Annotated in this window: 54 protein-coding genes; 24 read left to right on the top strand and 30 right to left on the bottom strand. The window is 53.7% G+C overall.

The window, feature by feature from the left end; genetic code table 11:
- The first annotated feature begins 78 nt into the window (after positions 1-78).
- Positions 79-1,005 carry a DMT family transporter gene (locus AC2FFP_RS20265; protein ID WP_496881431.1) on the top strand — a complete coding sequence of 309 codons (927 nt, stop codon included), beginning with the start codon at positions 79-81 and terminating at the stop codon, positions 1,003-1,005.
- Between the two features lie 204 nt (positions 1,006-1,209).
- Here the strand turns inward: AC2FFP_RS20265 and AC2FFP_RS20260 are convergent, their stop codons facing one another.
- Both AC2FFP_RS20260 and AC2FFP_RS20255 read right to left on the bottom strand, forming a co-directional pair.
- Positions 1,210-1,800: an isochorismatase family protein gene (locus AC2FFP_RS20260; RefSeq protein WP_496881430.1), complete on the bottom strand. Its 591-nt coding sequence runs from the start codon at positions 1,798-1,800 to the stop codon at positions 1,210-1,212.
- A gap of 18 nt (positions 1,801-1,818) precedes the next feature.
- Entirely contained in the window at positions 1,819-2,547 is a 729-nt protein-coding gene (locus tag AC2FFP_RS20255; protein ID WP_496881429.1) for a pirin family protein, read from the bottom strand.
- Between the two features lie 90 nt (positions 2,548-2,637).
- Between AC2FFP_RS20255 and AC2FFP_RS20250 the strand changes: the two genes are divergently transcribed.
- The gene (locus AC2FFP_RS20250) at positions 2,638-3,540 is read left to right on the top strand and encodes a LysR family transcriptional regulator (protein WP_496881428.1); all 903 of its coding nucleotides are present in this window, start codon (positions 2,638-2,640) and stop codon (positions 3,538-3,540) included.
- A 224-nt stretch (positions 3,541-3,764) separates the two neighbouring features.
- On the opposite strand, the gene AC2FFP_RS20245 is transcribed toward AC2FFP_RS20250, so the two are convergent.
- From AC2FFP_RS20245 to AC2FFP_RS20230, 4 genes are all read right to left on the bottom strand, one after another.
- Positions 3,765-4,460 carry an alpha/beta fold hydrolase gene (locus AC2FFP_RS20245; RefSeq protein WP_496881427.1) on the bottom strand — a complete coding sequence of 232 codons (696 nt, stop codon included), beginning with the start codon at positions 4,458-4,460 and terminating at the stop codon, positions 3,765-3,767.
- A 253-nt stretch (positions 4,461-4,713) separates the two neighbouring features.
- Positions 4,714-6,411, bottom strand: a complete 1,698-nt coding sequence (locus tag AC2FFP_RS20240; RefSeq protein ID WP_496881426.1) for an adenylate/guanylate cyclase domain-containing protein — start codon at positions 6,409-6,411, stop codon at positions 4,714-4,716.
- Positions 6,412-6,590: 179 nt separating this feature from the next.
- Complete coding sequence (locus AC2FFP_RS20235; RefSeq protein ID WP_496881425.1) at positions 6,591-6,938, bottom strand: cupin domain-containing protein; 348 nt, start codon at positions 6,936-6,938, stop codon at positions 6,591-6,593.
- Positions 6,939-7,204: 266 nt separating this feature from the next.
- Entirely contained in the window at positions 7,205-9,085 is a 1,881-nt protein-coding gene (locus tag AC2FFP_RS20230) for an adenylate/guanylate cyclase domain-containing protein (RefSeq protein ID WP_496881424.1), read from the bottom strand.
- Between the two features lie 294 nt (positions 9,086-9,379).
- Here AC2FFP_RS20230 and AC2FFP_RS20225 point away from each other — a divergent pair, with 294 nt between their 5' ends.
- Together AC2FFP_RS20225 and AC2FFP_RS20220 are read left to right on the top strand one after the other, a co-directional pair.
- Entirely contained in the window at positions 9,380-9,688 is a 309-nt protein-coding gene (locus tag AC2FFP_RS20225; protein ID WP_496881423.1) for a hypothetical protein, read from the top strand.
- 304 nt (positions 9,689-9,992) lie between these two features.
- The gene (locus AC2FFP_RS20220) at positions 9,993-10,913 is read left to right on the top strand and encodes a sulfurtransferase (RefSeq protein ID WP_496881422.1); all 921 of its coding nucleotides are present in this window, start codon (positions 9,993-9,995) and stop codon (positions 10,911-10,913) included.
- Positions 10,914-11,035: 122 nt separating this feature from the next.
- Here AC2FFP_RS20220 and AC2FFP_RS20215 read toward each other — a convergent pair whose 3' ends face one another.
- The 9 genes from AC2FFP_RS20215 to AC2FFP_RS20175 all read right to left on the bottom strand — a co-directional run bounded on the left by AC2FFP_RS20215 (position 11,036) and on the right by AC2FFP_RS20175 (position 20,872).
- Entirely contained in the window at positions 11,036-12,049 is a 1,014-nt protein-coding gene (locus AC2FFP_RS20215; RefSeq protein ID WP_496881421.1) for a LysR family transcriptional regulator, read from the bottom strand.
- Positions 12,050-12,570: 521 nt separating this feature from the next.
- Positions 12,571-13,350, bottom strand: coding sequence for a methyltransferase domain-containing protein (locus tag AC2FFP_RS20210; protein ID WP_496881420.1), 780 nt, complete (start codon positions 13,348-13,350; stop codon positions 12,571-12,573).
- Between the two features lie 525 nt (positions 13,351-13,875).
- Entirely contained in the window at positions 13,876-14,400 is a 525-nt protein-coding gene (locus tag AC2FFP_RS20205) for a flavodoxin domain-containing protein (RefSeq protein WP_496881419.1), read from the bottom strand.
- A gap of 132 nt (positions 14,401-14,532) precedes the next feature.
- Positions 14,533-14,916, bottom strand: coding sequence for a hypothetical protein (locus AC2FFP_RS20200; RefSeq protein ID WP_496881418.1), 384 nt, complete (start codon positions 14,914-14,916; stop codon positions 14,533-14,535).
- A 277-nt stretch (positions 14,917-15,193) separates the two neighbouring features.
- Positions 15,194-16,351 carry a HupE/UreJ family protein gene (locus AC2FFP_RS20195; protein ID WP_496881417.1) on the bottom strand — a complete coding sequence of 386 codons (1,158 nt, stop codon included), beginning with the start codon at positions 16,349-16,351 and terminating at the stop codon, positions 15,194-15,196.
- A 19-nt stretch (positions 16,352-16,370) separates the two neighbouring features.
- The gene (locus AC2FFP_RS20190; protein WP_050605735.1) at positions 16,371-17,534 is read right to left on the bottom strand and encodes a membrane dipeptidase; all 1,164 of its coding nucleotides are present in this window, start codon (positions 17,532-17,534) and stop codon (positions 16,371-16,373) included.
- 94 nt (positions 17,535-17,628) lie between these two features.
- Positions 17,629-18,027 (bottom strand): hypothetical protein, encoded by a 399-nt coding sequence (locus AC2FFP_RS20185; protein ID WP_496881416.1) that lies wholly within the window; start codon positions 18,025-18,027, stop codon positions 17,629-17,631.
- 68 nt (positions 18,028-18,095) lie between these two features.
- On the bottom strand, positions 18,096-19,448 hold the full coding sequence (locus AC2FFP_RS20180) for a metal-dependent hydrolase family protein (protein WP_496881415.1): 1,353 nt from the start codon (positions 19,446-19,448) through the stop codon (positions 18,096-18,098).
- A 68-nt stretch (positions 19,449-19,516) separates the two neighbouring features.
- Positions 19,517-20,872: a metal-dependent hydrolase family protein gene (locus AC2FFP_RS20175; RefSeq protein ID WP_496881414.1), complete on the bottom strand. Its 1,356-nt coding sequence runs from the start codon at positions 20,870-20,872 to the stop codon at positions 19,517-19,519.
- A 180-nt stretch (positions 20,873-21,052) separates the two neighbouring features.
- Between AC2FFP_RS20175 and AC2FFP_RS20170 the strand changes: the two genes are divergently transcribed.
- Both AC2FFP_RS20170 and AC2FFP_RS20165 read left to right on the top strand, forming a co-directional pair.
- Entirely contained in the window at positions 21,053-22,078 is a 1,026-nt protein-coding gene (locus AC2FFP_RS20170; RefSeq protein ID WP_496881413.1) for a helix-turn-helix domain-containing protein, read from the top strand.
- A complete protein-coding gene (locus AC2FFP_RS20165) occupies positions 22,027-22,446 on the top strand; it encodes a DoxX family protein (RefSeq protein ID WP_496881412.1) in 420 nt (139 codons plus the stop codon). The genes AC2FFP_RS20170 and AC2FFP_RS20165 overlap by 52 nt, the downstream gene beginning before the upstream one ends.
- 747 nt (positions 22,447-23,193) lie before the next feature.
- Here the strand turns inward: AC2FFP_RS20165 and AC2FFP_RS20160 are convergent.
- A complete protein-coding gene (locus AC2FFP_RS20160; RefSeq protein ID WP_010443845.1) occupies positions 23,194-23,715 on the bottom strand; it encodes a hypothetical protein in 522 nt (173 codons plus the stop codon).
- A 916-nt stretch (positions 23,716-24,631) separates the two neighbouring features.
- The gene (locus AC2FFP_RS20155) at positions 24,632-25,654 is read right to left on the bottom strand and encodes a helix-turn-helix domain-containing protein (RefSeq protein WP_496881411.1); all 1,023 of its coding nucleotides are present in this window, start codon (positions 25,652-25,654) and stop codon (positions 24,632-24,634) included.
- Between the two features lie 96 nt (positions 25,655-25,750).
- Between AC2FFP_RS20155 and AC2FFP_RS20150 the strand changes: the two genes are divergently transcribed.
- A complete protein-coding gene (locus AC2FFP_RS20150; protein ID WP_496881410.1) occupies positions 25,751-27,262 on the top strand; it encodes a DUF1214 domain-containing protein in 1,512 nt (503 codons plus the stop codon).
- Positions 27,214-28,788, top strand: coding sequence for a DUF1254 domain-containing protein (locus tag AC2FFP_RS20145; protein WP_496881409.1), 1,575 nt, complete (start codon positions 27,214-27,216; stop codon positions 28,786-28,788). The genes AC2FFP_RS20150 and AC2FFP_RS20145 overlap by 49 nt, the downstream gene beginning before the upstream one ends.
- A gap of 198 nt (positions 28,789-28,986) precedes the next feature.
- Here AC2FFP_RS20145 and AC2FFP_RS20140 read toward each other — a convergent pair whose 3' ends face one another.
- Entirely contained in the window at positions 28,987-29,751 is a 765-nt protein-coding gene (locus AC2FFP_RS20140) for a helix-turn-helix domain-containing protein (RefSeq protein WP_282154230.1), read from the bottom strand.
- 105 nt (positions 29,752-29,856) lie between these two features.
- Between AC2FFP_RS20140 and AC2FFP_RS20135 the strand changes: the two genes are divergently transcribed.
- Positions 29,857-30,285 (top strand): hypothetical protein, encoded by a 429-nt coding sequence (locus AC2FFP_RS20135; protein ID WP_282154231.1) that lies wholly within the window; start codon positions 29,857-29,859, stop codon positions 30,283-30,285.
- A 1,089-nt stretch (positions 30,286-31,374) separates the two neighbouring features.
- Here AC2FFP_RS20135 and AC2FFP_RS20130 read toward each other — a convergent pair.
- Positions 31,375-32,286: a homocysteine S-methyltransferase family protein gene (locus AC2FFP_RS20130; RefSeq protein WP_282154232.1), complete on the bottom strand. Its 912-nt coding sequence runs from the start codon at positions 32,284-32,286 to the stop codon at positions 31,375-31,377.
- A 307-nt stretch (positions 32,287-32,593) separates the two neighbouring features.
- On the opposite strand from AC2FFP_RS20130, the gene AC2FFP_RS20125 reads away from it, so the two are divergent.
- Both AC2FFP_RS20125 and AC2FFP_RS20120 read left to right on the top strand, forming a co-directional pair.
- Complete coding sequence (locus AC2FFP_RS20125) at positions 32,594-33,067, top strand: hypothetical protein (protein ID WP_496881408.1); 474 nt, start codon at positions 32,594-32,596, stop codon at positions 33,065-33,067.
- 328 nt (positions 33,068-33,395) lie between these two features.
- A complete protein-coding gene (locus tag AC2FFP_RS20120) occupies positions 33,396-34,229 on the top strand; it encodes a CE1 family esterase (protein ID WP_496739823.1) in 834 nt (277 codons plus the stop codon).
- A gap of 385 nt (positions 34,230-34,614) precedes the next feature.
- On the opposite strand, the gene AC2FFP_RS20115 is transcribed toward AC2FFP_RS20120, so the two are convergent.
- A complete protein-coding gene (locus tag AC2FFP_RS20115) occupies positions 34,615-35,112 on the bottom strand; it encodes a DUF6714 family protein (protein ID WP_282154235.1) in 498 nt (165 codons plus the stop codon).
- Positions 35,113-35,325: 213 nt separating this feature from the next.
- On the opposite strand from AC2FFP_RS20115, the gene AC2FFP_RS20110 reads away from it, so the two are divergent.
- From AC2FFP_RS20110 to AC2FFP_RS20095, 4 genes are all read left to right on the top strand, one after another.
- On the top strand, positions 35,326-35,808 hold the full coding sequence (locus AC2FFP_RS20110) for a GFA family protein (protein ID WP_366871533.1): 483 nt from the start codon (positions 35,326-35,328) through the stop codon (positions 35,806-35,808).
- Positions 35,805-37,499 (top strand): adenylate/guanylate cyclase domain-containing protein, encoded by a 1,695-nt coding sequence (locus AC2FFP_RS20105; RefSeq protein WP_372579935.1) that lies wholly within the window; start codon positions 35,805-35,807, stop codon positions 37,497-37,499. Before AC2FFP_RS20110 ends, AC2FFP_RS20105 begins: the two co-directional genes overlap by 4 nt.
- A gap of 289 nt (positions 37,500-37,788) precedes the next feature.
- Complete coding sequence (locus AC2FFP_RS20100; protein WP_496881407.1) at positions 37,789-38,655, top strand: NAD(P)-dependent oxidoreductase; 867 nt, start codon at positions 37,789-37,791, stop codon at positions 38,653-38,655.
- On the top strand, positions 38,597-39,697 hold the full coding sequence (locus AC2FFP_RS20095; RefSeq protein WP_372579933.1) for an NAD(P)H-dependent flavin oxidoreductase: 1,101 nt from the start codon (positions 38,597-38,599) through the stop codon (positions 39,695-39,697). The genes AC2FFP_RS20100 and AC2FFP_RS20095 overlap by 59 nt, the downstream gene beginning before the upstream one ends.
- 615 nt (positions 39,698-40,312) lie before the next feature.
- Here the strand turns inward: AC2FFP_RS20095 and AC2FFP_RS20090 are convergent.
- Genes AC2FFP_RS20090 through AC2FFP_RS20070 form a run of 5 tightly spaced genes read right to left on the bottom strand, consistent with a single transcriptional unit; the run spans position 40,313 to position 43,919 of the window.
- The gene (locus AC2FFP_RS20090) at positions 40,313-40,687 is read right to left on the bottom strand and encodes a nuclear transport factor 2 family protein (protein ID WP_496737863.1); all 375 of its coding nucleotides are present in this window, start codon (positions 40,685-40,687) and stop codon (positions 40,313-40,315) included.
- Positions 40,684-41,580: an alpha/beta hydrolase gene (locus AC2FFP_RS20085; protein ID WP_496737862.1), complete on the bottom strand. Its 897-nt coding sequence runs from the start codon at positions 41,578-41,580 to the stop codon at positions 40,684-40,686. The genes AC2FFP_RS20090 and AC2FFP_RS20085 overlap by 4 nt, the downstream gene beginning before the upstream one ends.
- Positions 41,577-42,062: a flavin reductase family protein gene (locus AC2FFP_RS20080; RefSeq protein ID WP_496737861.1), complete on the bottom strand. Its 486-nt coding sequence runs from the start codon at positions 42,060-42,062 to the stop codon at positions 41,577-41,579. The genes AC2FFP_RS20085 and AC2FFP_RS20080 overlap by 4 nt, the downstream gene beginning before the upstream one ends.
- On the bottom strand, positions 42,059-42,736 hold the full coding sequence (locus AC2FFP_RS20075) for a glutathione S-transferase family protein (protein WP_496737860.1): 678 nt from the start codon (positions 42,734-42,736) through the stop codon (positions 42,059-42,061). Before AC2FFP_RS20075 ends, AC2FFP_RS20080 begins: the two co-directional genes overlap by 4 nt.
- Positions 42,729-43,919: an LLM class flavin-dependent oxidoreductase gene (locus AC2FFP_RS20070; protein WP_496737859.1), complete on the bottom strand. Its 1,191-nt coding sequence runs from the start codon at positions 43,917-43,919 to the stop codon at positions 42,729-42,731. Before AC2FFP_RS20070 ends, AC2FFP_RS20075 begins: the two co-directional genes overlap by 8 nt.
- A 102-nt stretch (positions 43,920-44,021) precedes the next feature.
- Between AC2FFP_RS20070 and AC2FFP_RS20065 the strand changes: the two genes are divergently transcribed.
- The 8 genes from AC2FFP_RS20065 (at position 44,022) to AC2FFP_RS20030 (ending at position 49,011) form a co-directional block, all read left to right on the top strand.
- Positions 44,022-44,639, top strand: coding sequence for a helix-turn-helix domain-containing protein (locus tag AC2FFP_RS20065; protein WP_496845231.1), 618 nt, complete (start codon positions 44,022-44,024; stop codon positions 44,637-44,639).
- A 380-nt stretch (positions 44,640-45,019) separates the two neighbouring features.
- The gene (locus tag AC2FFP_RS20060) at positions 45,020-45,385 is read left to right on the top strand and encodes a VOC family protein (RefSeq protein ID WP_496737857.1); all 366 of its coding nucleotides are present in this window, start codon (positions 45,020-45,022) and stop codon (positions 45,383-45,385) included.
- A gap of 121 nt (positions 45,386-45,506) precedes the next feature.
- Positions 45,507-45,878: a YciI family protein gene (locus AC2FFP_RS20055; RefSeq protein ID WP_496737856.1), complete on the top strand. Its 372-nt coding sequence runs from the start codon at positions 45,507-45,509 to the stop codon at positions 45,876-45,878.
- Between the two features lie 3 nt (positions 45,879-45,881).
- On the top strand, positions 45,882-47,117 hold the full coding sequence (locus tag AC2FFP_RS20050) for an RNA polymerase sigma factor (RefSeq protein WP_496737855.1): 1,236 nt from the start codon (positions 45,882-45,884) through the stop codon (positions 47,115-47,117).
- A gap of 68 nt (positions 47,118-47,185) precedes the next feature.
- Complete coding sequence (locus AC2FFP_RS20045) at positions 47,186-47,572, top strand: VOC family protein (RefSeq protein WP_496737854.1); 387 nt, start codon at positions 47,186-47,188, stop codon at positions 47,570-47,572.
- A gap of 24 nt (positions 47,573-47,596) precedes the next feature.
- Positions 47,597-47,995, top strand: a complete 399-nt coding sequence (locus AC2FFP_RS20040; protein WP_496737853.1) for an MAPEG family protein — start codon at positions 47,597-47,599, stop codon at positions 47,993-47,995.
- A gap of 5 nt (positions 47,996-48,000) precedes the next feature.
- Complete coding sequence (locus AC2FFP_RS20035) at positions 48,001-48,339, top strand: TfoX/Sxy family protein (protein ID WP_496737852.1); 339 nt, start codon at positions 48,001-48,003, stop codon at positions 48,337-48,339.
- A 12-nt stretch (positions 48,340-48,351) separates the two neighbouring features.
- Positions 48,352-49,011, top strand: coding sequence for a DUF2461 domain-containing protein (locus AC2FFP_RS20030; protein WP_496737851.1), 660 nt, complete (start codon positions 48,352-48,354; stop codon positions 49,009-49,011).
- Between the two features lie 193 nt (positions 49,012-49,204).
- Here AC2FFP_RS20030 and AC2FFP_RS20025 read toward each other — a convergent pair whose 3' ends face one another.
- From AC2FFP_RS20025 to AC2FFP_RS20015, 3 genes are all read right to left on the bottom strand, one after another.
- A complete protein-coding gene (locus tag AC2FFP_RS20025; protein ID WP_496845233.1) occupies positions 49,205-50,857 on the bottom strand; it encodes a hypothetical protein in 1,653 nt (550 codons plus the stop codon).
- Positions 50,858-51,206: 349 nt separating this feature from the next.
- Positions 51,207-52,676, bottom strand: coding sequence for a flavin-containing monooxygenase (locus AC2FFP_RS20020; protein ID WP_496770115.1), 1,470 nt, complete (start codon positions 52,674-52,676; stop codon positions 51,207-51,209).
- A gap of 690 nt (positions 52,677-53,366) precedes the next feature.
- Complete coding sequence (locus tag AC2FFP_RS20015) at positions 53,367-54,281, bottom strand: NAD(P)-dependent oxidoreductase (protein ID WP_496845310.1); 915 nt, start codon at positions 54,279-54,281, stop codon at positions 53,367-53,369.
- A gap of 39 nt (positions 54,282-54,320) precedes the next feature.
- Here AC2FFP_RS20015 and AC2FFP_RS20010 point away from each other — a divergent pair, with 39 nt between their 5' ends.
- Complete coding sequence (locus AC2FFP_RS20010) at positions 54,321-55,250, top strand: LysR family transcriptional regulator (protein WP_480709958.1); 930 nt, start codon at positions 54,321-54,323, stop codon at positions 55,248-55,250.
- 88 nt (positions 55,251-55,338) lie between these two features.
- Here AC2FFP_RS20010 and AC2FFP_RS20005 read toward each other — a convergent pair whose 3' ends face one another.
- Together AC2FFP_RS20005 and AC2FFP_RS20000 are read right to left on the bottom strand one after the other, a co-directional pair.
- Positions 55,339-55,734, bottom strand: coding sequence for a nuclear transport factor 2 family protein (locus AC2FFP_RS20005; protein ID WP_170689468.1), 396 nt, complete (start codon positions 55,732-55,734; stop codon positions 55,339-55,341).
- A 245-nt stretch (positions 55,735-55,979) separates the two neighbouring features.
- Entirely contained in the window at positions 55,980-56,612 is a 633-nt protein-coding gene (locus AC2FFP_RS20000; protein ID WP_170689469.1) for a tyrosine-type recombinase/integrase, read from the bottom strand.
- Between the last annotated feature and the right edge of the window lie 408 nt (positions 56,613-57,020).

The following is a 57,020-nucleotide window of genomic DNA, read 5'->3' as shown; positions in this document are numbered from 1 at the left end:
ATTCTCTTAGATGCGGACAAAGCTGTCGTTCTTCGAATCTCTAAAGACGAAATAGAAAATGCGTGATAGCTCCAGATTATGTCAACGACATCTGCGCGAAATCGACCGTCCATCCCTTACGCACTTGCAGTTTTTGGTGTTCTTTTTGCTTCAATCTGTTTCGGACTGGTTCCCTATTTCAGCCGCAGCCTGACCGAACAGGGCGTCGCACCCTATGCAGTCGCATTCTACCGCTACATTGTTGCGGCGATTCTTCTGCTTCCTGTTCTCATTTTGCACCGAAAAGAATGGCGAGTGATCACTTGGGGCCTTTCAGCTGGAGCCGTAATGGGGCTTGGATGGATCGGGTATGTTACGGCGCTGGAGAAGTTGCCCGCATCGACAGTGGGTGTGCTTTACATGACCTATCCAGTATTCACTCTGATCATTGCTTGGGCCGTGTTCGCTGATGCACCAACGAGGCGCGCATTGTTGGCCTCTGGTCTGATTGTGGTGGCAGCCGTCATTGCTGGCTCGCCCGCATCAGTGCCTGCGGAGCACCTACCAACTCTGCTGCTATCCCTTGCTGCCCCATTTGGGTTTGGCTTCGGAATCTGCGTCCTCGTACACAGGTTGTCACGGATTGCGCCATTGGCACGCATCGCGTCAGTTTCTCTGGGGTCTGTACTGGGCCTTGCTCCGCTCATCCTTGGCGCTCAAGCTGGAGAGCTGCTCCCGGGGGAACAATCCGATTGGCTTCTCATTGTTGGTATTGGATTTGTCACCGCGTTCGTGCCCCAACTTATCTATACGATTTGCTCACCCGTAATTGGGGCTTCTCAAACTGCGGTGGTCGGAAGCATAGAGTTACCCACGATGTTTGCTGTTGGATTTCTAGCCTTTGGCGAAACCATTACTTTACCTCAAGCCTTGGCATGTGCGTTAGTTCTGGGTGCAATCGCGATCACTAGAAGCCGCAAGACGCACACAGTATCTGCCGTTCTCGCGAAATCGACGAAGCAGTAGTACCGGGCTCAGATTTACCATTTTCTACAGTCAGTTTGATAGTCTGGTGGCAGCCCAATCCGGACCTTCGCAACTAGACTTTGCAGTTTCCTGCGCAAAGAAAAGGTCATTTGCTACTTCATTCTGAACGGCATTCGAACGCGAATAGCTGCCGCCCTGTGATAGGGCGGCCGCTCCCGTATCGTTTGTAATCGATCTGAGAGTCTATCCGCGGCTCAGGATTTCCTCGCCGAGGATCTGCATGATTTTCTGGCCAGTCTCGCCAGCCCAATTGACCGCAAGCTCTGCCAGCAGCGCGCTGGTTGTGGTGAGCTCGACACCGCCGCGCTCCATCTTCCGGAACGCCATCTCATCCGTCAGCGCAGTTGGGGAACCGGAGGCATCGACCACAGCGGTCACAGCAAAGCCTTCGTCGGCGGCGCTAATTGCGGGCGGGGCAAGGCACACGTCGGTGGTGATGCCTGCCATGATGAAATTCTTGCGCCCGGTGTCGCGGCAGGCATCTGCAAAGGCGCTGTCATCCCAGCAGTTCACTACGCCGGGACGCTTTATCCGCGCGGCGAATGCATCCGGCGCGATCTCTTCCAGCGTGGGCATCAGCGGCCCCTGCATGTTGTCTTCCATGCTGGAGGTCAGCACCAGCGGCATGCCAAGCTCGGTCGCCGTCCGCGCGAGGGCGCGGGTGTTGGCTTCGATCAGATCGCGGTCAACGGATTTTGCCCAATTCATTGTGCCGACCTGGTGGTCGATCAGAACGATGGCTGCGTTGTCGGGGGTCACTTTCGTGGAGGTCATGTTGATGTCCTTTTCTGGTTAAGAAATATGGGATGAGGGCAATTCGAAGATCAGGAGTTCGGCTCCATTTGAAGCCTCAATCGCCAGGTCCCCGGCACGGAGCAGTCCCAGCCCATCTCCTTTGCCAAGGGCAAGACCAGCAACAATTGCCTCGCCTTCGATCATAAAGATGTAGAGGCTACGATCAGGGCCGGACGGGCTGAAACTCAGCGCGCCGAAGCGGTCGAATTTGCCGTAACTGAGACGCACTTCCTGCTGTACAACAAGGGAGCCTTCGGCACCGTCGGGCGACAGCACCAGCTGGAACCGATTGGTGTGGTCCGCGGTTTCCAGCTCTTTGCTGGAATAAGCCGGCGCCAACCCTTCGAATTGCGGCTCGAACCAGATTTGCAGAGCTCGCATCGGCATTGTCCGCGAGTTGTTCACTTCGTTGTGGAGGATACCGGTGCCAGCGGAGATCACCTGAAGGCCCTTCGCTTTTACAGTGCCGTTGTGAACGGGCACCACCGGATCGATATGCGACACCTCTCCGTCTACCATGAAGGTAACCACCTCGACATCCTGATGCGGATGCAGGCCAAATCCCTTGGCGCCGGGGGACAGCGTGCCGTCATCGATTGTGATCAGCGGGCCGAACCTGCGCCGCCCTGCTTCCAGATGCGGCTTAAACGACATATACGCTTGCATGAAGCCGAAGTCCTTAAACTCTCGTGTCGCGGCGGGGTGGTAGACCGTATCTGTCTGCATTTCTCATATCCTGGCCTGTTCGCTGGGACAGAATTTAGGGATTCCATTCGTTCTGGAAAATGATCCTTTTGTTAACTACTGTTCGTAATTATGAACGATAGATTCTACTCCTGCGCCAAGGCCCTGGTGGCTACTGTTCGTGCTGGCTCGATGAGTGCAGCAGCGGCGGAGCTGAACACCACGAAATCATCGATCAGTCAGAAGCTTGCGCTTTTTGAAGCTGAATTGGGGCTGGTATTGTTGGACCGGTCAGGTCGGGCAGTGGCCCCGACCACAGCAGGGCGCAGAATATTCGAGATCTGCGCGGGGCCTGTTGACGCAGCGCTTGAGGCAGAGGCAGAGCTTGGCTTTGCCAGAAGCGGGAAGATTGCTGGTCGAGTGTCGGTCTCGGGGCCCAACAGCCTGCTTGGCACCGTATTTGTCCCGCTCCTGGCCGGGCTTCAATCCCGCTATCCAAATGTCGAACTGGAGCTTCATGCCGACGATTCCAGGTCGGATTTTGCGGCAGAAGACATCGATCTGGCATTCAGGACCGGCCCCGCCGATAAAGGACGGTTCATCCCGGCAGCCTTACCGCCTGCGCAGCGGGCACCTTACGCCAGCCCGCCGCTATTGAAGCGGATGAAAACCGTCAACCAGCCTGCTGATTTACTCTCGGTGTCATGCGTTTTGCGCACACAAGAATCAGGCAAATGGCTATTCAAGAACGAAGCAGGTCAAAGTGAGGCCGTTGCGCCGCCCGTCGGCTTGCGAGTCAATACGATGGAGCTCGCAATTACAGCAGTTTTAACGGGGCATGCAGTTGCCATGCTGCCCACATTGCTGGCGCAACAGGATGAACGCGCTGGCAACCTCGTGCGCCTTCTTCCTGAATGGTCTACCGAACCAGTTCCCCTGAGTTTACTTTGCCGCCCTGAACGCTTGGCCGCTCCGCAGGTCGCTGCGGTTCGGCAATACGTTATGGAGGCACTAAAATCCGCACATCTGTTGTAGCCAGTCAATCTCGACTGAGCTGTATGACGGTACGTGGAATCCACTTAGCTCAAATCAACAAGCCGCTAAAATTTTATGGTGCGAGACCTCCTGGTTGACGTATTGATGTGCAACATCTTCCCCGAAGCGGCGGTTGAAGTAGGACAATCGGGAAGGAAGCAATAACCACTCCTATGCGGGCGAATTCGCTGTCCGCGCGCTCGTGCAGGAGCCGGCGGCCAAGTTCAAATTGCGGACATTAGCATTCGGGCCAAGTCGTCAGGCCTATCGATCATCACGTAGTGCCCGAATGGCACCGAAATCGCCGTCCACCCCGACTGATGCTGATATCGCTCGAAAAACGGTTGGCCAAGCCCTGGGACCCAGCCGGTGGCATAGATGTAGGTCCGCTTTACCACCTCGGCTCCGCCGCTCACCAGTTGCAACGGTTGCTCAAATGTCTTGATTGGTTGGGCGACATTTCGGCGGTCCACCCACGCACAGTCTGCTCCATTCACCGAAAAAGCCTCCGCGGGGCCCGGCGCGACTTTGCCATCGACGGCACTATCACGAAGCCCTGCCGCGATTTCCGCAGGCAAAACATCCAAGGCCGCCTGCCCATCGCCTGGCACGAGCGCATCGAGGTACACAAGTGAGCGAATGTGGTCGGGCGCCCTATCCGCCACTCCGGTGACAACCATGCCGCCATAGCTGTGACCGCACAAAACAATGTCGGAGAGTTCTTCGCACCTGATTACCCCCAGGACATCCTCGATATGCATGGCCAGATCGGTTTCGTCACTCACGAGGTGAGCACGTTCACCCAACCCTGTCAGTGTAGGGGTAAAAACGTCGTGGCCTTCCCTGCGCAGAAGCGCGGCTACGCGAGCCCAGCACCATCCCCCTTGCCACGCTCCATGGACCAATACAAATGTCGCCATAACCCGCCCCACTCCGTCGATACTGTAATGACATTAGATTCTACAGGGCCGCCTCGTCCACAGCATCGATTGGACGTTCAGCACGAGCATCTGCAAAAGTACACTTCTGAAATGAGCCCAGAGTCACCATTATCTGCAATCCGTTCGATTGGCTTGTCGCAGCCCGAAGCGGACATTCAAATCCGTGCTTTGCAGTTACCAAGATGCGCGATCAAGCTGCCGGATTTGTCAGCGCGACTTGGTTCCGGCACCGCTATTCTGGCAACCCTGCCCGGCGAAGTGCCTCAAAGTAGCGTTTAGCGCCTTCAGAGCCGCCATAGTCCACGTTGCTACGCCACTTCGAAATCGTTTCACTAGGCTCCATTTGCAGCATTTGCGCCAAAGCCGCAGACGCTTTCTCAGGTTCCCCAAGCATTGCGTGAGCAGCGGCCCTCGTGCTGTGGAGCGCGGCATAGTTTTTTGAGAAGCGCAGACCTGCTTCTGCAAAGGCGATAGCATCATGGTCTCGACCAAGCATTACGCAAGAGGTGGCGGCACCTCCGGAAGCACCCACGAAAACGGCTCCATATCGGCCCAACCGAAGCGCCGTCTGAAAGCAACTCAATGCCATTTTAGGAAACCCGGCCCAGTTGTATCCCCAACCCATAAACAAATGCAGGCGGGCATCTAATGGCGCTCTTTGCCGGATTTGCTCAAGCGCCACGGAAAGTCGATCCGCATCCCCATCCACATTGTAATCAGCCACGGCAACACTCAAATCAAGCGTCGGGCTCTGCCCTGCCATGTGTCGTCCGGCCTCGATCCAGCGTGGCAGTTTCTCATAGTAGGGTGACAGCTCGCGACGAAGATCATAGGTTCTCGCGCCATTCATTGTCCAAATTGCTTCAGCATAGGCGGCAGCGAGGGTTGGTTTAGCCTCAATGGCCCTGGCGTGATATGCCAACGTCTCTTCGTAACTGTCGATACCGGCATCCGACCAAGCGATCATGCCCATCAGGACGCACTCCTCGGCGGTCAGTTCGTCTTCTGGCAATGCGGAGAGTTTTGCGGTCTCAGACTGGATCAAGATCCCACTAACGGCATCCAACAGCTTTTCTACGACCTCGTCCTGCCAATCGAAGATAGCCTCGACCGAACCGTCGAACTTCTGAGTCCAGATTTCAGAACCTGAAGGGTCATTTAAGCGGGCTTCCAAACGCAATCGGTCACCGTGTCCACGCAGCATGCCGCGAAGCGTATATCCCTCTGGTGGCTCCGTGGAGGATATCGCCGCGTTTAACCAGTTGATCGTTCGAAAATAAGAACCGAAATCTGAAGTGAGAGCTGCGGCCATTTCCTTTAGTTCAGTGCGTTGGTCGCTGCACGTCACAGGATGGATGGAGAGCTTTGGCAAGCTGGTCTCTGTGAAAGAATGCGAGCTTTGCGATGCGCCCTGGTGCGGTCCATCGTGAATCCACACATCCAGGCTGCGCTCGATGTTCTTGAGCTTCTTCTTCCCTACAGCTTTAAACGCGTCTGCCAGAGTGTGTTCAATGTTCAAGTGTACGGGTTCAGAAATAGCGATGCCACCGGTTGGCGCAATTCTCTCAAGGCGCGCGGCAATGTTTACACCATCACCCAAAATGTCGTCACCTTTTTCTGTGATGTCACCCACATGAACACCGATCCGCATGTTCATTAACGAGTGTTCGGCCAACTGCTCTTGTAGCTGCATTGCTGCGGTCACAGCTTGCGCCGCGCTGTCAAATCGCGCCAACCAACCATCACCCATGCTCTTCACGACCCGACCTGATTGGCCCGCTATTGTTGGGGTGACGATGTCACTTTCCAGGTGATCAAGCATTAGAAGTGTAGCGTGCTCATCTTTGTGCATGAGCGCCGAATACCCAACGACATCCGCGGCCAGTATTGCCGCCAACTTTCGTTGCAATTGTTGTCCCTTGCTCGACATGCTTTGACAATAGTAGATGCGGCTCTTCACTCCAACTGGCTGATTACGAAGCCCGCTCAGGGCTCTAGGACACCGTTCGCAACCCATAGCTACCATTCGCGCAGCAACCGGAGAATGTATGTTCCGAGTCTGTTTTTATCATAGGTTGATCGCAGGGATCGCTTCGCAATACGAACTTCCTAGGAGACGATCATGTAGCACTTCCGCAATTTTTCTGTGATCTCCCAGATCAACCTGCTCCCTTTTTTGATGAAAAACGTATCGCCAGCCGTGAAGGTCTCGGCGTCTCCGTCAGGATGCGTCAGTGTTACGGACCCAGAAATCACGGTCATCATTTCATGTACCGGATAAGCATCGATCTCTTCACGACAGGGTGGGCATTCCCAAACGCCCGAGAGAATAGTCTCGTCGTCGTTTGCAAACTTGAACCAGTTTCTTTCGTTCGTATCACTGGTCGTGAAGGAGCCAGGATCGGTGAAATCCGAGGCCACCATGTCGTTTGGGTTGGGTATCAGTCTGAAAGACATCTTTTTCATTGAAACTCCCTTGGTGCGTGGTGATCAATCGAAGACTCGGCTTTTGATTTCCTCAGCTGTGATCATAGCACAAATCGGCTCGCGCCTGCATGGACGGCTTTGGCACAACCCGCTGCTAACTTCCGCTTTCCGCGCTTCGTTGTCATTAGTGAAACTCGCTACATTCGACAGATGAGGCTCGAATTGCCATTCTCTGGGATCAATTCAATTATTGATCACTGCGCATGACGACAGTATTCAGGTTACTGAAAACTTTGCTATTCAGGCAACCCACCTGCAATCATTGCACCGAAATACCGATTCTGGTCCTCAGTATGCATAAAGGGTGTGTTTCTGTGTGCAGAAACACGGAAGTCCGGTCTGATTTCGAGCAATTTCTTTGCTTCAACCTGTGCATCTTCTAGACGTCCCATTTCTGCGAGTGTTGCGACCAAGATGCGGCGCGGAGGAAGCGACTTTGGATAGGTTGAGATACCGGTTTTTGCCAGCAGAGTTGCCTGTTCGTAGTCCCTGATTAGGAAATGAGAAAGTGCAGCATTAAAATTGTACCAGCCGGGATAACGCGGGTTGACCCTCTTTGCCTTGATGTTCCACTCAATCGCTTCGGCTGGCTCACCCATAAGCGAGCGCAAAAAGCCCATGTCATACAAGACCTCCGGGTCATTTGGGTTCTCCCGAGTTGCGCGCTGAAACGCCTCGTATGCGAGTTGGTGATCGTGGTCTGCAAATAAATGTAGCTGTCCCAAGCGATGTTGAACGCGATAGTCAGTTTGATCCAGTTCTAACGCGCGCTCGGTGTGCTGACGAGCGTTGTTCAGCGCAGTCTCTGGATCGTCTGAACCTCCAAAGCGCCAGAGGCTAAGATAGCGACCGCTCAGTTCGATATGGGCAGAAAGGTAGTCTGGATCGAGAACTATAGCTCGCTCCAGCAGGTCAATTGCCTGTTGCCGACTTGCAGTGTTCAACAGCTTGCTCTTCGCGACAGCTTTCAGAAAAAGTTCATATGCTTGTGGGTCATCAGTCGGTCGTTTCTTCAACGACGCGATTTCCTCTTCTTCTACTACTATTTTCAGGGTTGATACGATTTCCCTAACAAGGTCGGCCTGTGCCACAAACAATTCTTCGATCCCAACGTCATATTGTTCCGACCATAGAGCGTGCCCCGACTCTGTCTCTATAAGTGTTGCGTTAATCGAAATATTCTCGCCAACGCTCTGAGCGCTACCTGACAGAACATATCGCACACCGAGCTCTCGACCAATTTCTCGCGGTTTGACCAAGCTGTCCGCAAAGGTAATCGAAGTCGAACCGGCAATCACAAATAGCTGTGGAAACTTCGAAAGCTGCGTCGTTATTGCTGTTCCAAAACCTTCTGCCATATAGCCGACCTCTTCAACTGTTGAGCGGTTCTTAAATGGTAAAACGACAATGGAAGGTTCGTCCGGGATGGCAAGCGCCAACTCCTCTTGGTCGGTCAGGGGCACCACATCTCTTGATCGCCACCAAATGGCCGCAGCCAACACCAAACAGATGCATACCGCACCGACCAGAGTTGGCGCCCACTTGGATATCTGTGATTTCGTATGCGCAACTGGCTCGGATATCGCCAAAGCCTTGGCCTTGTCATCCAGAACGACTTCGAAGGCTCGGACTGGTCTCTCTATGTTTTTGACTTCGGTCTCACCCAGATCCTTGAAATTCAGATCCAGCTTGTCCTGCACCTGGTCCCTTACGCTGCGGTGAATGCAAATGCCTCCGGGCTCGGCCAAACCTTCAAGGCGGGCAGCGACGTTGACGCCATCACCATAAATGTCTCCATCCTCGGCAATCACATCTCCGATGTTTATGCCGATCCTAAACACAATTCTTTCGCTTTCTAGAACGTCCGAATTTCGAGATATCATTTCGTTTTGAACAGAAACGGCAAATTTCATTGCTTGTACGGTGCTTTCGAACTCCAGCAGCGCACCATCACCCATCAACTTGATCGTCTTGCCAACAAAACTCGCTGCAAAGGGGTCAATGAGTTCCAACCGATGCGACTTTAGTGCAGCCAGCGTCGCTGCCTCATCGCGTTCCATCAGTCGCGAGTAGCCCACGACGTCAATACTCAAGATAGTGGTAAGGCGGCGTTCCACTCCCGTTCTCCCCTACACCGAAGACTATCCATCCTGATCTATTGAATCCATAGTTCTACGTTCGCCCAAGATCTGATCACTCATAATCGGCGTCGCTCAGGCTCAGGAAAATCAATTTTTGTCACAGCGGAGACTAAGGGTGGTAGCTAGAAGACGCCAACATAGTGTGGGCGATGAGGTGGAGCGCCGCGGTGTGGAGTACGCAAGCTGCTCTGCCTCGCGTCCTGCCTGACCTGAAAATCCGATTAAGCCAAATACGCTGGTACATGTCTGAGCCAGCAAAATATCTCGCGGATGGTCTGCGACGTGATCTCGAATGCGCCTATAGGCCTGCGGTGCACGCCCCTCAATGAGATCGCTGATAATGTCGATCTGGGCGGCTTCTCGCGGGCTGACGCCATGCGACAGTTCCTTTGCGGCGGCTATTTCGCGCTTTGCATCTTGTCCGCGCCCGACAGTAACGAGATAGCGCGCAAGGCCAACATGGGGCATTGCGAAACTGTCATCTGCGTGCAATGCGGCACGGTATGCCCCTTCGACATCGTCAAAGGCGCCGAGGAAACGGTCGATGCCTTCAACATGGGCGTCACGTGCGGTTTGTGATGTTGTCGTTAGCGGGCTTCCGTACCGATCTTCGAGCATCCAAACCTTCCACTGTCTGTTCCAAACCTGTCCGTCAGCGAGCTATATGAGCATGCTTAACTATGAGTGAGTCAAAGGAAATCGACTTAACAAGGTGCCGTAATTTCAGCTTAAATTGCTTCCGATAGGCAATGCGTTCATCGAAATCTAATTCCGACCATAGTGGCTCCGCCAGATCCCGATCTTCCAAAATTGGACTCCGAAGCCAATTTTGAGGATTATTCCATACGGCTCGACCGACGTCCGGTTAGAGGAGAACGTAGGGATGGCAACACATACTCGCCCACTCATTGATACGACTTGGTTGGCAGATAACCTGACCGACCCGAAACTGCGCATCATTGATGTTCGCTGGAAGTTTAGGGAGGAAAACGGCAAGGGTGTGGCCTACGACGACAGGAGCGAGTTCCAAGCCGAGCACATTTCTGGCGCTGTGTATGTTGGTATGTCGACGGAGCTTGCGGACAGCACACAGAACATTCCCGATATGATGCTCAGACCAGAGGATTTCGGGAAAAAGATGCGCGAGTTGGGTGTATCCAATGACAGTCATGTCGTGGTTTACGATGACTCTGGGCTGCCCTTGGCTTCTGCACGTCTTTGGTGGGCGCTTTCGTACTATGGTCATGAAAATATACAGGTTTTGGACGGCGGCTTGCAGCAATGGAAACTGGAAGGTCGAGCGGTTGAAGCCGGTGATCCATCCGTTGAGCCTGGCGACTTCGCTCCCAAGGTGCAGGGCAATTGGATTGCCAGCAAAACTGACGTTCTGGACGCGATAGGTAAGCCTGAGGTCAGAGTTGTGGACTTTCTGCCAAACGACCTGTTCCGAGGCGACGGTGTTCACACATGGGGAGGTCGCTCGGGACATATCCCCGGTGCAGTTAACATACCGGCGATATCGAACATCGATCCGGATTTGGCACACACACCTATTGCTGAGCGGGCAGCAAAACTAAAGGAACGAGGCTCATTCAGGTTGGCGGATCGCCTCCGCCTCCTTCAGCACTATCAGGACAAGGGAATTCAAACCGACGACGAGGTTATCGCGTATTGCGGTCGCGGTATTGCAGCCTCTTGCGGTCTCCTTGCGCTTCGCCACATGGGGTTCGACAAGTCGCGCCTCTATGATGGTTCCTGGGCTGAGTGGAGCGCCGATCAAAGCCTTCCGATTGAGACGTCCTGAAACCCCTGTGCGGAGAGGAATGGTTTAAACCGGCGCTCTCTTTGTCCGCTGAACTCGTTTAAATGCAAAAGAGCTTGTCCGCGTTTCACAAAGTATAGCATCAGTTCTTTTTTACTCGATCACTACTTGTAGATTGCAGCGTATCGAGGTGCGAAGAACTTAACGAAGCCTCTAACCTCTGGCCGACGATAGGCTTCCGGTGAAATGAGCATTAGGTGCGGCACAGCAAGTTCGGGGATTTCGTCGAAGCATCGGAGAAAAGACATGTCTGCTTCAACCAGCTTGACATTGCTGATCCCAAGACCTTGCCCTGATCTGATCGCCGCATGCATTAGCTCCAGTTCAGTGAAAGACATGACGATCTGTTCTGGTGCCACGTGATTGGTCAACCATTCGTGGAAAACATTCGGTACATCATCCCGCTGAAAGGTAACAAACTGATGCCCGGCCAGATCATTTGTTGACCCCGGCAGGCCAAATTTGTCCGCGTAGTTTTTGCTGCCGAACAAAGACCAGCGTGCCGTGCTAATCTTCCGGCAGATCAGGTCAGGATCAGGATCGGTTCTCGCAAGGCGCAACGCAATGTCTGCCTCCCCGGCCATCAGGTCCAGCGCCCGAACGCTGGACAAAAACTCGAATGCGACATCCTGATTGTCGGCGGAAAACGCGTTTACGATTTCGATCATGCGTGCTGAGAAGTTTGCCGAATAAGCGGTAATACGGATGGGTTGTGTCGACGTCAATTCTTTCGCGCAGTCGGTAAATTCGAGGACTGAAGCCTCGATTGCTTCGGCGAGGGGAACGAGGCGAAGGGCTTCTCGGGTCGGTTTGAACCCGTGCGTACCGCGCTCAAACAGCGTCAAGCCTGTTTCTTTTTCGAGAACATCAATGCGCCGGGCAACCGTTGGTTGGGAGACCTGTAGCTTTTTGGAGGCTGCAAGCGTCGATCCTTCTCTGAAAACAGAGAGGAACACGCGAATATCCGACCAGTTTCGGAACCCGTTCTTCATTTTTGTAGAACAGCACAATTTTGTGCTGGATACCAGAAAAACGGGTGAACAGTTACTCTTGTTGCGACAGCGCAAGTAAGTCGGAAAGGACCACGAGATGGCTTCCCATACAATGTCACCCAGCATCTGGACCGTATTTGGTGGACTGTTCGGTTGGACAAAGAGAGGCCTCCCCGAAAACCGGGAATCACGGCCTACAGCCAACGATCTTCACTCGGAACGCGACTATATTAACGAGGTGATCTGGAGTAATCCGGACGCGTTTTCGAGTGAACTGGACGTGCAGAGCATGATGAATCTGTATCCGGGAAGGTTCTGACGACATTTGGTGACAATCGGCCGGATATGGCGATTGGATCACACCAAAGGCAGCTGCAAGCTGGAAGTGACAGCCACGTACCTGTGTTGTAGCCATAGAGTTAGCACCAACACGAGACCTTCTGTGCATTACGTCTATCGCTGCGGTCGTTCGAACGCCTGATCAATGGCTGCGCGTCTGGCCCTTCATTGGGGCTTCAACGGCGACAATTAAGTTCGGACAAAAGATTGCAGCACCAATCACGACGACAACGATACCTGAGGGGGGCTCTTGAACTGTACCTTTCAGCGAGCCAGCGGAAGAACCGAGGCCAAGTCATTTCGGTCTATCAACCCCTTTTACGCGCCACGACGATAAATTGGGTCATCGAAAAAAAGAAGCGTCCAACTTTTGCAAGGCTAAGCTGTTCGTCAAACCACGATTGCGCAACAGCGGGATCAACATGGTCATTTGCGACAGCGTATTGCTTGATAAGGTGCATCATCATGATTGCGAGGCCATCGGGCTTTAGCTGGTGATCCGTCATTGTGAACGACACGACATCTTCCACATGGTCGCCACGCGCTTTTATCAGTGCAGGCAGTCTTTCCGGGACGGAACCACTCACAAAGTGCTGGTTCCAGGATGTCAGCATCTTTTGCATTCTGTCGGGCTCTTCGCTGAACCAGATCAAGCTGCCAAAGTGCAGATCGCTGATGACAAGCCGCCCGCCGGGCTTGACGCACCGCAGCGTGTCATCCAGTGCACCGTCTACGTCTTCGATATACTCAAAGACCTGTACCGAGACGGCCTTGTCAGCACTCTCATCCTCAATGGGCAAGCTATTTGCGGCACCTGCACGAAACTCCACGTTTGCGTAGTCGCTGCATCGTTCTTTTGCAGCTGCTGTCATATCCTTGCTTGGGTCGATCCCGATGACATAGCCATCCGAGCCAACTGCGCGGGCCAACTCCGCTGTTAACATCCCGTTGCCACAACCGACATCCAAAATAGTCTCACCAGGAGCCGGGCGCAGCGCATCAAATGAAGCCTGTCTTCGCCGTGTCAACTCAGCTCCCTGATAGGCAATTTCAAGTAATCTCGTTGTCTCAGCGTCAAACTTAAGCAACTCTCCCCCCTTACAAAGCCCACAAGTCTCCAAACCTTATCAGAAAATGGGTTATCTACGAAAAGCCGGACGAATCATCGAGGCTTGAACATAGATCCACCAATATAACTGAAGGCGCCGACTTGATCCGACGAATGGGACAACCCCGAGAGCGAAGGACGCTTCTGACTTCTTGTTGGACCAGTTTTTCGTCACTGTTCGAAAGTTAAAACAACATCAATTCAAGGAATGTCGAGGCCATTCTCCCGTCCAAAATCGGTGTAGAAGGTGTCACTGCGGTATCGGTTTAATGTGGCCTCATCCGCTTGCCTTGGATCGTTGCCAGGACTTTGGACACCTGTTCCTTCTATGAAGCGATTCACGAGATTAAAGACACCGCAGACCTGGATAGCATCGAACAACGCACTCTCCGACCAGCCTGCCGTGCAGACCGCATTCGCGTCGGCTTCAGTCTAACGCGCAACAGGTCGGCCACGTCCGTGGGTAAGATTAATGAAGAAGGGCAGAAATAGACTCCGGTCGGGATCATTTGTTTAAGAATGTCACCACGGTTTCCCTCAAGGCACCCCAATCGGTGAACTCTTGGGCGCCATCCCTTGGATCGATTTTTTGATCCTTTAGGACAACGTGCTGAACGATGTCTTCCTCAAAATACCCATAGTTATCAGGCCGCACAGCGCCCGCGACCAAAGCAGTCTCGTCAGGCTGAAAATGCGTGCGCAACAGCATTTCGGTTAGATAGTCCCGGGCGTCCTCCTGACCTCTTGCGAAAGCAGCCTTAAGACTAACAGAAAGCACCAGCGACTTCCGGGACGCAAACGCATCCTTTTGCGATTGAACAAACGCCTCGAATAGCTTGGGGTGCCGGCGTTCATGGACAGGAGCTGCAAGGATGACCCTGTCCACACCTGTCAGAGACACTTGACGTGCTTGATCGCCGGTGTTGATCAGCTTCGTTTTGTAGCCGGCTTCTCTGGTTACATCGTTGATAAAATGCGCAATTTTGGCCGTTTGGCCTTCAACAGTACCGTAGGCAATCAGCGCAGTCATTCCGATCCTCCTGCAAATCGACCCAAAAAGCGCACCAACTATGCCAAAACTGTTCGCTTCAGCCCTTGATCTCAATCAAAATGACTGTCTCGCCAAGCAATATTGGCATGAGCGCGACGTCGTTGGACTGGCTCATGCTGTCCTGGAGAGCGAGATGGCTATCGCTAACCAGAAGCCAGTGCGTATGGTCATTGCACCGACGGTTCGCCATTCAAATGGCGTTCCAGTAAGAGCCAATATTGTCAGGACAACGAACACCAATAGTGTAAATAGGCCAATCAGCCAGGCAATTCGATGTGCCCAGATTGTGAAATTATAGATTGCGAATGCACCAAGCAAATAGACGAATCCAGCCAGGAAATTGAACCAAAGCACTATTGGAACCGCATCTCCAATTGCTGCTTTAGCAGCGGCACCCCCAAATAGTGCCGTGCCTCCTGAAAAAATGGTCAATAGACCGAAGAATGCTGCGACGATTGCAACTGGACGAACCCAAGGTGGAACGGAAGGCGTCATTGCTAATCTCAGGGATTGGATTGAGTACCGTGTCGCAAGCAACCTAGACACTCAACCCGATGTCAGCTTGATCAATATCAAGGCGTCCGTACTAAAGCGTGGAGGTGCCCGAACCAGACTTGGCCACCAACGAGATTATCAGCCCGAACCTGACCTTCAAAACCGAACTTTGCAGTTCCAGCTTTTCGGACAATGCAGCCTTTGGTTCGCATTGGCAGGGAGACGGCTTCCGACAAGATAGCGGACAATCAAAAACCATAGACTTGATGCTCACGTCTTATGTCAACGCTGCAAGAGCCCGCTCGACAGTCCAGAAGGCGCCTACCAAAGCGATGACAAAACTCGCCGGTACCACGATGAGCGATCTGTACCACGGTTCCTTGCGCCAAAGTCCAACAGCCAGAAAGGCTGCCGCTATGACAACCAACTGGCCAATCTCAACGCCTACATTGAAGCCAATTAGCCGGGTCAACCAATGGCCGCCTGATGGGCTAATCTCCTCTAGAACTGACGCAAAACCGAACCCATGGAGCAGACCAAAGAAGAATATTAGAGTGAAGCGGGCACCGCCTGGTTTGTTGCGCAATATGTTTTCAACAGCGGCATATACAATGGACAAGGCAATTAAAGGTTCAAAGAACCCTGTTGGCAAATCAACGAAGCCTAGCCAGCCGAGGGTCAGTGTCACCGAGTGCGCGACGGTAAAAGCCGTGACCTGCCAGATCAGGTCGCGGACCGTATGCGCAAATAGGAACAGGCAGAGTACGAACAAGATGTGATCCAGCCCGTAAGGGACGATGTGAATGACCCCCTGCCATGTGAAATACAAGAAGTCGGCCAGTGTTGAGCTCAGTGTTGTTTCTTGGGTCCCAATAAGGTTCAGTGCCTGGCTGGTTCGTCCAGCCTGCAGCAGCGTGACACTTGGGACCGACACTTCAAGCCGCATATCCCCAAGTAAAGGCGACATTTTGATACTTACTGCGCTGGCACCTTGCGGAGCGTCACCATAACCGACGAAAACCAAGCGGTATTCAGTGCTGTCCGGTGGTCTGTCGAGAACAGCACGGATATCGCGCGGAGATGGAAAGGACATTGCCCGCAATTCGGCCGTATTGCCGTCGAACCGTATGAGCGTCTCTTCGGCGACTGCTGCACGTATTTCTGACAGCGTGGTTTCGATTGTGCCGAGATCCAGCCCGCGCACCTGCTCAACAAGAAATCGATCTGATCCGTTCAAGTCTAAGTGGCGCTCGAAAGCCTCGATCAAGTCGGCGCTTACGGCAATCTGATAGCTGTCGCCTTCAATGGACAACTGTGCATCGCCCAACTCGAACTTATGTGCGAGAGCGGACTGCGCAAAGAGCACAAGCAAAAACGCAAAAGCCAGTCGGGTGAGTAATAACCCGACCAGCCTTATCAAGCGATGGGAAGTCATGTCTCGCTTTTCTTGTCGACTACCCCCAAACCTGCTCGAAGATGCGCGTGAAGTTGCCTCCCATTACTTTCTTGACGTCCTCGTCAGAGTACCCGCGCAACCACATTTCATCGATAATGGCCGCATAGATTTTCGCGGCTTCCCCGATGCCAGTTGTGGCCAATTTGTTTACCGCTGCACTGAGTCCGCCGTCGTCGAATTGTTCTGGATTTGACTTCCCAAACTCATAAATCTTAGACCAGTCAAAACCGTCGTCGGAGCTGAGTCCAACGTTGTCGATGCTTGTCAAATCCCGCATGTAGTCAATTCGGTCGACAACGTCCTGAGGACGAGTGAGCTCTGTCTGCGGGCTGATCATTATGAAAGGCAACATACAAAGGCTAACCACACCTCCGGTATCTGCAACCGCTTGAATCCGCTCATCGGAACTTGTCCGCAGGCGGATTTCTCCCTCAGGATAGCCAGAGTAGAGAGCGTGCACGGAAGAGTGCGTTTCGATTACAGGTAAGTCGGGACGCATTTGTTTTGCATATTCGATGGTACTAAGTGCGGTGGGTTCGCTGGCATGTGACGTGTCGACGAGCACTCCATGCCTTTGCATCGCGTCGACGACTGTCTTGCCATAGGCCGAGATTGGCCCTGGGTTCAGGACAAAATTCCCATCACCCGCACGCTGACGCTCGTTGTAGGCCAAGCCCATTGTGCCAAGTCCCATCGACTTTGCCACGGGCATGTAGATGTCCGGCTGGTTGTTGAGAATCTCCGCTGATTGCGAGTTCCAGAAGAAGCCATATTTTCCTTCTTCATGGGCCCGCCGGATATCACCTGCCTTACGCACCACCATAAACCGATCGTCCGCATCGATTTTGCGGAGGTTGTAGCTGGTTTCACGAGCGAATGTGTCGAAGTCGTTGATGCCTTGCGCGGTTGTAACACCCGTCGCCGTGATACCCGCTTCGAGGGCTCTGGTGTAATACTCGTCCCACATCTCGGGTCGTGTGGCGGTTTGCTCAAAGTTCGCGTTCAGCGAGTCTATGGCAACAATATCCTTTAGGAATTGAGCCGCCTTGTCGCTGGACTCCCAAACCGGGCTGTATTCGCTGGCCCATGTCATTTTTCCGCAGGTAGCTGACAGGGCAGCCGCGGCACCTGCTGTTTTAAGAAATGCGCGTCTGTTTTGCATGGTGAAGCTCTCCCTTTTAGATTATCTAGTATTGTTCATTCAAATTTACTTTGACCCGAAGCCCACAATTCACGGTTCCTCTCTATGGCCAATACTACTCGGCCGGTGTCGAAAACTCCGGCACCCGTTTCAGCGCCTCGACCATGTCTGCGCTCGTCATCAACTCGATGAAGGTGTAGTTTTTTAGGACGCCCTTGCTTAGGCGGGCTGCGTACATTGCCTGCACCATGGCAGGATCATCTGGCAGCCGCACGGTAACGTAGTTTCGACCGTCGGCCATGCCCCAGAAGTAGCTAATCATCTCGCCACCCATTGCTTCGAGCGCGGCCCCCATGCCCTTTCCCCGGTCGGTGGGATTCTCGATCATGATCTGCCAGGCTTCAGGAGACGGTTCTCCGATTCCCAGGTAGTATCGGCTGCGAGTTTCTTCGGCGCTCACGGCGGTCGTGAAAATCAACGCATATGCAAGTGCGGACAAGAGTAGTCGTTTCATTGGCTCATTCTTTTTTTTGGGCTACAGGGGTGCGCGGGATGCCGAGGTACATTCACCCCGCGCGACACTCAATCGAGTGTATTTTTGTAGATCACGCCGTCTTTCATGATCAGATCGAAATTGTTCTCGTAATCCGTCATGATCAGGGCATCCTCGACCGGGTTGCCATCGATCAGTAGAATGTCGGCATACGCACCTTCTGCAATCACACCGAGCGGGCCTTCGGGATAGGGGTTGAGTTTACCTGACAGGGCCAACAATTCACCGGCTTTTGAAGTTGCTTGCATTAGAACTTCGTAGGATGACCATTGTTCGAGACGGTACTTGAACTCATCGTTCTGTTTGGTGAGAGCCACAGGATCCCCAATAATGTCGGTTGAAAAGGCGACTTTTTCGATCCCGAATTCTTTCAGCAACCGCATCTGGTTTCTCGCTCCGCCCTGAACCTCAAGGAACTTGGGCGCTGCCAACGGGCCAAGCGCCTTGGAGACTGTTTCGGCATCCAGCCCCAGAAGCGAGAAGAATGGCACAACCCAAACATCTGCGTCCTTGATCGCCTGCGCCGACACCTCGGTCATCAATTGTGCATGATCGATGCTCTGCACACCTGCCTCGATGGACCGCAGAATGCTCTCGTCGTTGTAGACGTGCACCAGAACGTAGGTATCCCAATCTGCCGCAGCTTTGACAGCAGCTTCCAGTTCTTCCGGTAAGAATTGAACCGTATGTAATGGGTCTACGCTGGAAGACACACCTCCGCCAGCCATGACCTTAATTTGCGATGCGCCCAGACGCAGTGCTTCCCGCGTCGCGCGCAGAACTTCTGGAACACCGTCGGCAAGAAACTCTACGTGCTGATTAAAAAACGACGGCGACGCCCCTTCGAAGTTTGGGTGCGGTTCTGTGTAGTGCCGATGTTCACCATGCCCGGACGTCTGTGAGATCACTGGCCCGGACGGGTAAATACGGGGGCCAATTGCTTTACCCCGGTCGATGGCTTTTTGAAGCCCCATCGCCGGCCCACCCGCATCACGGACGGAAGTAAAGCCGCGCAACAGCATCTTTTCTGCTTCGATCGTGGAAACGGCCCCCCAGTACATCCAATCAAAATTGTCCCTGAGATCCGCAACCGGCTCCGTGATCGCCATGTGCACATGCGCATCAATCAACCCCGGCATCAATGTGCGACCACCTCCATCCACAACCGTCGCGCCCGGCGCGTCGATTGCCTCGGTGGACACTTCTTTGATCAAGTTGCCTTCAACCAGAACGCTGGCGTTCTCGATCCGCGCCTCATTTACTCCGTCAAAGACATGGACGTTGGTGAACAGGGTTTGCGGTAGGGTATCCTGTGCAAATGACGCGGACGCCGAGAAGGCAACCACACTTGCGGCCGCCAATAACCGTTTTGATGCATTCATGTTTCTCTCTCCCTTAGACAAAATAGTTTGTGCGCGGGGTGCCGAGGTTCCTTCACCCCACGCGACACTCAGTCGAGTGTGTTCTTGTAGATCACGCCGTCTTTCATGATCAGATCTATGTTATTTGTGTAGTCGACCAGTAGTCCGGCATCTTCCACCGGATTGCCTTCAACCAGAAGTAAGTCTGCATAAGCACCGGCTTCGATCACGCCCAGCGGTCCGTCCGTGTAAGGATTTCGAGGACCTGACATTGCCACCAGTTTCGCGGTGTTTGACGTGGCCTGGACCAGGATCTCATGCGACGTGAACCATTGCTTTCTGAGTTCAAATTCTTCGTTCTGCCGGGCCAAGGCCTCGGGCGAGCCGAAGACGTCCGTTCCGAAGGTGATCGTCACGCCGCTTTCTTTTGCCAGACGCATTGACCTGTCGAGCCCTTCGACGACCGGGCGTGATTTTGCAACGGTTTCGGGCGGGAGCGACGCCACGCTCTCGGGAGTTGGCGTAAAGGCCACGGCCTGAGGGTTGTAGATCACACCCGCGTCCCGCATCGCGATCATGGTGTCCAGTTCCGAGATCAACGTCCCATGGTCGATACTGCGAACGCCGGCCTCCACAGCGCGCAGAACGGAGCGGTCCGTATAGGCATGCGCCAAGACGTAGGTGTTCCAGTCCTCGGCCGCATCGACGGCGGCTCTGATTTCATCGAAGGTGAATTGCGCCGTGTCCAGAGGATCAAAGGCGGAGGCGACCCCGCCACCTACGCTGATCTTGATCTGCGTCGCCCCCCGGCGCAACGTTTCTCGGGTGTATGCGAGAACTTCGCTCCGGCCGTCTGCCATGAAACCAAACTCACTTTCAAAGGCATTGCGGCTGCTTCTGTCACGCGTATGGCTTTCGTTGAACGACCGGAAATCCGTGTGGCCGGATGTCTGACTGATGAAGTGACCGCTGGGATAGATCCGCGGGCCCGGAAGAATACCCTCGTCAACTGCTCTGGCGATGCCGTAGGCTGGGCCCCCTGTATCTCGCAGCGTGGTAAAACCGCGCAGGAGCATTTTCTCCGCCTCGCGGCCCACGACAGCACTGAGATATCCCCAGTGCCAGCCGTTCACCGCCTGATTAGGGGCCGCTGGCATCATGATATGGTTGTGGCCATCGATCAGTCCGGGCATCAGTGTGCGCCCACCGCCGTCGATGATTTGCGCATTGGCGACGGCAAGCGGCTCAGTCGAGACCTCCGCGATCAGGTTGTCGACGACCAAAACACTTGCGTTCTCGATCCGCGCCTCGTTCACCCCGTCAAAGACATGAACATTTGTGAAAAGGATCGGGAAACTTTCTTCCTGTGAAGCGGCATGAGTTGGAAACAGATGACTCGCAGCCAGTACTGCGGGCACAAGTATGCGCATCAGACATCCGTTCATCAGGGCTCCTATCATCAAGAATCGCAAAAGGCACAATTAGGAGTCATTATAGAATTCGAATAACTTGATGCCTGACAGATTTCCGGTTCTAGAAAAATAGTTTTGGGAAACTGCAAGGTTTCATAATTTTTTTGTGGGAATTTCCTACACTCGGGAATATTGCGAATTTCTGGAGAAGAGATGACAAGAAGACTTGGTAATAACACGGATCAGTCGCTGCCACTCGTCAGGGCTTCAGTTGCGGGTCCGGTTGTCGCAGCGCTTCGCAGCGTAGGGGTCGAACCCGCGTTTGTTCTTGATCCTCTGGGGTTGAACGAAGCGCAGGTAATGGACCCGAAGAATTTCCTGCGCCACGATACCGTCTACCAGATCTATCAGGCCGTGGCAGAAGCCACTTCACCGGATTTTTGCGCACGGGTCGGGCAATCCGTTGACCTTGTCAAATTTCTCCCGCTCGGCGATATGCTGGCAGAAGCCCTTACATTGGGAGACTTTTTTACCAGATACACTCAAGCGGTTTCCAAGGAATCCAATGCCGTTACACAATCCCTCTTTGTCGAAGGAGAGCACGCGTATTTCAGTGCCAAAAGGAACTTCCAGATTTCGGTTTCGCCCAGCCAAACCGATGCGTTTCTGACAAGTATATGGATATCCCTGTTGCACCGTGTCCTGGATTTCAGGTGGGACCCCAACCAGGTCATTCTTCGCGTCAGTGACCCGGATGCGCTGCCCGGTCAGTTTCACGGCGTTCGGGCAATCAAGTGCAATCCTCAAGGTTTTTCGATCAGGTTTCCCTCCAGCTGGTTAAATTACAGGTTACGACCAGAGGCACTGGAAAACCCTCCAGACTACAGGGTTATGGATGAGGATCTGGCGGCCCCGCAGGATTTCCTTGCGGGACTGGAAGGTCTGATCAGGGTCCATCTTGCGGATTCAGGATTTGGTGTGAATGACCTTGCGGACCTTTGCGGCTTTCATCAGGAAACACTGAACAACCGGCTGGAACCTTACGGTCAAACGGCGTCCCAAGTAATCGCGCGCATTAAGCAGGAAGAAGCCGAACGCCTGCTGGCAAAAGACAATAAATCCGTCGGCGAGACAGCGCAAAGGCTTGGCTATGCCGACCCAACCGCCTTCTCCAGAGCATTTCGTAAATGGACGGGCGTATCTCCGGCAGCCTACAAGAAATCAAACCGGAAGGACTAGCATTGCTCCTGAACATCGCCATCAGTCTTCTATCTGCATTTTTTCTCTTTGCTTCATCCATCAAGATTTTTGGGTGGCAAAAGAAGGTCTTTGAAATCCAGTTGGGCATGTTCGAAAGCTACGGCCTCAACAGGCAGATCATGTTCCTCGTCGGATGCGGGGAACTTTTCGGGGCAATTGCCATCTGGTTTCAATCGTCGTGGATCGGGCCGCTAGGAGCACTTGCGTTGCTCTGCACATCTGTCGGAGCGATATTCTGCCATCTAGTGTTCGATACTTGGAAGCAGGGTATACCGGCGACGATAACAGGGACACTTGCGGCGCTTGTTTTGAACGCTGGGTATTCGAAGCTTCTAAACATACTGTAACAACGGCCACCCGACCGATACCAGGAAACCCCAGGACAGCGATGGAACGTCCACAACGGGCCTTTATTCTCGACTTTGCAAAGTCCGTTTTCTGCGGTTTCGATTTCAAGGGCAGAATTAGGTCGCATCGGGCTCATGGTTCTCTCCGGGGTCGAACGAACCGCACCACAATGGCGTTGGTTACGGGATGCCTTCTGGAAGTCCGCTGAGAAGTCACCCGGTGAGGTGCATCGACTTTGCATCACGAGGTCATCCAGTCTCCGTCCCGATAGGACCAGTTTCTGCAGTTTGCGGAACTCTGTGTTTCAAATCATGCGGTCAAAGCCTCCTTTGTCCAGGCGAACTCGGTTCCATCTCGCCAAGCCGAATGCTCAGCAGATACGCCATGCCCGCTTTTCGCGCATCGCAGACGTTGATGTCAAAGACAGCATTCGCCGCTCTGGGCTCGAAGCGGTCAGTCGGCAAGTTTTCCTGAGCGACTGCTGCGCGGACACAAAGCAGACACGGGCAATAAAAAACCGCGTTGCCTTGTTTGAAGGTAGCACTCGGTCTAGCCACTCACTTGGATAAACCAAAAATCGTCGTTTTCCAGACAACACCCGCGCCAGTTCGGGCTGGATAACCATAAGCTTGAAGCTTGAGGTGAAGAGACAAAAACGAAGAACAAATGACCCCACAAACTGCGGGGCCACGTAAGGGTTTGACAAAAAGGCAACTCAACTTTTTGGGGTTGAGTAGCGGCCTAAGTTAGCTGGCAAGTGCAAGGTTGCACTTGCGACCTTCTTCCATAGCCTTCTTCGTACCGGTTAGGTCCACAATGAAATTTGCGGACTTCTTTGGAAATGCGATCAAGGTCTGTCCTTCGGCCACGGCAGTCGCCATATTTGCGTCCTTTACAACGATATAGCCACCAGAGTAGTCATCCGCTAGCTTCTTGCTTTTTATGCCTTTTGCACGACCTTCATACACGAAGTCGTCAATTGCTATTTCTATTTTTTGACGGTTTTTGATGTCGATGTCAGCTTGCGTGAATACTCCCAAGTAACCGTGTTTTTGGTTTTTGGTTAGACCCATTTGCATGACGTTCCCGCTCTCGAAGACTTTTTCTATCAGGCATGTACCAGAGTCGTTGTCAGCATAAACCGTCCAGCCTTCAACCTCACTGTAAATCTCGAAGTTGTCGCTACTTGCCGGAACCGGGTCTTTAGCAGCGGCAACAGTTGCATAAGCGGAGATTGCCACGGCGGCAAAAATGGCAGCATGTTTCATGTAGTCCTCCCAAAAAGAAAAAGCGTCGTAAAGCTAATCTCGACGCAACGCAGTCAAATATCGCGATGTGAATTCATTTCAAGTGTGAAAGCGTTTTCCGCAAACAGCTCCTCGAAAAGCACAGGGGAGCGTCAGTGAACGCCTATAGCCTGAAAAAACTCGTAAGCTCTTCTTTCAAAATACAAAGCTTTTGTGGGAGTTTTGATCCAAATTCATGATGGTTTCGTACACATCATACCCCTAACTGCTACCCACGGTCGTCTTCCATCCCTTTAACGACCGTGGGTTTTTTCGTTAATTTCTTTGGTTCGTGTCTGGAAAAGACTAAAGGCTGCGCCGAAAACAGAACTACATATGCTCGTCTATGCATGTACAGAAGTATTTTTCATCACGTGGGTTCTTTTTAAGTAACTGCTTGGAATAGATCCAAAAAATGGACCAACAGATATAAGCCACTAACCAATTTTGAGAAGGTGCTCGGGAAACTCGCGATCAAAGCTCTCTACCTCGAGGGGTGTTCGCATTGCACGCTCTGACTTTTGAAGCAGTTGGAACTATCAAATATTCAAATTGGATACATAAATAAATCAAGCATCGAAATATCAAAATGCTTCCCGTAGTGAGTGCGGGCATCATTTTGATTACCTAGCACTTTCCTACAGCCCCGCGTTGATCCTATCCCAGGGTAATCGACGCGGGGCATCTGATAAAACCACCTCCGCAAGCAAATACTCTGTAACTTTGTCATTGTTCCAACGCACACTGTTTCTGGATCCTAAAAGAAAACGTAAAAAGTGATCGAACTAGGTTAGCTTCCCGCCCTACTCGGGCTGGACGCGGTTACTCGTCGCATCCAACCTTAACTTAAATTTGTGAGCAATGCAGACGCCAACGGCTTGCTTTTGCAGACGACCATTCAAGTATGACTGGAGTTCATCTTGCGATAGTCAGAGGGCGTCAGCCCCGTCACCTTCCTGAATGCGCGGCTGAAGTTGTTTGCGGTTTCATATCCTAGCATGGAGGAGATACCGGAGACTGTCTCGCGCGTATCTGTGAGGAGTTCCTCGGCCCTTGCTACCCTAACATCGTTGACGATTTCGCGAAAACGAACCCCTTCGCTTGCTAACTTCCGTTGTAGTGTGCGAACGCCAAGATCGAGCGAACGCGCGGTGGCATCAATCGACATTTCCTCCCGATGAAGTTGTTGCCAAACCACCTCTTCGACTTGTCCTCGAAGTGTTTGGGGGGGGCCGCCCAATCGTTCACGAGAAATATCTCCGACAGTTGTCGAGCCGCCGCTAAGTTTTTTGGGCGTGGCTTCGGCTCGCAAAGTCGATGCATCAAACTCAACCCCAAGCCGGGTGGCGTTCCAGATTACAGGACAAGCGTAGGTGTCTTCTGCCTCGACAAATCCAGGAACCTTCGGGAAGTCCAAGAGCACGGCCGATGGCTTCCAGTCGTTTCCTAAATACGCGCGGAATATGCTCAGAAAAACCCCAACGGCCGAGAAACCGATGTCCGGATACGCGAAATGCGAGCGAAGTCCAAAACGATAACAGTAACGCGCGCTAGTGCCCGAAGTTTCAAGCCACGCGCGATCCGCGGACGAATGAAATGGCATGACGGCAGAAGCTCGTATTAGCGCTGCCCCCAGCGTTGGAGCAGAAAGAACGTAGCTCCCCCAGGCGCCGTAATCAGCGACGGTGAGATACGGTGACCACAACAATCCGATGTTTTGTTGTCCCGCGGATCGTGCGGCTTCGTGCACAAAGGTCGCCAAGGCATGCTCCGAGATGTAACCGCCTCTTTCCTCAATGAAGTGAACAGGAAGATCGGCCGAGTCAAAAGCACGCAACAGGCGCCTTTCCCCTGCGGCCTCAAGCACAAACTGGGGCATCGCGCCCAAGGCCTTGGCCGAAATCATCGGTGGTAGGTTCAATCCGTCAACCCGCTTGTTCGCCCGCGTGTCGTGAAATGATACGCATCGGCTGAACGGATGTGCAAGCTTTCCCTAAACAGCAGGGAGCATTGCAATATGAAAATACTTCGGCCATTACACGGCGGTTTTTCGATGCATTTTTTGGGAATGGTGCTCGGCGCAGGGATTTCTGCTTCACCAGTTTTCTCCCAGTCCTTCAACGACACGGGCGACATCCTTGCACGATCAGCCGAGGTCGAGGACATCGAGTACAAGATCATGGTGCAGCGCGCCACTCAGACGGCCATCTGGGGAATGCCCGCCGCTGGTATGATCGATTTTCTGAAGGGTATTCGCCGCGACCTCGGTGGCGACTACAACGACATCATTTATCTCAACAAGCCGTTCGATTCCAAACATGGGTTTCTTACGGCTAACGATGTTACGGCCTATGCTTGGGCTTCAATGACCTCCGAACCCGGTCCCCTTGTCATTGAAGTGCCCGCAGCTACCGACAAGGTGAACTACTTCGGTACAATCGTGAATGCTTGGGATGTTCCTATCGTGGACGTTGGTCCCGATGGTTTCGATGAAGGTGCCGGCGGCAAGTACCTCATGCTACCCCCAGGCTACGAAGGGGATATGTCCCTAGAGGAATTAACTGAGGCGGGATACCTTCCCTTTGAAACAGATACCTACGAGTATGGTTTTTCGTTCCGGCCAAAACTGACGAATGGCGGAACGGACGCCGATGCGGCCGACTACGCTCAGACAATAAAGGTCTACTATTTGTCTGAGGCCGACAATCCACCGCCAAACAACTATTTCGAAGCGTCCGAAGTCCCGTACGACTCGCTTCCTTACTACAACGAGACCTTCTTTCAGGACTTGAACGATTACGTTCAAAACAACCCGATACGTCCACAAGACAAGGTTATGGTGAATTTTTTGAAAGATCTCGGGATCGAAAAGGGAAAGCCTTTCGAGCCAAGTGAACTTCAGATGCAGGCAATGAACGAGGGCTTGCTGCTCGCATATGCCTCGATGCAGAATTACTTTGTGACGCCTGGGAAAGCCATGATCCCACTTTGGGTCGACGATAGCGGCGAGATGAGGAGCCAGTGGCTGATTTGGGACTTCGCCGAAGGTCAACCGGAGGCTGGTTTCCCGTATGAGACAGAGACCGAAGTCCTTGTGGATGCGCGTGCGGGCGGCAGTTATTTCTGGATTACATACCTGCCGAAACAACTGGGCGGAGGTACATTTTATCTGACAGGTCTGCGCGACAGCGACGGAGAAATGTACGATCACAATCAGACCTATGGACTGAACGTCCCAGCGGACACACCTGCCGACGATTTTTGGTCCGTGATTGTTTATTCGATGGAGACCAAGAGCTTTATTCGGAACGTTGATCCTGTCGGTTTGTCCGAGCGCGACACTGATGCGATGCAGGCTAATGAAGACGGCTCCTACGACATTTATTTTGGCCCAGAGGCTCCGGACGGAAAGGAAAGCAACTGGATACCGACCACAGAGCCGTACTTCCTGTTATTCCGCCTTTACGGGCCGCAAGACGGTTGGTTGGAAAGTGGCTGGATGTTGGGAGATCTCGAAAAAGTAAACTGACCACAAAACCAAAAAAACCAATGGAGGTAATAGTGAAAGCAAAGTCAGTTGCCTTGCTGTTCGCACTAGTAGTCGGATCGCAATCTACAGCCCAAGAGTTCAAAGCCGACGTGCCTGACAATATTCTAACTCCAGACCGAGTCGAGACCCAGACGCTTGGTGATCTTGAATTCTTCGATGGTATGCCATCGCCCGAGACGGTGGAGAAGGTCTTCGATAACCTTGATCTGATTAGGGCTACGACGGCGTTCTTAGATGGTATGAAAATCGCTTCGCTTCGGGCTATGTTTCAGGGGTACGAGGACTTAGGCGTCAATCCTAATGACGTCGTGATTGCAGAAGACCTGCTGGACGCGCGATCCATCTGGCTGACGCCCAATACCACCACAATCTACATTGGTTCGAATGTCGATATCTCTGATGGCCCGATGGTGATTGAGGTTCCGGCAGGTCTGCTTGGGTTGCTGGATGATGCCGCATTTGACTACGTGACGGATATCGGGGCGCTCGGCGCGGATAAGGGAGAAGGTGGCAAATACCTACTCTTGCACAACGATGATGAAACGCCGGTGCCAGACGGGTTCTTCGAGCTTCGCACCAAGACAAACGAGCACTGGTTGTTGCTGAGACGCTCACCGAACGCAGTCGGAGATACAGCTGGGCCCGTTGCCGAGATCAAGGCGGGTCTGAATGTATATCCGCTTAGTGAAGCAGATAATCCACCCGCGGAAACTTTCCTGAATATCTCAGGCGTCCAACACAACACCGTTCACGCGAACAACGAAGACTTTTTTGAAGAGATCCACGTCGCGCTCGAAAACAATCCAATTGGTGCGTTCAGTCCGGAAATTGTAGGAACGTTTGCTTCCATAGGGATCAGGAAGGGCGAGCCCTTCGAACCCGATGCCCGTATGCAGGCCATTTTCAAGGAGGCAGCAGCGATAGCAAACGCCACGGCGCGAGCGATTACGTATGCCTCGCGCGATCCGGGAGTTTTCTTTTATGAAGACCGGCAATGGAACTCACCGTTTCAACGTCAGAGCTATCTGTTTCTTGAGGACGGTGCACGCATACTCGATGACCGTTCATACTTTTTCTATATGGCGACGGGCATAACGCCTGCGATGACCTCGCCACCGGTCGGTACGGGGTCTGTCTATGCGATGACGGCGCGAGACAACAACGGACAGTACCTGGATGGCTCAAAAACCTACAAGGTAACTCTCCCGGCACCCGTTCCCGCGAAAAACTTTGCGTCGTTTATGTTGTATAGCGGACAGACACGGTCGATCCTTGAAACTGACCTGGAATCCGGTGGTATCGACTCTAATCGACCGGGGATAAAGCCGAATGAGGATGGGAGTACCAGCATCTATTTTGGCCCGGAAGCCCCAGAAGGTTGGGAGAACAACTGGGCGCAAACCATGCCCGGGCAAAGCTTCAACGTGATGATGCGCCTCTACGGACCGCTCGAGCCTTGGTTCGACAAGACCTGGCGTCCTGGTGATCTGGAACTGGTAGAATAAAGCGACAGCCGCGACTATCGGGCGACGCTACTTTTTGGCGTCGTCTGGCATTTTCTTCGGTGTCCGTTTTGGGCTCCAACCAGACCTTCGATGACACCGACGCAAACGGCCGCTTTGGGCCGCAATGGCGGGAACCCTTCCAAGGTCAGGAATGAACGGGGTTCGCCGGGACGTGGTGGGCTCTAGTCAAACCACCATCTAATTGGCAGCCACGTGGGCAAGATCACGCAGAAATTTGGCACTTTGGTCGTCGGCCGGAAAAAACAGCTCAATCTTCAAATCGTCCAGCGTGACATCCGTGACCGTGCTGAATTGCGCAATGGTTCCAAACAGGGAAAGCCGCTGACCACCAAAGCGGTAGATCGTAGAAATTGTCGGCCCGATCACCGCGTCACTTCGGGCGTGCCCCTGTTGCGACAACGTGCGCGCTGCGGCGTCCAGTGCGGGTATGCCGCCTGCGTTGGCGCTTTCAGCGCGCAGCCGCAACATCGTGTGATGCGCGACCTCGGGCCAGTTTTCGACAAGCTCAGGCATCAACGGGCTGGTCAGCAGATCCAGCAGGCTTTGCCCCTCGCCGATCCCCAGTGGCTTGAACAGCTTTTGGGCACCGCTGTTGAGCATTACAACCGTCCAGAGCCGGTCCAACACCATTCCAGGGTAAGGCGCATGTTGCTGCAGAGTCCATTCGACCGCGTCCCGAATGGGCGACATCGCCGCGTCATCAATCGGAGTTGCCGCAAAACGCGGCGCGAATCCTTCGGCGCGCATCATCTGATTTCGAGTGTCGACCGGAAGGTTCATGACCTCGGACAGATGAAGGATCATGTCCGGGCTCGGCCGGGACCGCCCGGTTTCAAGAAATGAGATATGTCGCGCACTGACCTCGGCTTCGACTGCAAGGTCCAGCTGGCTCATCCTGCGTCGCTTTCGCCACTCTTTCAGCATGCCGGGATAGGGTGTCATGACCTGAGTTTAGCAAGGGTCCTAACAGAATTCACCTACCTCCGAGGTAATTGATTTGCGTCCGCCGCAAGCTGCATGAAGGGCGCATATCGAAAGGAGAAGCTCATGACCCAACAACAATCAGCAATGCGAATTTCAGGCGGTGTTCTTGCTGCAACCGGGGCGCTTTTTGCGCTGGCCGCGTTTCAGTTTCTTCATCCCGTTGCGTATATCTTTCTGCAAATCGCGTATTGGCCAATTCACGATGTTCCCGCGGAACTGATGGTTCCGTCGCCTTTACTGCTGGTGATCACTGGAGGCCTGACGGTTGGCTTGGGAGGAATGCAATGGGCGCTGGGAACATACGTTGCCCCGGTATCGGCGGTGGCCGCGACCAAGACCGCTCAGATTACGGCATGGTCCTGGTTTTGCGTCGACAGTTCAGGCTCCATTTTGGTAGGGGCGCCCTTCAACGTCGTACTAAACCTGTCCTTTCTGGTCCTGATCCTGTTGTCTTGCCGACCCGGCACGGCAAGCAAACACGCAACATCATGACGTGAAGTGGAATTTATTGGGTTTGAAAAGAAGGACTGGCTTTTCCAGAAAACCTTCGTAGGTCGATGCGACTTCAACGGCAGTTTTTTACATCGGACATGCTGGTGTTCTCGACGGCGCTGCCGCTTTCGACACTTGGCCTGAGCCGTTCATGAATGGACAGGACTTCCTCTTCCAGTTTGGCCAGCTTTTCTTCGGACCAGCCGGCTTGGTCTTCGCAAGTTGCAGGACGAGTGTGAAATGATCTCTCTGGCGGCCTTGAACACACGTCAAAAGGAACTGTATGCAACAGGGTTCATTTATCGCGCGGAATGAGGATACGCATCACTCCGCACACGGCGTAATAGTCAAGAGCAAGGGCAGCTTAATGCCCTTGCTTGGTCGGTTCGTTAAAAGGGGAACCGGTAATGCGAGGGAGGTGGGTGTTCAACCTCCGGCGGAAGGCCGACGTCCTTTCTCAGGTGAGCCGGCAACTCGGCTCTTCCGCGCAGAACAGGCCGTTCCACGCTGGGTCGATGGGCGAAGATTGCCGCTAGCCGCAGTAAGAGGCCACGCGACCGGCTGATTGGAATGTAAAGTGATAAGCTTGGCATTGTTCTCTCCATGAAATGATGGAAAGCCGCCACATGAGGAAAACACAAAAAAGGCCGCTCACGAGGCGGCCTTCAGATCGGAAACCTGTCAGACCGCTTTAACGGACTACTGCGACTACCGCGCGAAGCATTGAAGTCTGACAATTCATCATATCTGATCTCTCCTGTATCAGGGTTTCCAACTCCGTGTGCTACCAGACGAGTGATTTCAATTCAACAACCCATACATGTATTGGTCGAATTCCGCCGGATAGCCAGCTCACAAGCGTTGGGAATAAACCTACGTATTGTTCTATTTGCAACCAGTGGCGACGGCGGCGGCATTTGTCATTTCGCGAACTCTGCGTTCGCAGCGAACGGCGGCTGTGCGGGCTCAAGCGCAGCATATTGACCAATCAGTGATGGTCAGGAATGGGCCGCCTCCCAACAAGTTGCGGAAAAAAATCACGGTATCACCTTAGATATCAGCGTTATCGCTCAGATTGTACCAAGTTGATTACGCCAATTCGCCGGCCATCGATTTCAGGTGGCGCATGTCGGTACCGCAGCATCCTCCAAATACTTGAATCGATGGATTCTGCTGCGCAATCGCGGCAATCTGTTTACCAAGCTCAATTGGATCGCCTTCGTCCAGTTCATCTGCTTCGTCAAGTTCCGCATGCGAGCAGCTCGAAGCGTTCGCCACCATGCCTCTAAGTCGTGGGTGGTTGCCAAGCGCTCCGGCGAAATGGGTAGGATGAGCGCAGTTGACCATAAAAAACAGCGCCGCTGCGTCGGTTGCCCCGTCGATATGGTCAATTCCGTCCACAAGTTTGGTTCCATCTGCCAGGCACCCGTCTGTCTCAACAACCAGAGACATGATGATCGGCAGATCAGCGTCTCGGGCGGCGAGGATGCATCCCGCTGCCTCGCTTGGGCGGTTGAATGTATAAGCGGTGACCAGGTCGACACTTGTGTCTTTCAGGCTGTGCATTTGAGCGGCGTGGTATTGACGTGCATCTTCGACGGGTACCGGCGGAATGTTGGCGTAAGGATCATAACGCGGGCCAATACATGCTGACACCAGTACATCATCGCGAGTGGCAGCTTGGCGCACGCCCTCGACTAGACTGACCGCATCCTTGTTCACCTCAACGAGCCGTTCTGCATCGTACCCCAAGGGCCCTGCTCGGTCGGCGTTCGCCATCCATGTGGGCGCATCAAGGATGCATCCGACACTCATTTCACCGGCGAGATCGACAAGTGCCTGCATTTGACCAGCCAGTATTGCCCTGGTGTCAGGTTCTTCCAGCAATGGAAACGACGCGAAACCGGGTAGCTCAACCCCATGATTAAATATCAGGTCTGTGCCAGTGCCAGCATAAACTAGAAAGGTCTTGTCACCTTCGAGTGGGAACTGTCGCGCCATTCTGATCCACGCCTATTGCTGTCAAATCTTCATAGAAATCTATATTGTCTTGGGTCTCCTGTGAACCTTAGGGCGACGACAGGGTGTCTTCCCTGAGCATGACCTCATCTGGCCGGGCAACTGGCAACCGCAGCGAAATTCTTTTTCTGCGGGCTGCACCGCAGCGTCATCAAGCCCTTGCCGATGCCCGATTTGGTCCGCCATCAATTGGCTGGAACCGCGTAACCCCGTACAACATTAGTGGTGGGTCCGCAGAGTTATTGCTGATTGTAAATGCTTTGAAGGCCCTTAAGATGAGTGGCATTCTTTGGAGAACCAGATGAGAGTCCTACGGATTAGCCTGCTTTTGGCGACACTCGGTGTTCCCGCCAGTGCTGACGAGCAACGCATCGAAATCAACAATGTCTACCCTCTAAATCAAGAGAACTTTGACCTTGGGGATCACATTTTTCACCTAACAGACAATCGGGGTGGTTTCGAAGTAATTGAGGGTCCAATGGATGATGGGCCTGCCAGATGTTTGGGTTCTGGATTTGGATTTGAAGACGGCACCAACTCAATCAATGGAATATGCGTTTTCGGTGAAGGTGATGACACTTTTATCATGCGATGGAAGGCCGGGGAAAAAGGCGAGGCAAACACTTGGGAAATCGTCACCGGGACGGGGCGCTACGAAGGAATGACTGGCAGCGGCATAGCGACAACAGATATCGCCTCAGCATACCAAGCGCTGCCCCTGAGGCGAACTCATATTGTCGGAACCGTGGAAATCCCGGACTAAGACGGCAGCGGATCTAGTATCTGTCCAGTTTCGATTGGTCTCGAACTAAATTGGTCTTAAGTGGCTTTTGCAACTAGGTCTCAATCCTTCCGGGATCACTTGCCTTAGTGCGGCGTACGTCCGCTTAGTCCCGCGAAATGTGAGTTCGTGTATCGTCCGCCAGCAACTCAAACCATCATCTCAATGGAGTAAAAGCCGCTGATGCACTAACAATCTTTTTGGATCAGTCAGGTGAGGCTGCTCAGCAAAGTTGAATTCTGCACCACCGCCGTCTCAAAAAAGCCCTTTCCGTAATATGGTACGGTCAGACATCGGGAGGGACCCAGATATGCTCGAAAAGGTAACAATCGCATTGTCCATGTTTCTGATTTCGGGGCAGGCCTTTGCGCTTGATTGCGGCGAAGTATCCAATCCCTGCAAAATAGACACCGGTGAATACCACATCGCCCTACCAGATGAATGGCGGGGCGGGCCGGTCGTGATGCACTTGCATGGTTATGGCGGGTCCGGAGCAAAGGTACTTAAAAACAAGCAGTTCGTCGAAGCATTCACCGCGCGGGGTTATGCGTTTGTGGCACCGACCGCATTGCCATGGCTGGAAGGAAAACCTGCTGACTGGTCGGTTAGGGATGGGTGGATTACCTATCCCCGCTCTGATGTCAGGTTTCTCCGTGACGTGCTGGCGGATCTCGTGACCCGTGCAAACGTAAACCCGGACCAGGTGCTGCTGACAGGGTTCTCACGAGGTGGTTCCATGGTGTGGGAAGTTGCGTGCCTCGCGCCTGACCTGGCGCGTGGCTATGCCCCTGCGTCCGGTGGCTTCTGGCTTCCCATGACCGAGGAGTGTCTTGGCCCCGTTCATATGCTTCATACTCACGGTTTTGCTGACAAGGTTGTGCCGCTTGAGGGCAGATCAATACACAATGAAGAGTTCGATATCACCATTACCCAGGCCGATGTCTGGGAGGGTCTTGCGTTGTGGCGCCGAAGAAACGAATGCCAACACAACGCGACAGAAAACGAAGTGACGGCCAATCTTTGGCGCAAACGGTGGGAATGCGAACACGGTAGTCTTGAACTCTTTTTGCACGACGGTGGGCACGGCTACCCAAAAGAATGGGGCACGATGGCGCTCGACTGGTTCGAAAGCCTGGAAAACTGACGAAACAACGAAATCGCAATGGTCGTATTCATTCAGTCTAAATCGGCCCATTGGTTCTGAAGTCACTCCGTGCTGGGCAAATCTTACCAATCCTTAAAGAAAACTGCCCAGATAGCAGCAATGATGGCACCGGTACCGGCAGCGAACACCAATGCGATTGCGCTGAAGCACAAACGCGGTTGGCTGGAGCAGTGGATAATCGAAAAATGAATTCTTATCTGGCCTCTAAGCAAACCATCCGCTGCAATCGATATGGCAAAAAAGGGTAAGTGACAGCGCACTGGATCCCCCCATAGTCGTTGCCATTGCTCATCCTCAGTCCATGCCAACGGTAAACCGGTTACGACGAACAGAGTTGCGAAGAGCCACATCAAATACGTAAAAATCATCGACCCGGCGACCGCACGCCCTGGTCAATCCAGTAATTGACCAAAGCGGATTCCGCAAATTCACCGAGATCAGGATGGTCGCTGAAAAAGTACAGAAACCTCAACACGGCCTCTTTCTGTGCAGGCGTCAATTGGTTGAACTTGGACTTCCTGAACTCATGCAGCATTTCTTTCGATGTGCCGGGGTCGAGTGCAAGTAGGATGCTTTCACTGGCATATTCCCGGCTGTCTGAATTTAGCAGCGTCCAAATCAGATATGCGGGCAAGTAGTACTGAAAGGCTTTGGCGCTGAAAGCCGTGGGGGCAGCGTAATTGTATATGATCATTTGATCGGTCATCTCGTGCCATTTGACCCCGCCGTAGAATTCAAGAATATCCACGTCATCCATACATTCGGGGTGAAGAAGTTCACCATCAGCAGGTGGATCAAGGCCGTCAAATGCAGCAATGATCCGGGTTGCAAGATCTTCGGTTGTTGTCGCTACCTTTGGCATGGTGACATATTAAACTGGCTGAAACCCCGAAATCGAGTGATTGCGATGGACACCGGACAAAGGCTCTTTCAGGATATCGTTCGAAGTTCAGCAGCGGAGATGAAGAAGCCACTTTGGGGCAGCACAATAGGGATGTATGTGTAGAAATGTATTGAGGAAGTCGGGTGTCCCTAGTGTGTTACAAAGAGCGCCCTTGATCGATTTGGGAAAAAGATGATGAGCGGCGTTTCTGAAACCTACCAAGGAATCTGCTACTGCGGCGCATGTAGTGTTTCTACCACCGGTAAGCCGATGATCATGGCTTATTGTCATTGCCACTCTTGTAGAAAGTGGCATTCAGCGCCGGTCAATGCTTGGTGTCTCTGGTCGGCAGACAAGGTCTCATTGTCAGGGCCGACGGTTCAATCGGACAAGAATGATGAGAGCCATCGTGTTTCCTGTGGTAAATGCGGTGGTGCATTGGTGAATATCAAACCTGGTAAGGACATCGTCGCGGTTTACGCGATGTCGCTGGCCGAATCCGATTTGAGCTTTGAGCCGACCTTTCACATCTTCTATGGCGAACGTGTTTTCGACATGGCCGATGGCCTGCCGAAGTGGAAGACGGTTCCGACATCGTTTGGTGGGGATGGGGTCGTTGTGCCCGAACCGGACAAAACCGGTTGGATTCCATTGAACCCGCGAGCCCAAGGGTGAAACGCAAACTCACTTCGATCTTGGCAGCCGACATTGTAGGCTTTTCGCTGCTTGTGGAATCCGCCGAGGAAGCCACGCTCGCGCGTCAGAAAGAACTGCGCCTATCCGTGCTCGACCCCGGCATCGAGCAGGCTGGGGGTAAGATCATTAAGTCGACCGGCGATGGATTTCTGGCCGAGTTTTCAAGCGTGGTGGAAGCGGTGCGGTTCGCGATTTCGGCACAAGAAGCGATGCGCGCAGAGGAAGAATCCGTGCCTCAAGATCGGCAGATCAGTTACCGCATGGGCGTTCATCTGGGCGACGTGGTTGTCGATGACGGCGACATTTATGGCGACGGTGTGAATCTCGCGGCTCGCTTAGAAGGCGCAGCCCCGACCGGCGGGATCTGCATCTCCGCTGCCGTCCGTGACCAGATCGTTGGCGTAATGGACGGGCTGTTCACGGATGTGGGCGAGTTGACGCTGAAGAACATCTCGCGCCCGATCCGCGCCTTTGTCTGGCCTCCCGACCATGGCGGTGCATTGAACAGTGTCACCACGCCGTCCATCGGGGTTACATCCAAAAAACCAACGATAGCCCTCGCCGCATTCGAAACCCTTGGCAACAATGACGATGCCAAGATGCTGGCCGAAGCTTGCAATCACACGGTAGAGGCGGCGCTTGCCAATCTTACAGGGTTGGATCTGATCGCACTCGAGGCGGGCCCGGACCATATCGCCACGGCGGTGTTTCATGCCTCCGGCAATCAGGTCCGCGCCACCCTTAAGCTGCGCGAGACGGGTACATCGGCAACCTATCTGACCCAGCGGATGAACGGTGATCTTTCCGACCCCTTCTTGGCAGAAGATCTGTTGTCAGGGGAAATCGCGACAACCATCCGATACGGGATTCTGCAACGAATTGCTGAGCGCGCGGCTGAGACAGAGACAAACGATCCTGAGGCAATGCTGAACCTTGCAGGGCATTACATGATGGGATCGCAGCCTGAAGAATGGGAGGCGGCGGGACGTCTGCTGGACAGGATCCTGACGGTCCAGCCACGCAATTTTATGGCCGTTGGGATGAAGGCGAACACGTTGATCGGCGAATTGGTATGGGGTTACCGTCCGATACGCACGGAGGATATCGAAGCGGCCGACGCCGGGTTGAGCAAGGCGGTGTCGTTGAATGACCAAAGCGACTACGTGCACCTGATCCGGGGGATTTTTCATTACGGTATTACCGGCGATTTGGATGCAGCGGTGCGGTGTGTTGAACGTGGGTTCGAAATAAGTCCGCAGTTTGCCCAGGGGCATATGGTACTTGGCTGGATCCAGAACTTGATGGGCCAACCAGAGCTTGCGCTGAAGTCTATCAAAAAGGGCTCGTTTTCTCTGGCCAAGAACCGGATATATCACCGTGTCCCACAAGCGTTAGCCCAGACCTATCTGATTATGGGTGATTTCGAGAATGCCATCGCCAACGCCAATCGAGCGCTGCAAAACTCGCCGGGATTACCAGTCGCTCAATTGTATCTTGCCAGCGCGGCTGGTCAGGCTGGTCTATCTGATCAAGGAGAAAGGGCGCGGGATGCCTTATTGGCGTCCGATCCGGACTTCCGGATTAGTGGCGTGCGCCGGTTCCATTTTCAGGACCCCACGCGGTGGGACGCAATTCTGGATGGGCTTCGTGCAGTGGGGTTGCCTGAATAGATTCTCAGACGAGGGGGAACTCAACTGAACGCGCACACCGCGCGAACTCGCTCGTTTTGATGCCACTTTGAACGACGGCATTCAGATCGCGTCCCGTGCTCATGCCAGCGAAGAGGAACTGCGCAGCTTCGCGCGGATGGCGGGGGACACTTTTTTACCAACCTACGGGAACCCAAGGCCCAGGATGATCCTGTAACGGAGCTTCAGAATAAGAACCACCATTCATGATACGTGTTATCGTTCGCTTGCTTGGGTTCTAAAACCCGAATGCCATGTTGGGGGGTCATTTATGAAAAGTGATATTACGGTGGTGGGATTGGGAGCGATGGGGTCGGCGTTGGCAACCGCGCTCATGGATGCGGGGCGTAGCGTGACCGTCTGGAACCGTTCGCCAGACAAAATGATGCCGTTGCAGGAAAGAGGCGCTCAGGGTGTCTCTGATCTGAGTGAAGCCATTTCCGCAAGTCCAAAGACGGTGATCTGCCTTCTCAACTACTCAACGACAAATGCTCTCTTTGAAACTCCAATAGTCTCGAAAGCAGTTGCCGGACGTAATATTGTTCAGCTCGGCACGTCATCCCCGCAAGAATCCGAGGACAGCAAAGCGCAATTCAATGAGTGGGGCGCAGGTTACCTTGATGGTACCATTATGTGTTGGCCTGATAATATTGGGAAGCCATCGGGGCGGATCGCGGTCGCTGGGGACAGTACCACATTTTCTGAATGCGATGGCGACCTCAATGTACTCGCTGGGGACATGCGCTATCTGGGTTCAAATGTGCGTTCTGCTGCGACCTTGGAACTTGCGTTTCTCTCGCGCCTTCTTGGTATTATCTTTGGGAGCATTCACGGCGCATTGGTATGCGAGGCTGAAGGAGTCCCTGTGTCAGAGTTCACCTCAATACTGCCGCCGGGGGACAGAGCAATTCCGCTGACCGAAACGATCCACGCAGGTTCATTCGACAAGATTTCGGGAGGTGGAGCTTCAGTCGATGTCGCGGGAGAGGCAGTTACTGGATTGTACGATCACGCTATTTCTATGGGTATTAACAGCGAACTCCCGACGCTGATGCGTGAGTGGGTTAGGCGAGCGCAGGATGCTGGTTTTGGAAGCCAGGAGACTGCAGCCGTTATCAAAACCCTCAGAAAGCGCTGAAGCGACAACAATACTGCAATCAAACACCTATATTCAGAGAGAACAACTTATGCGAACGGAATTTTGCCGAACATTTGGCATTGACTACCCAGTGGTTTTGGCTCCCATGGCCGGGGTAGTCTCCGACGCCTTGGTTGCGGCTGTCAGCAATGCAGGTGGGCTCGGTTTGGCACCTCTTTGGCACGTTGACGCAGACGAGCTTCGAAAATCGGTGCGCAACATAAAGCAACTCACTGACAAGCCATTCGGTGTGAACCTGAACATGGATTTCCCGAGCATTGAGCATCTCGACATATGCCTGGAGGAAGGCGTCGAGGTCATTTCTATTTTTTGGAAAGCGCCTGGGGATATGCTCGCCCACGCCAAGTCTGGAGGCGCCAAAGTCATTTACACCGCTGGTGATGCAGCTGATGCAAAGGCTGTAGCAGACCTTGGCGCTGATGCGATTTGTGCTCAGGGATGGGAAGCCGGAGGTCACGTCCGTGGAACCGTTGGGAGCATGGCGCTCATTCCAGCGATTGTTGATGCGGTTGGTCATGTGCCGGTCGTGGCAGCCGGTGGAATTGCAGACGGGCGTGGATTGGCGGCGGCGCTATCGCTCGGTGCTTCGGCAGTATGGGTGGGAACGAGATTTCTTGCAGCTTCTGAGGCGTATGTTCATACAGACTACTTGTCACACCTCTTAGCGGCGTCTGAGAATGACACGGCCTATTTTGACAACTTGTTCAACATCGACTGGCCCAATGCACCTCATAGGGTCTTGAAAAACAGCACAACCCAAATGTGGGAGAATGCAGGCCGCCCGAAAAGCGGCCAAAGACCCGGAGAAGGTGACGTTGTGGCATTCTCTGAAAAGAAAGGCGATGTTTTACGATATCAATCCAAGACGCCCAGTGCGGATTTAACGGGCGATGTTGAAGCCATATCAATGTGGGCAGGACAAGGCGTTTCAATGGTTAGGAAAGTTCAACCCGCTGGAGATATTGTGCGAGAAATCGTTATCGAGGCGAAGGAGGCACTGGAACGCATTCTCCACCAATAAAGAAAAACGTTGCCGCCTTTTGGCGGACATTGACCGACTGGCCCGCGAATAGCGGATTGGCCCGGATAGTGTTGAAAAACTCGGAATTTTCTCGCTCTCGTATTTTCACCAAATTCCTGTGCAACTTGAAAGTCAGTCCTGTTTGCGTTTGACAGGTTGAAAGAGCCGCTCACATGGCCACACCCATGTTTTGGCCGACCCCTTGCCGAGTTTGCAGCGGAGAGGCTAGCCGAAGTTCAATGACTGCTTCGTCCGCGATCTAGACCTCCACTAATCTTGTAACTGTGCACTTGCAGCGAATGTCGGCTCTGACGGGCCGCAACGCGGCGGCGATGCCCGTCAGTGAATGGCAGCAATGGGCCGGACTGACAGTAGTCTGGGTCGCTGGTTGCAATGTTGTTCCACGGCCTTCGAAGTCGGTTCAGAGTCCGAAACAACCAAGGCGGCCCGACACATGAACGGGCTCAACCTTCGCATTGTTTGCGCTGGCAACGACAGTATCGACCTTGTTGATTGAGAATAGCGCGAAGCCCGCCCGTGATTTGGCTTACCCAAGCGACGACGCGGCCCTCTAACAATACTGCCGAATGTCTGGCCGCATCAGGGGTAAACAGATCAACTTGTTCGTTGCTTGTAATAGGTGTCCTTATGGACAATCAGCCTATCACGGTAGGTCAGGATGTCGACGCTCAGGAACTCTTCTTTCGTGCCATCCTTATGCTCCGCGGTTCGGCGGTATTCGCAATAGGCTTTATTGCCGGAGATGGCGCAGTCCAGCGTTTCCCAATGGACGTTATCCACTTTTTCAAACAACGCGGAAAAGGCACTGCGGATTGTCTCGGCCCCTTCAAGACGCACGCCATGTTCGTCCGGGCCGACGGCGTGGTCAAATGTTGCGTCGTCTGCGAAGTGCTTCATCACTGCATCGATGTCGTTGGCGTTAAACGCGTCGCCGACAGCGTCGACGAGGGCTCGGGTCAAAGCGGTCATGATTGCGGTCCTTTTCCGTGAAGCATATCGCAAGTGTGTTTGAAGAACGGGCTTGCCGGGTCGACAAGCACGTTCAATTCGTCAAAATGATCGACGTCCGGGACGATGTAGAGGCCGACCTTGCGGTCTGCGGTCCCAAATTTTTCGACATACATCCGAGCTTGCCGGTGGAATTCGTCGGTTTCCGAGCCACCGACGACGACCAGCTGCGGCGCATTCGTGATCGGAGGGTGGTTGGTCATCGGGCTTTCCGCTTCTGCCTCTTCCGGGGTCATCCGGATACCGGCATTGAGTGCTTCGGTCAGACGCACCGGTTCAAGGTAACTGAGCGGAGAAACCGGGATGCCGGATTTGATCAGGTCCGCAGGAAGATCGTCGCCAAAAGCAAGCCAGTTGGTCGCCATCATCACCTGGGTGATATGACCTCCAGCCGAGTGGCCCATCACACTGATACGGTCTGAATTAATGCCCAAATCGCGCGCATTGCGCCAGATATAAGCAATCGCTTCGCGGATTTCTTCAGAAATACGAGTGATGGTCACCGATGGGCACAGGTCATAGCCAAGCACAACTACATTGATCCCCGCCGCGACAAAGGGCGGTGCAATGAAGCTGTAGATCGACTTGTCGCCGCGCTGCCAATACCCGCCGTGCACATACACCAACGTCGGTGCGGTCGCATCCGGGCAGCGGAAGACATCCAGCTTTTGCTTCTCACCTCCGCCATAGCGGATATCGAGGCTGCAATCGGATGTCGCACGGGCAGCCTTGCTGTCGTTGCTCCACGCGGGAATAACGGTGGCTTCGTAGTCCGGTCGGCCGGCCCGCAGATTGTATTGCGTGTCGAATTCATCAGGGCCGAAGCGGGTGTGAAAGGTCAGATGATCGCTCATGATGAAGCCTCGGGTAGGGGCGCGGAGAAGAACGCGCCGCGGCAAAAGACAAGGGGCGGAACGGGCGCCTGGGCGTAGTTGATGACGCGGCCCAAGAGGATCTCGTGATCGTCTGCGTCGACCCTGCTGTGAACCGTACACTCCAATTGCGTCGAGACACCGGGGATCAAGGGGGTCACGGTTCCGGGGATCCAATCGGTGTCGGTAAACCGGTTTTCGACATCGCTTGCAAAGTGCATAGCAAGGTCTTTCTGCTTGGCCGACAGGATATTGACCGCAAAATGATCCGATTGCGACAGCGTTGGGAAGACCCGGCCTGACTTTGCAACACAGACCGAGATCACCGACGGCTGCAATGAGACCGAAGTGAATGAGTTGGCGGTCAGACCCCACGGTTCTCTGTCCGCGTCGTAGGTGGCTACAATGGTAACACCCGTCGGAAAGGCGCCAAGTGCGCGGCGATATTCTCGGACGTCCATCATAGCACCCCTTCGCTGGCACAGGCTTTTTCCAAGGCAGCCCATTCATCAGGGTTGGTCCCGAACGGGCGCATGACGTGATCCTGATAGGCGGGGCGTTCCGCCAGCCGCTGATACCAGGCCTCGACATTCTGTAAGGGCGGGCGGTCGACCTCGACGTTAAAATAACGATAGGCCACACATCCCAAGGGAATATCCGCCATGGTGAAGCTGTCGCCGCAGACATAGGTGCGTTCCGCAAGGTGCCGGTCTAGAAGGGTCAGGGCCTCGTGCGCCTCATCGCGCAGCTTGGCGATCTCTTCCGGTTCACGCTGGCCCGGTTGCGTGCGCACCGTTGCGAAGAACAGATAGATCACCGGCCCAAAGGCGCGGCTTGCCGACCACTCCATCCATTGATCCGCAATCGCGCGGGTCTGAATATCGGATGGGCTCAGCGTTCCTGCCCCGAACCGATCACAGAGGTAGCGTACGATGGCAAGGCTTTCCCACAGCGCAAAATCCCCGTCGCGGATCGCAGGAATCATCCTGTTGGGATTGATTTGCGCATACATCTCGGTGTCGAGCTTGCCAAAGCTGCCCCCGGCAAGTTGCAGCGTATAATCCAACCCCAGTTCATTTGCTGTCCAGATCACCGGAATGACGTTCGATGAATAGGGGCGCCCCCAAATCTCAAGCATGTTCCAGCATCCTTTTCTGCGCGATGGATTGCGTGCCGAACTTTGGAACCACATGTTCGAACAGACGATGCCAGCTGGCGAGGATCTTTTCGTACGGCACACCGGTATATTGCTGCATCAGCATCAGGTGATCGAGACCGATGGTTTCCTGCCGTTCCGCAAACCGATCCGCGACGTATTCGGCGTCACCCACCACGATGATCCCGCGTTTGTTGAGGAAGTCGAACCAGTCCATATCCTCATCCTCGGGCATCATCTCTTCACCCACGTCCAGATAGCCGTGCTTGGTCCATTCCCCCTTGGGACGCGACCCGCCGAGAAATTCGTAATAGGCATTGATCGGACCACGGATTGTGTTCTCCGCTTCTTCCATGCTTTCACCGACATAAAACGCTGTGCAGACACCAACGCCCTCGCCTAGGCTTACCTCGCGCCCTTCGCGTTGCGACAGGGCCTGGCGGTAGGGCTCCCAACAGGTCTGCGTCGCCTTGGGCCCCGCCGCCATCGAGATCACCCCCCAACCGCGCTCTCCGGCCAGTTTGAAGGTGGGCGGCGCATTCGACATCAGCCAGACTGGCGGATGAGGGTTGGAATAGGGGCGTGGATGCACATACATCGCTTTGTATTCGCCATCTTCATCGTGATAACGCGGGTCCAGAGGGTCAAAGAACCGGTTGGTCTCTTTCCAGCCGGGCACAGGGAACTGATAGAATTCACCGTGATGGGTGAAAGCCTCATTGGTCCAGGCTTTCAGGATGATCTCCAGACTCTCCTGATACAGCCGCATGACCTTGGCATTGTCGCGCCGGTCCGCGTCCTTGTTGAACTGGATGGTCGAGCGCTCATTGATGCCTTTGGCGACGCCGAAATCAAAACGACCCAGTGTCATGTTGTCAAGCATTGCAGCATCTTCAGCGACACGTAGCGGGTGCCAATCGGGCAGGATGATCGGCGCCGTGCCTACCCGTAGTTTCTTGCAATGCGCGGCCACGTGAGTCCCCATCTGGATCGGGTTGGGCGGCGCATTCATATACCCGTTATGTGCAAAATGATGCTCGGTGAACCATGCGGTTGTGAAACCCGCCTCTTCGGCCAACGAACACTGTTCGAGGATCATTTCCAGCGTACGCGTCCATGGAATCGTCTCACCGGGGCTAAAATTCGCAATCAAATCAAAGCGCATAACATCCTCCCTGCCGGTGGAAAATCAGTTGATTTTCTCTCGTCTTTTCAACTAAGTTGATTTACGCTCGAAAAGTCAACTAAAATCATCTATTCTGAAGTCATGAAAAGTGACGTGTCCCAGACCGACGCCCAAAGGCTCGGCAGTGAAATTCGCGAAGTGCGCAATGCGCGTGGACTGACCTTGCAGCACCTTTCCGAGGTGGTGTCGTGTTCCAAAGCCTATCTCAGCCGGATTGAGCTTGGGACGGCCAAGGTGTCGGACGACCTGCTTGGCGAAATCAGCGATGCGCTTGCAGTTGACCCCAATTGGTTCTTTCCCAAACAGGAAGGCAACGGTCCGCTTGAGCGAAAACACGTCGTGCGACGCGAGAACCGCCGGGCGCTGTCTGCGATGTATACGCGCTCAACAGATGAATTGGGCTTTGAGGACGAATTGCTTTCCAGCACCTTGTCCGGCCAGTGCTATTTGATCCTTTCACGATTCCGTCCCGGCGCAGGACAACCGCCCGAGCCGCTCGAAGGGTACTCCTTTGAAGGTGAACAACACGCCATCGTCCTTAGCGGCGAAGTTGAGCTGCGACTTGGGGAAGAGGTCATTTTCTTGCGCGAAGGGGACAGTTTTTCCTATCCCTCCATGATCGCCCACCGCTTTCGCAACAAGACCGAAAAAGAGGCTACAATGATTTGGGCGATGTCGCCGATCCGTATCACGTGGTGACGGTTGGCCTGCTATTGCTAATGCAAGAACTACTTTTGTGTATGGCGCACTAAAAACGACCCGTTACTTGCGTTGCCATTTTGACCGTGTTGCTTGTTCTTCAATGCAACAAATAACTGCTGTGCTGTCCAACATCCTGATCTGGCATGACAGATTCACGCCGAGGCCAGTTGTTTGGTTGATAGAAAAGATAATCGGTTTTTTCACAACATCTGCCCCTCGATCAAACTCGGATTGCGCACGCGCAACGAAAGTCTGGTTTGGCGGGCTGCAGCACAGAATTAAAGCAACAGAATGAACGGCAGGAATGTGCCGCACTTATCAAAATCCACATATTGGAGTAGTCTTTTCCGATAGCGTATCCGGGTTTGAAATCGAAGATGGAAAAAGTACTGGGCTTTGGCGGGTTTTTCTTCAGGGCAAACGAGCCCGTCGACTTGGCGGCATGGTATCGTGACAATTTGGGCATTGATCTCGTACCAAACGACTATGAAACACCGTGTTGGAAGCAAGAAGCAGGTGAGACTGTATTCGCCCCGTTCGAAAAAGTGACAGAGTATTTCGGGAACCAAGAAAAGGCATTTATGCTGAATTTTCGTGTTCGCGACATTGAGAAAATGATTGCACAACTCGAGTCTAAGGGTGTTGAAGTCCGTCGCGATCCAGATTCACCTTATCCAAATGGCAAGTTCGCGTGGCTCAATGATCCAGAAGGAAACCCAATTGAGCTTTGGGAACCCGCCTAGCATTCGATTAGCATCTCGGTTTTCCAAGTGACTATCTTGCGACGTTGCATTGTGGACCGGTTGTAGGATTTGCATGTCCTCGCGCGTCCTTGCACCATGTGAATGAAGCATGGAGGCGAAAATGATATACGCAATCACGATTTATGGGGAGCCGGGCGTATTCGAAGCGCTGCCCAAAGATCGCCAGAACGAAGTGATGTCGGGCCATGGCGCATTGCAATCGGCGCTATCAGAGCGCGGGGAGTTCGTGTCGATGAAATTGATGCCGCCGACCTCTGCCGTGATGGTCGAGCCTGCTCCAACCGAAGGCTCAGCGCCTTTGATCACCGACGGTCCATTCGCCGAGACCAAGGAGAACTTCCTTGGATTTTATGCTGCTGAATTCGAAGACCTTGATGAGGCATTGGAATACGCGAAAATGATCTCATCCCCTGTAGCAAGGCTTGAGGTGCGACCGGTGGCCTGGGCTGGCGGCGTGATCTCGTCGGAATAGAACATGTCGGACTGGCTCGAGGCCACTTTCACCCTGCACCGACCGCGTGCGCTTGCTGCCCTGATCCGGATGTTTCGGGACATCGATATTGCGGAAGAGGCGTTTGCCGATGCCTGCCTGAAGGCGCTGACAGTTTGGACAAATGATGGTGAACCTCGTGACCCGTTAGCATGGTTGCTGACGACTGCACGCAACTCTGGCCTTGATCATGTGCGCAAATCACAACGCCGCGCCGCAATCCTGTCGCGTCATATGGAGGAGTTTAAACCGGTGCCTGCCGAAACCCCGGATCCTGACGAAATGCGCGATGATGTTTTGCGGCTTCTGTTCATCTGCTGCCATCCGGAACTCGAGCGGCGGGATCAGATTGCCATTGCACTGCGCGTGGTCCTAGGGTTGAGCGTAGACGAAATTGCGAGTGGATTTCTCATCAAGCCCAAGACTATGGAACAGCGGATCACCCGTGCCAAAAAGAAGATAGCGAGCAATCCGGTTGCCTTCAAAACACCCAGTCCGGCTGAGCGGGGTGCGCGCTTGGGTGAAGTTTCTCTGATGGTTTACTTGATGTTTAGCGAAGGGTGGTCAACCTCGGCCGGTCCAAAGCAAATCAAATTTACCTTGTGTGAAGAGGCGATCCGTCTGGCCCGTCTACTAGCGGCGCTATTTCCAGCGATGGGGGAACAGGCCGCATTGCTGGCGCTATTGCTATTTCAACACGCAAGGCGGCGTGCGCGTATTGATCCAGAAGGCAAGCTTGTCGCGCTGGACGATCAGGATCGCAGTCTTTGGGATCGTGCGAACATCGCCGAGGCGACGGGTCTTTTGCAAAAGGCCCACCGGACGGGACATCAGGGTGTTTATATTATTCAGGCTGCAATCGCAGCGACACATGCCCATGCGGCCTCGGTTGATCACACGGACTGGGCATCGATCGAAAGTCATTACGCCGCTCTCTATGCATTGCAGCCAACGCCTGTTGTCCGACTTAACCAGATTGCAGCACAGGCCAAGCTGCACGGTCCGGATTATGCGCTAGAGGCGATGGAGCCTTTGGCACAGGAGTTGTCCACTTATCGCTGGTACCACGCGATGCGCGGCGGGCTTTTACAAGAAACAGGTGAGCATCATGCCGCGATTGCCGCTTTCGAAACGGTGATGACGCTCAGACCAACTGCGCCCGAACGTGTTGCGATCACTGAAAAAATTGAGATCTGCCAAGAAAGTTTACGCGACGTGTAGGGATCGCTGGGCTTCGCGCGTCCTTGTATCAGACCCGTATGTGGCGGGCGTAACCAAGGGAGAAGCACATGAGTATTCTTGAGATGACCACCGTCGGGAACTCCGGCTGGATCGGACATTCCGGCCCAGATCAGGGCAAAGCCAAATCGTTTTATCAGGAGGTGCTTGGCTGGACGATCAACGACATGCCCATGCAGGACGGATCAGGCTATTCAGCCGCCGTTGTTGGCGAAACCGCAATTGGTGGCTTTTCGCCAATGCCCGAAGATCATGGCAGTTGGACGATCTTTTTTACCGTGGCTGACGTGGACGCCAGCGTCGCCAAAGCTGAGGCCAAGGGTGCCGCGATTGTTCAGCCTGCTATGGATATGCCGGGAGTCGGTCGCATGGCCACGCTGACTGATCCACAAGGGGCACGGTTCGCGCTGATCACTTACGAAAGCATGGCGTCTTAAGCGAGATCAGAAAGGAGGCATCACATGGAACAGTTTCCGCAGATCGCGCTGGTTGTCACTGCCATTTTTGTTTTGATGAGCATTCCGATGGCGATTGCCGTTGGTGTTCGTCGCACCAAGACCGGGATCTCTTTGCTGCATGGTGAGGATGAAAGCTTACTGCGGCTGATGCGGGCGCATGGGAACTTCATCGAATACGTGCCACTTGCATTGTTGGCCTTAGCAGGGGCCGAGATCGCGGGAACTGCACCCTGGCTGGTCGCTGCCTGCGGTGGCGTGCTGCTGCTTGCCCGCCTCATTCACTATTTCAGCCTCAGCACTTCGGTGAATGGCAAGGGGCGCGCGGTTGGGGCGGCGCTGACGACTATGGCAATGCTGGTGCTTGCGCTGGCGATCCTTTGGCAGCTTTGGATCGGCAGCTGATGCCAGTGGATGAAACACTTAACACCCGCATGCGAGACGCTCTGGCCACGCATGTGGGCATTTCCGAAAAGCGGATGATGGGCGGCCTGTGCTTTTTTTTGAACGGTAACATGCTTTGTGGTGCACGCAGACATCAGGATGGCGTGGGCCGGTTCATGTTCAGGGTGGGAAAGGTGAACGAGCCTGCGGCATTGCAGGACCCCACGGCCCACGCTGTGGTTCACGGAACCCGCAAGCTGGGTGGTTTTGTCCGTGTGGACGAAGCAGATTGCAATGACGCTGCTTTGTTGCGGTGGCTGCACCTGTGCCTCGAGCATGCCGCGGCGCTGCCCAAGAAAGACTGAATGGAGGATCTTATGGCCCAATTCGATTGCTTTGCTGCCGAGGCAGTAGGCTTCCTGCAAGAACTGAAGGCCAACAATACCAAGCACTGGTTTGCAGCGAACAAGTCGACGTATGAGACCTACATTAAGTCACGCAGCAAGCTGTTCGCCGAAGAGATTGAGTTGGCGCTACGTGACCTTACTGGGCAAGATCACGGCAGCAAGATCTTTCGAATTCACCGAGATGTTCGGTTTTCCAAAGACAAGACACCCTATAACGCGCACCTGCACCTCGCGTTCATACCGACAGGGCAAGCGGTACAGCCGCCTATGTGGTTCTTTGGCCTTTCCCCAGAAAAGCTTTCCCTCGGCTGTGGGGTTTTTCAGTATGAAAAAGGATCGTTGGACGCATTCCGCGACGCCATGGTGGGACCCTTGGGGGCAGAGTTAATGCAGACCACCACAGAGTTGCGAGAACGGGGTTACAGGATCGGTGAGCCGGAGTTGAAGCGCGTTCCCTCCGGTTTTGACAAAGACCACCCCCATGAGGAAGCGTTGCGGCGCAAGGGCTTTGCAGTTTGGATGGATACCGAGACCCCAGCCTTTGTTTTAAAGTCGAATCTGACGGAACGAACAACTGCCGAGTTCGCCAAACTGAGGCCGGTGTTTCAACTGCTTTCTCGGATCAAGTGACCCCACTATTGCGAACGCAGCGAATGGCGGCTTTGACGGGCGCACCGCAACTTGGTTCCGATTGGATGAATGACCGCAACGGGCCGCTCGGCACAGCGCCAAGCTGGTGCTTAAATAAATCCCGGCCTCAATCGGCTGATCACCAAGCGGGTATATCCAGATTCTTGGTGTACTGAAAGCGCATCTCGAAGTGCTAAGTTTCGATCGGCTTGTCGGGTAGTCCAATCGCTTCTCGAACAGCTTTGGGCAACTTTAAGTTCGGTGCAAGCACATCCGGCTTACCCGACGCGATTTCTGCCGACTGATTAGCTTCAACCGCTTCCCTGTCGTTTCCGGATTCCCTGAGTATCCAGGCTTTGACAAGCCAGAAGTGCCGACAAGTTGGCCGCAGTTCGGTTGCTTCCGTAATTGCTGAAAGCGCAAGATCAGCCTGTCCTGCCATCATCCGCGAAACTGCAAGCGGATAAAGTCGGTATGGTAGATAGGGATCGTCTTCGGAGCGGACCGCTGCCTCTGTCAATGAGTTGCAAGCGGCTTCCCAATTGCCAGCGATGAGCTCGATGTACCCACGAGCTTCTATTCCAAGCGCATAGCCAGGATTAAGCTGGGTCAGCCGTTCAATGTCCTTCCTTGCCCCTTCAACGTCACCTTTAAGGCGTGCACGTATCAGCGCCCGAACATACCTAGGGTAATCGGATCGCGGTGAAAGCTGAACGGCCTTGTAAGAGTTTTCCGTAATACGTTTCAGCAGATCTGTATCTGCATTCCTGTAATGCGCATCCAGCATGCACATCTGAGCTTCGCTCCACATCGCTAGCCCGGATGCGTTCTGCAGGTCGAGGCGTAGTGCCCGCTCCAAAAGGTTCACCGCGCGAAGATAGTCCGCAATCGTGGTGCGATAGATCAGTAGTGCCGCGCGAGTCCTCAATTCGCTGGCGCTTAACTGATCATCAGGTAAATCGGCCAATCGTTCGCCGTCAAATGCATTGATCTGAAGTCGCAACGCGTCCGAGAGCTGTTCAGCGGCCCGGTCCGAGACCTCAAACAGATCCTGCGCATCCCCTTCGATTACCCGCGACCATGTAACCTGCCCATCGCTGCGGCGAACAAGGCTGCAGGTGATCCTTGCAATCGTTCCACGGGACCGGAGCCGACACCTAAGGCTATATGTCGCATCAGACTCGGCAGCTTCGTCCGCAGCAAGAACCCTGACGCCGGTACGTCGCGATAGGGTGTGGACAAGTTGATCTTGTAAATCAGCTGCGGCTTCGCGTGTCTCGCGGATATCAGGTGCCGCTTTCACATCTTCGACCGCAATGACTGGCACAGCATCGATGCGTCTCGTCTGTTGATTGGATGGCCGCCATTGATATCCGGTTACCGGAAACGCGACATTTTTGAGTTGAAATGTACCGGCGTCACTAAAGCCTATTGCAAGTCTTTCATCCAACTGTCTGCGTAGGTCTTCCGAAATCATCATGCCGCCAGGCGGTGCCTCGGTCTGAAGGCGCGCGGTAATGTTTATGCCGGCGCCATACATATCTGCTTCATCTTCGACGATCTCGCCGAGATGAACGGCGATCCTGAGTTGGATACTTTCGTGAATGGCCAACGCCGATTGTACCGACTGACCTGTCTCGACCGCATCCGTTACCGAGGGAAACGCGAATATCCAACCATCGCCCAGACGCTTCAGAACTTCGCCGCCACGCTTTATGGCTTCAGGTTCCAACCACTTTTGTCTGAGTTCACGGATCAATTCGATAGCACCCGCCTGGTCAGATCCCATCGCAGACGTGTAGTCGACCATATCGGCCATCAGGATTACAGCAAGACGGCGTCTCATGAGGGCAACTTAGTCGGTCGCATAGATGTTGTCATGCTTGGTCAACATCCGAGGCACAGACAAACGCGCTCTCGCCAATCCGAGCACAGGGTTTGCGACACACCCGGATTATGTCCATTTTCACGTCGATGGATGAATAACCCGAAACGGGAAATCCTCTGCTTTGCAGCGGTAAACGCGTTGCGTCTGGGAGCAAATGCTGTGTGAGCAAGCATCCGTAAAGACAACGGCTAACCAACAATATCAGCCGCAAGTATGGCTGCCAGATGTCGTTCCAAACAAAAATCCTCCCGCGGTTCTATTGTAAAGGAGTGTCTAAGGGATATCAGGGGCTTCGCGTACAAAACGGTCAGACCACGTCTCGGAAGTCGGCCGCACGATAAGGAACAATCAGTTCAGAAATCGGCGCCAGGAAACCGCGTTTGCGAAACGGGTCCGCACTCATGTCGAGTAGGAGTTCATCGTGATAGTGGCACATGTGAAGCAGAAGTGTGGCGGAACGTGCTGGCCCTTCTGGCATCCAGGATTGTTTCCAGGACTTGAGCGCATCGATATCGCTTTGCATGACCTCAGCATCCGGTAGGAGCACACGACCTGCAACGACTTCCGCAAGCCATTTGGCCTGAAGCGCGAAGGTCGTCACACTCATGAAGGAGGACGCCCGACCCACGAATGCAAGGTTTGACACCGAGGGGTGCAGGACATGGCGGTATAAATAGAACCCATCCGGCCCATCATCCAAAGAGTTGAGTATCGACTTCGGTAGATATGGGTAGCCGGTCTTCCAGCCCGTGCCGAAGACCACGCAATCGACCTCAAGAGAATCCCCGTCCGCAAGGTCGATCCCGTTGGAAGAGAATGCACTCACACCTGTTCGATGCGCAGAAATCTTACCTGACCGGATAGAGTTGATGAGCTCCGGACGTGGAACCATGGTCACTTCCGTAAACGCGTCGAATTCGACAGGCGTCTCAGGCATCAGGGTCTCACCACGCGCGATTTGCATTCGCAATCGTTGCTGGGTACTGAGCAGCAGTTCTACGACACGCCAGAACAGCCAGGGCAACGGATATCCTATTGAGTGGATAGCGCGCACGATTGGGCTGGGCCTGACATACGGAGGGATCAGGGCTGCAACAAGGCGTGTAAGCATTCCCCATTTGAAGGGAAGAACACCCAGCAATTTGCGCGGTACAGGCCAGTGTGCGGTTCGGAAAACGAGGTGAACCTTTTCCGCGACACCCACAGCCGAACCCGCTATATCTGTGGCACTTTTTCCGTAACCGATTACAGCGACACGATGGTCTTTGAGTTGCGATATGTCTTTGATTTCGCTCGCGTGAAGGACTTCTCCTCCAAAATCTTCACGTTTGGGAATGTTCGGGACATTTGGTGTCTCTGAATAGAGCCCGGCTGCAACGACAACGAGATCGGCCTCAATACTTTCAGAACTTCCGGAACCATCAACCTCAAGTGACCACCGGTCACCTTTGCGCTCAATCATGGTGACGCGGGTGCCTAACCGTAGGCACTCTCGTATTCCGAAATGATCGCAATAATCCTCCAGATACTCCTGAAAGACTGGCCCCGGAGTGAAATGAGACGCTTCTTCGGAAAGCGGAAAATCCGGGAACTCGTACAGGTCCTTTTGCACCTGAACGCCAAAATCGTGGTAGCCATCAGCCCAGACACCGCCTAGGTACGGGTTGCGATCAAAAATCTTGCAGTGGACGCCGACCTTCGTCAGGCATTTTGCAGTAGCAAGCCCAGACACCCCCGCACCAATGATAGCGGCGGTTTTGACTTCCCCCACTATCATGCCTCGGATCCCCGTCGCAAAATTCGCGATAAGCCCAAGAGAACAACGCCCAGAAGCCAGAGCGCCAGAACATAGGCTCCGAACACAGTCCAAAGCGCCCATACCCACAGGCCTTGCCAAATTGTCTTGGCTTGATTTAACCCGGTCTGACCGAGGCGAGAACGCAAAATGAACAACATATTGAGCAATCCAATGGCAGCGCCGATTGCTGTTCCAATCCAAAAGAAATCGCCCATAACATCCCCCCAAGGCGATACCAGGATATCACGAAATCACAGTTTTAGATAGCAAGGCGGCCATTAGCGCTTTGGAAATCACAGACGGCATCAGAGTCGCCGCTGCCGTCATGCCCCTGAGAATCCGTTCAAAATCTAAGCTTGCCCGCTCATACCAAGATTGTCGCTACAGCCTGTTTCAATGGGCTATTGGAGGAAGCCGCACCGCTGCACCTGATAGCGAGATAAGTGTCGGGAAGGGGCACGTCGACAAACTTTGCAAAATCCGCTTTCTGCGCACAGCGACAAAAAACGCCGCCAAAACTTCATCGTGTCGAATGTCTCAAAGGTCCGCAGACTGTGAGTTACCGTTCTACAGGATTTTGCACGCGCGACGAACGGCAGCTATGCGGGCTGCGACTGCAGCATCGAGACAAGCCGATGGATGTCGGCTTTGGGCCGGAGCATTTTTGCATCAGGCATCCGTCATATGCTGGACCAGTGCGGTCAGCTGTCTGTCGCCGTAGCCATCGTCCCAAGCCGTTTTGGTGCGGTCGTGCATCAACTGGATGAATTCAGCGGGCGCCTTAAGTGAGTGATAGGTCTTCAACGCGTCCTCTTGCGCCATCGCGTAAACCTTCAGGGAGGCTTCCGCACTGTCGTAATCCTCAACCGGAACAGTTCTGGTAAAGAGGTCATGGTAGTCATTGACCAATTTGATTGTAGCAGGGAGTTGGTCGACATAAACCTGCATCGGGATGCCCGCTTTCTGGCAGACAAGTGCACCGTAGATCATTCCGAACATGAACCCCTGCCGAACCGTGAAGAGGCCGGCAAAGAGCGCGGCAAGTGCCGCTGGTTTCTCTCCAACATGGGCGGACTTTCCACCCAATTCTCTGATGATATTGCCATAGCGGCCCCAAGTTCCGGCACTGCCCACCGTAAGGATTGTGGTTTCGTCACCACCAATGCCGGAAGGGTAGGCATTGATCATGCCCAGCATGTAGCCAGCCCCTTTTCCCTGAAGGATAGCGACCAGTCTATCGGCATCCGAGGTATCGCCCGTGCTCATGTCACAGATGGTCTTTCCCTCGAGCGAGACGCTTAGCCCGTTGACCAGTTCAATAGTCTCTCTGTGGCTCTTGACACAGATGATGACAAAATCAGACACCGCAATGGCATCATTCGGTGAAGAGCAGATCGTGGCTCCAGCCTCGGCAAAAACCACTGCCTTTGCCGACGTGCGGTTCCAAACGCTGACATCGTGGCCTGCCTTGTGCAAGCAATGCGCTAGTGCTGAGCCCATATTGCCCAGTCCCAAAACAGCAATTTCCATAATGTTTGCCTCGTGTGGTCGCCAATGAATTAATGCACCAGCATGCGGCGGCACCGGAGGATCACATAGTTGTAAATTTTTATATATTGTTAGATGATCTTACTTATGGATTGGCGCGCGCTTCCCTCTTTGACATCTCTCAGAGCCTTCGCCGCTGCTGCCGAGTTTCGAAATCTGACCCGGGCGGCAGAGGCGCTGAACGTGACCCATTCCGCAGTCAGCCAGCAAATCCGCGGGCTCGAACAACATCTCGGCACTCGGCTTATCACACGTACCCGACACGGCATTTCTCTGACATCGCAAGGCGAATTCCTGTCGGCTGGCCTGCTTAAAGCCTTCGCTGAAATGGCCTCCTTGACCGAGAGCATGTCGAGTGCAGAGTCGGTTCGACCGTTGGTGGTCAGTGCGACTCCGATGTTTTCAAGCGCGTTCCTCATGCCGCGTCTGTCGACATTTATTAACGAATTCCCCAATATCGAATTGAGGATCGATTCAACGATCCAGGCTGTCGATCTCAAGCCGGGCGGGGTTGATATGGCCATCCGATACGGAACGGGTCGCTGGCAAGGGCTTGTCTCGCAGATACTGCTGCCAGGCTGTCTAACGGTCGTCGCGTCCCGCGAACTAATCGGAAACCGGGTGCTCACGAATCCCTTAGAATTGCTAGATTTCACGCTTCTTCAGGAGCAAGCGTCAGTCGAGTTTGACCTGTGGTTAGAAAAGGTCGGAGTTGCGACTGACGCCGACCGGAGAGTTGTCCGCGTGCCGGGCAATATGCTGCTGGATGGCATCCGTCGCGGTGATGGTATCGGGGCGACGGTCCCGGCTTTTGTTTCTGACGAGTTGAAGTCGGGACAACTTGTGGCGCTGTTCGACGATCCAATACCTCAGATCGGCTACTACCTTGTCACTTTGCCCGGCCCGGTTCGACCGGCGGCAAAGCTGTTCATGCAGTGGCTCTCGAAATCAATTACCGAATATGAGAAAAGCCTTTTCCGATGGACGCCTTCTCACTTGCTGTAGGCAATTAAGAGCACCGACTAGAGTCAAATTAGGTCTGACTTGCCGTACATGACTGTGCGAACAGTGCGTAAATTGGTGCCGGATATGGTCATGTTCCCGCAACTTGGCGTTCATAATCCGCGCCATCATACCAACCGAGCGATTTGGTGACCTTCAGGTTGTCGTCTAGGTCCCATTCTTCCCAGCCCGAGAAACGAACGTGGTTACCGGTTTCTTTATGATGGCCTTCGAAAGTCCACGCATAGACCATGTGGTGATCGGCGACGAGAACCGTGTCTAGGTTAAGAACGAGGTCTGGGAAGTCAGCCATAAATCCCGCCGCCATGTCGCCAATCTCGGTCCGGCTCTTCATTGGCTCGCCACCGTTCATTATCATTAATGTATGTTCAGCATATCTTCCCGCGACATCGCCTGACGCCCGGTTTGTCCAAGCAGCGCAGTGATCTTGTGCCATGCGGCGGGCGGTTTGCACATCAGGTGTCATCTATATCTGCATGTCCTAAAAGTCGCGAAAATATATGGTTGCAGAAACGTTAATCGGACCTCTCAAAGCAATCAAGTTTGCTTAACATCGCTTCTCAACGACGGCAGGCTTGTTCGCCTCACGGCCATCCGCTTGTTGAAATTGCGGCGTTTTATACGAACGACAGTTCTCGGAAAGCCGATGGGTGAACTCTTAGAGATATCTAATGTCGGCTGTGGGCCGTCGACGAAGACGGCCCTGCGAAGTTAAATTTCAATGGCTTCAGCGATGGCCAGAGCATCCTCTAGTTCAACACCTAGGTACCGGACTGTACTGTCCATCTTTGTGTGTCCGAGAAGTAGTTGCACTGCCCGAAGGTTGCCCGTCTTTTTGTAGATCTGGGTGACCTTTGTTCTTCGCATTGAATGAGTACCGTAAGCACTCGCTTCGAGACCGATCGAAGTGACCCACTCGCGGACGATCCGCGCATATTGGCGGGTTGAGATGTGCAGTCGCTCATGGAAGCGACCTGGCCACAAATATTCTGACCCGACCATTAGCTCATCCTCCATCCATTTCTCAACGGAAGCTCGCGTACCTTCGGAAACCTCAAAGCGAACAGGTTTCTGCGTTTTGCTTTGCAGTACCGAGGCACGTTCCTTGATTTGACCAGATGCCATCACATCGACGACTTTCATCTTCACGAGATCGCACCCCCGCAGCTTGCTGTCGATCGCCATATTGAACAGCGCTAGGTCGCGGTGGTTCTCGGCCAATTCAAGTCGAACACGGATCGCCCAGACATGCTTTGGCTTCAGCGGTCGTTTCTGACCCACGATGCGGCCCTTGTTCCATGCGGGGCGAAGTGCGCGAATGGCTGGTAGGTTTGGTGTTTCCATGACTGATCCTCCGATCCGCCATGCCCTCCCAAAACGACAACCCGACGTTGACGAGGCACCATATCACGGATTGCTGCGCAGCCTCTGAGGTCCGGAAGGAGCCCAAAATACAAAATGCTTCAACGCGCTTTAAGGTCAGCGATGCGCAGAAAGCGGACTTTGCAAAGTCGAGAATAAAGGTCCGTTATGGACGTTCCATCGCTGTCCTGGGATTTCCTGGTATCGGTCGGGTGGCCGTTGTTACAGTATGTTTAGAAGCTTTGAATACCCAGCGTTCAAAACAAGAGCCGCAAGTGTCCCTGTTATCGTCGCCGGTATACTCTGCTTCCAGGTATCGAACACTAGATGGCAGAATATCGCTCCGACAGATGTGCAGAGCAACGCAAGTGCTCCTAGCGGCCCGATCCA

This window comes from Ruegeria sp. YTSC004 (assembly GCF_059609805.1).
The sequence above is the reverse complement of the archived record's forward strand: the minus strand, read 5'-3'. Positions and strand labels throughout refer to the sequence as shown.

Coding starts and splice junctions, on each gene's coding strand:
- AC2FFP_RS20265 (WP_496881431.1), top strand. CDS start 79: ATGTCAACGACATCTGCGCGAAATCGACCGTCCATCCCTTACGCACTT.
- AC2FFP_RS20260 (WP_496881430.1), bottom strand. CDS start 1,800: ATGACCTCCACGAAAGTGACCCCCGACAACGCAGCCATCGTTCTGATC.
- AC2FFP_RS20255 (WP_496881429.1), bottom strand. CDS start 2,547: ATGCAGACAGATACGGTCTACCACCCCGCCGCGACACGAGAGTTTAAG.
- AC2FFP_RS20250 (WP_496881428.1), top strand. CDS start 2,638: ATGAACGATAGATTCTACTCCTGCGCCAAGGCCCTGGTGGCTACTGTT.
- AC2FFP_RS20245 (WP_496881427.1), bottom strand. CDS start 4,460: ATGGCGACATTTGTATTGGTCCATGGAGCGTGGCAAGGGGGATGGTGC.
- AC2FFP_RS20240 (WP_496881426.1), bottom strand. CDS start 6,411: ATGTCGAGCAAGGGACAACAATTGCAACGAAAGTTGGCGGCAATACTG.
- AC2FFP_RS20235 (WP_496881425.1), bottom strand. CDS start 6,938: ATGTCTTTCAGACTGATACCCAACCCAAACGACATGGTGGCCTCGGAT.
- AC2FFP_RS20225 (WP_496881423.1), top strand. CDS start 9,380: ATGGTCTGCGACGTGATCTCGAATGCGCCTATAGGCCTGCGGTGCACG.
- AC2FFP_RS20220 (WP_496881422.1), top strand. CDS start 9,993: ATGGCAACACATACTCGCCCACTCATTGATACGACTTGGTTGGCAGAT.
- AC2FFP_RS20215 (WP_496881421.1), bottom strand. CDS start 12,049: ATGCTGGGTGACATTGTATGGGAAGCCATCTCGTGGTCCTTTCCGACT.
- AC2FFP_RS20205 (WP_496881419.1), bottom strand. CDS start 14,400: ATGACTGCGCTGATTGCCTACGGTACTGTTGAAGGCCAAACGGCCAAA.
- AC2FFP_RS20200 (WP_496881418.1), bottom strand. CDS start 14,916: ATGACGCCTTCCGTTCCACCTTGGGTTCGTCCAGTTGCAATCGTCGCA.
- AC2FFP_RS20195 (WP_496881417.1), bottom strand. CDS start 16,351: ATGACTTCCCATCGCTTGATAAGGCTGGTCGGGTTATTACTCACCCGA.
- AC2FFP_RS20190 (WP_050605735.1), bottom strand. CDS start 17,534: ATGCAAAACAGACGCGCATTTCTTAAAACAGCAGGTGCCGCGGCTGCC.
- AC2FFP_RS20185 (WP_496881416.1), bottom strand. CDS start 18,027: ATGAAACGACTACTCTTGTCCGCACTTGCATATGCGTTGATTTTCACG.
- AC2FFP_RS20180 (WP_496881415.1), bottom strand. CDS start 19,448: ATGAATGCATCAAAACGGTTATTGGCGGCCGCAAGTGTGGTTGCCTTC.
- AC2FFP_RS20175 (WP_496881414.1), bottom strand. CDS start 20,872: ATGAACGGATGTCTGATGCGCATACTTGTGCCCGCAGTACTGGCTGCG.
- AC2FFP_RS20170 (WP_496881413.1), top strand. CDS start 21,053: ATGACAAGAAGACTTGGTAATAACACGGATCAGTCGCTGCCACTCGTC.
- AC2FFP_RS20165 (WP_496881412.1), top strand. CDS start 22,027: ATGGACGGGCGTATCTCCGGCAGCCTACAAGAAATCAAACCGGAAGGA.
- AC2FFP_RS20160 (WP_010443845.1), bottom strand. CDS start 23,715: ATGAAACATGCTGCCATTTTTGCCGCCGTGGCAATCTCCGCTTATGCA.
- AC2FFP_RS20150 (WP_496881410.1), top strand. CDS start 25,751: ATGAAAATACTTCGGCCATTACACGGCGGTTTTTCGATGCATTTTTTG.
- AC2FFP_RS20140 (WP_282154230.1), bottom strand. CDS start 29,751: ATGACACCCTATCCCGGCATGCTGAAAGAGTGGCGAAAGCGACGCAGG.
- AC2FFP_RS20135 (WP_282154231.1), top strand. CDS start 29,857: ATGACCCAACAACAATCAGCAATGCGAATTTCAGGCGGTGTTCTTGCT.
- AC2FFP_RS20130 (WP_282154232.1), bottom strand. CDS start 32,286: ATGGCGCGACAGTTCCCACTCGAAGGTGACAAGACCTTTCTAGTTTAT.
- AC2FFP_RS20120 (WP_496739823.1), top strand. CDS start 33,396: ATGCTCGAAAAGGTAACAATCGCATTGTCCATGTTTCTGATTTCGGGG.
- AC2FFP_RS20115 (WP_282154235.1), bottom strand. CDS start 35,112: ATGCCAAAGGTAGCGACAACAACCGAAGATCTTGCAACCCGGATCATT.
- AC2FFP_RS20110 (WP_366871533.1), top strand. CDS start 35,326: ATGATGAGCGGCGTTTCTGAAACCTACCAAGGAATCTGCTACTGCGGC.
- AC2FFP_RS20100 (WP_496881407.1), top strand. CDS start 37,789: ATGAAAAGTGATATTACGGTGGTGGGATTGGGAGCGATGGGGTCGGCG.
- AC2FFP_RS20095 (WP_372579933.1), top strand. CDS start 38,597: ATGCTGGTTTTGGAAGCCAGGAGACTGCAGCCGTTATCAAAACCCTCA.
- AC2FFP_RS20090 (WP_496737863.1), bottom strand. CDS start 40,687: ATGACCGCTTTGACCCGAGCCCTCGTCGACGCTGTCGGCGACGCGTTT.
- AC2FFP_RS20085 (WP_496737862.1), bottom strand. CDS start 41,580: ATGAGCGATCATCTGACCTTTCACACCCGCTTCGGCCCTGATGAATTC.
- AC2FFP_RS20080 (WP_496737861.1), bottom strand. CDS start 42,062: ATGATGGACGTCCGAGAATATCGCCGCGCACTTGGCGCCTTTCCGACG.
- AC2FFP_RS20075 (WP_496737860.1), bottom strand. CDS start 42,736: ATGCTTGAGATTTGGGGGCGCCCCTATTCATCGAACGTCATTCCGGTG.
- AC2FFP_RS20070 (WP_496737859.1), bottom strand. CDS start 43,919: ATGCGCTTTGATTTGATTGCGAATTTTAGCCCCGGTGAGACGATTCCA.
- AC2FFP_RS20065 (WP_496845231.1), top strand. CDS start 44,022: ATGAAAAGTGACGTGTCCCAGACCGACGCCCAAAGGCTCGGCAGTGAA.
- AC2FFP_RS20060 (WP_496737857.1), top strand. CDS start 45,020: ATGGAAAAAGTACTGGGCTTTGGCGGGTTTTTCTTCAGGGCAAACGAG.
- AC2FFP_RS20055 (WP_496737856.1), top strand. CDS start 45,507: ATGATATACGCAATCACGATTTATGGGGAGCCGGGCGTATTCGAAGCG.
- AC2FFP_RS20050 (WP_496737855.1), top strand. CDS start 45,882: ATGTCGGACTGGCTCGAGGCCACTTTCACCCTGCACCGACCGCGTGCG.
- AC2FFP_RS20045 (WP_496737854.1), top strand. CDS start 47,186: ATGAGTATTCTTGAGATGACCACCGTCGGGAACTCCGGCTGGATCGGA.
- AC2FFP_RS20040 (WP_496737853.1), top strand. CDS start 47,597: ATGGAACAGTTTCCGCAGATCGCGCTGGTTGTCACTGCCATTTTTGTT.
- AC2FFP_RS20030 (WP_496737851.1), top strand. CDS start 48,352: ATGGCCCAATTCGATTGCTTTGCTGCCGAGGCAGTAGGCTTCCTGCAA.
- AC2FFP_RS20025 (WP_496845233.1), bottom strand. CDS start 50,857: ATGAGACGCCGTCTTGCTGTAATCCTGATGGCCGATATGGTCGACTAC.
- AC2FFP_RS20020 (WP_496770115.1), bottom strand. CDS start 52,676: ATGATAGTGGGGGAAGTCAAAACCGCCGCTATCATTGGTGCGGGGGTG.
- AC2FFP_RS20010 (WP_480709958.1), top strand. CDS start 54,321: ATGATCTTACTTATGGATTGGCGCGCGCTTCCCTCTTTGACATCTCTC.
- AC2FFP_RS20005 (WP_170689468.1), bottom strand. CDS start 55,734: ATGACACCTGATGTGCAAACCGCCCGCCGCATGGCACAAGATCACTGC.
- AC2FFP_RS20000 (WP_170689469.1), bottom strand. CDS start 56,612: ATGGAAACACCAAACCTACCAGCCATTCGCGCACTTCGCCCCGCATGG.